The sequence below is a fragment of the Streptomyces sp. NPDC050211 genome, from assembly GCF_040656035.1.
In the GTDB taxonomy this organism is placed as follows: Bacteria; Actinomycetota; Actinomycetes; order Streptomycetales; family Streptomycetaceae; genus Streptomyces.
Genome location: NZ_JBFALC010000033.1, coordinates 55,292 through 106,765, shown reverse-complemented (window position 1 = coordinate 106,765; position 51,474 = coordinate 55,292). Strand labels below are relative to the sequence as shown.

The 51,474-nt window shown below is 68.0% G+C and carries 39 protein-coding genes and 4 pseudogenes; 6 read left to right on the top strand and 37 right to left on the bottom strand.

Annotation, left to right across the window (positions count from 1 at the left end):
- Positions 1–177 precede the first annotated feature (177 nt).
- From AB0I98_RS28940 to AB0I98_RS28890, 11 genes and pseudogenes are all read right to left on the bottom strand, one after another.
- Positions 178–1,491, bottom strand: coding sequence for an RICIN domain-containing protein (locus AB0I98_RS28940; protein ID WP_362947027.1), 1,314 nt, complete (start codon positions 1,489–1,491; stop codon positions 178–180).
- 348 nt (positions 1,492–1,839) lie between these two features.
- The gene (locus AB0I98_RS28935; protein WP_362947025.1) at positions 1,840–3,771 is read right to left on the bottom strand and encodes a glycosyl hydrolase 53 family protein; all 1,932 of its coding nucleotides are present in this window, start codon (positions 3,769–3,771) and stop codon (positions 1,840–1,842) included.
- A gap of 99 nt (positions 3,772–3,870) precedes the next feature.
- Positions 3,871–4,239, bottom strand: a pseudogene (locus AB0I98_RS28930) (carbohydrate-binding protein); the annotation flags it as partial.
- A gap of 681 nt (positions 4,240–4,920) precedes the next feature.
- A pseudogene (locus tag AB0I98_RS28925) lies at positions 4,921–5,703 on the bottom strand (family 43 glycosylhydrolase); the annotation flags it as partial.
- A 358-nt stretch (positions 5,704–6,061) separates the two neighbouring features.
- Positions 6,062–7,411 (bottom strand): right-handed parallel beta-helix repeat-containing protein, encoded by a 1,350-nt coding sequence (locus AB0I98_RS28920; RefSeq protein WP_362947022.1) that lies wholly within the window; start codon positions 7,409–7,411, stop codon positions 6,062–6,064.
- A gap of 117 nt (positions 7,412–7,528) precedes the next feature.
- A complete protein-coding gene (locus AB0I98_RS28915) occupies positions 7,529–8,365 on the bottom strand; it encodes a carbohydrate ABC transporter permease (protein ID WP_362947020.1) in 837 nt (278 codons plus the stop codon).
- Positions 8,355–9,371, bottom strand: coding sequence for a sugar ABC transporter permease (locus tag AB0I98_RS28910; RefSeq protein ID WP_362947017.1), 1,017 nt, complete (start codon positions 9,369–9,371; stop codon positions 8,355–8,357). The genes AB0I98_RS28915 and AB0I98_RS28910 overlap by 11 nt, the downstream gene beginning before the upstream one ends.
- Complete coding sequence (locus AB0I98_RS28905; protein WP_362947015.1) at positions 9,372–10,655, bottom strand: extracellular solute-binding protein; 1,284 nt, start codon at positions 10,653–10,655, stop codon at positions 9,372–9,374. It abuts the gene before it with no gap.
- Positions 10,656–11,215: 560 nt separating this feature from the next.
- Entirely contained in the window at positions 11,216–12,049 is an 834-nt protein-coding gene (locus AB0I98_RS28900) for a GDSL-type esterase/lipase family protein (protein WP_362947011.1), read from the bottom strand.
- A gap of 71 nt (positions 12,050–12,120) precedes the next feature.
- Entirely contained in the window at positions 12,121–13,191 is a 1,071-nt protein-coding gene (locus AB0I98_RS28895; RefSeq protein ID WP_362947009.1) for a rhamnogalacturonan acetylesterase, read from the bottom strand.
- Positions 13,192–13,260: 69 nt separating this feature from the next.
- On the bottom strand, positions 13,261–14,319 hold the full coding sequence (locus AB0I98_RS28890; RefSeq protein ID WP_362947006.1) for a glycosyl hydrolase 53 family protein: 1,059 nt from the start codon (positions 14,317–14,319) through the stop codon (positions 13,261–13,263).
- A gap of 857 nt (positions 14,320–15,176) precedes the next feature.
- On the opposite strand from AB0I98_RS28890, the pseudogene AB0I98_RS28885 reads away from it, so the two are divergent.
- A pseudogene (locus AB0I98_RS28885) lies at positions 15,177–15,789 on the top strand (rhamnogalacturonan lyase); the annotation flags it as partial.
- Positions 15,790–16,289: 500 nt separating this feature from the next.
- Here the strand turns inward: AB0I98_RS28885 and AB0I98_RS28880 are convergent.
- The 9 genes and pseudogenes from AB0I98_RS28880 to AB0I98_RS28840 form a co-directional block, all read right to left on the bottom strand.
- Positions 16,290–17,528: a glycoside hydrolase family 5 protein gene (locus AB0I98_RS28880; protein WP_362947003.1), complete on the bottom strand. Its 1,239-nt coding sequence runs from the start codon at positions 17,526–17,528 to the stop codon at positions 16,290–16,292.
- Positions 17,529–17,749: 221 nt separating this feature from the next.
- Positions 17,750–18,634: an alpha/beta hydrolase gene (locus AB0I98_RS28875; RefSeq protein ID WP_362947001.1), complete on the bottom strand. Its 885-nt coding sequence runs from the start codon at positions 18,632–18,634 to the stop codon at positions 17,750–17,752.
- Positions 18,635–19,159: 525 nt separating this feature from the next.
- Positions 19,160–20,161: a PaaX family transcriptional regulator C-terminal domain-containing protein gene (locus AB0I98_RS28870; protein WP_362946998.1), complete on the bottom strand. Its 1,002-nt coding sequence runs from the start codon at positions 20,159–20,161 to the stop codon at positions 19,160–19,162.
- A gap of 581 nt (positions 20,162–20,742) precedes the next feature.
- A pseudogene (locus tag AB0I98_RS28865) lies at positions 20,743–20,895 on the bottom strand (IS110 family transposase); the annotation flags it as partial.
- A 233-nt stretch (positions 20,896–21,128) separates the two neighbouring features.
- The gene (locus AB0I98_RS28860) at positions 21,129–22,091 is read right to left on the bottom strand and encodes a PmoA family protein (protein ID WP_362946996.1); all 963 of its coding nucleotides are present in this window, start codon (positions 22,089–22,091) and stop codon (positions 21,129–21,131) included.
- Positions 22,088–23,203 (bottom strand): Gfo/Idh/MocA family oxidoreductase, encoded by a 1,116-nt coding sequence (locus AB0I98_RS28855; protein WP_362946994.1) that lies wholly within the window; start codon positions 23,201–23,203, stop codon positions 22,088–22,090. Before AB0I98_RS28855 ends, AB0I98_RS28860 begins: the two co-directional genes overlap by 4 nt.
- An 87-nt stretch (positions 23,204–23,290) precedes the next feature.
- Positions 23,291–24,595: an extracellular solute-binding protein gene (locus AB0I98_RS28850; protein WP_362946992.1), complete on the bottom strand. Its 1,305-nt coding sequence runs from the start codon at positions 24,593–24,595 to the stop codon at positions 23,291–23,293.
- A 102-nt stretch (positions 24,596–24,697) separates the two neighbouring features.
- Complete coding sequence (locus AB0I98_RS28845) at positions 24,698–25,594, bottom strand: carbohydrate ABC transporter permease (protein WP_362946990.1); 897 nt, start codon at positions 25,592–25,594, stop codon at positions 24,698–24,700.
- Positions 25,587–26,507, bottom strand: a complete 921-nt coding sequence (locus AB0I98_RS28840; RefSeq protein ID WP_362946988.1) for a sugar ABC transporter permease — start codon at positions 26,505–26,507, stop codon at positions 25,587–25,589. The genes AB0I98_RS28845 and AB0I98_RS28840 overlap by 8 nt, the downstream gene beginning before the upstream one ends.
- A 183-nt stretch (positions 26,508–26,690) precedes the next feature.
- On the opposite strand from AB0I98_RS28840, the gene AB0I98_RS28835 reads away from it, so the two are divergent.
- Positions 26,691–27,725: a LacI family DNA-binding transcriptional regulator gene (locus tag AB0I98_RS28835; RefSeq protein WP_362946985.1), complete on the top strand. Its 1,035-nt coding sequence runs from the start codon at positions 26,691–26,693 to the stop codon at positions 27,723–27,725.
- A gap of 136 nt (positions 27,726–27,861) precedes the next feature.
- Here AB0I98_RS28835 and AB0I98_RS28830 read toward each other — a convergent pair whose 3' ends face one another.
- Positions 27,862–28,572 (bottom strand): cupin, encoded by a 711-nt coding sequence (locus tag AB0I98_RS28830; protein WP_362946982.1) that lies wholly within the window; start codon positions 28,570–28,572, stop codon positions 27,862–27,864.
- A gap of 129 nt (positions 28,573–28,701) precedes the next feature.
- Here AB0I98_RS28830 and AB0I98_RS28825 point away from each other — a divergent pair, with 129 nt between their 5' ends.
- Positions 28,702–29,346 carry an SGNH/GDSL hydrolase family protein gene (locus AB0I98_RS28825; protein WP_362946980.1) on the top strand — a complete coding sequence of 215 codons (645 nt, stop codon included), beginning with the start codon at positions 28,702–28,704 and terminating at the stop codon, positions 29,344–29,346.
- 161 nt (positions 29,347–29,507) lie between these two features.
- On the opposite strand, the gene AB0I98_RS28820 is transcribed toward AB0I98_RS28825, so the two are convergent.
- From AB0I98_RS28820 to AB0I98_RS28810, 3 genes are all read right to left on the bottom strand, one after another.
- Positions 29,508–31,781, bottom strand: coding sequence for a right-handed parallel beta-helix repeat-containing protein (locus AB0I98_RS28820; RefSeq protein ID WP_362946978.1), 2,274 nt, complete (start codon positions 31,779–31,781; stop codon positions 29,508–29,510).
- Positions 31,782–32,340: 559 nt separating this feature from the next.
- The gene (locus tag AB0I98_RS28815; protein ID WP_362946976.1) at positions 32,341–34,821 is read right to left on the bottom strand and encodes an RICIN domain-containing protein; all 2,481 of its coding nucleotides are present in this window, start codon (positions 34,819–34,821) and stop codon (positions 32,341–32,343) included.
- Between the two features lie 289 nt (positions 34,822–35,110).
- Complete coding sequence (locus AB0I98_RS28810; protein ID WP_362946974.1) at positions 35,111–36,145, bottom strand: LacI family DNA-binding transcriptional regulator; 1,035 nt, start codon at positions 36,143–36,145, stop codon at positions 35,111–35,113.
- Between the two features lie 349 nt (positions 36,146–36,494).
- Here AB0I98_RS28810 and AB0I98_RS28805 point away from each other — a divergent pair, with 349 nt between their 5' ends.
- Positions 36,495–37,502, top strand: coding sequence for a LacI family DNA-binding transcriptional regulator (locus tag AB0I98_RS28805; protein ID WP_362946972.1), 1,008 nt, complete (start codon positions 36,495–36,497; stop codon positions 37,500–37,502).
- Between the two features lie 156 nt (positions 37,503–37,658).
- Here the strand turns inward: AB0I98_RS28805 and AB0I98_RS28800 are convergent, their stop codons facing one another.
- Positions 37,659–37,808 carry a hypothetical protein gene (locus AB0I98_RS28800; RefSeq protein ID WP_362946969.1) on the bottom strand — a complete coding sequence of 50 codons (150 nt, stop codon included), beginning with the start codon at positions 37,806–37,808 and terminating at the stop codon, positions 37,659–37,661.
- Positions 37,809–38,017: 209 nt separating this feature from the next.
- On the opposite strand from AB0I98_RS28800, the gene AB0I98_RS28795 reads away from it, so the two are divergent.
- Positions 38,018–38,146 (top strand): hypothetical protein, encoded by a 129-nt coding sequence (locus tag AB0I98_RS28795; protein ID WP_362946967.1) that lies wholly within the window; start codon positions 38,018–38,020, stop codon positions 38,144–38,146.
- 139 nt (positions 38,147–38,285) lie between these two features.
- On the opposite strand, the gene AB0I98_RS28790 is transcribed toward AB0I98_RS28795, so the two are convergent.
- From AB0I98_RS28790 to AB0I98_RS28745, 10 genes are all read right to left on the bottom strand, one after another.
- Positions 38,286–39,545, bottom strand: a complete 1,260-nt coding sequence (locus AB0I98_RS28790) for an NAD(P)/FAD-dependent oxidoreductase (protein ID WP_362946964.1) — start codon at positions 39,543–39,545, stop codon at positions 38,286–38,288.
- A gap of 36 nt (positions 39,546–39,581) precedes the next feature.
- A complete protein-coding gene (locus AB0I98_RS28785) occupies positions 39,582–40,217 on the bottom strand; it encodes a CoA transferase subunit B (RefSeq protein WP_362946961.1) in 636 nt (211 codons plus the stop codon).
- The gene (locus AB0I98_RS28780; protein WP_362946958.1) at positions 40,217–40,999 is read right to left on the bottom strand and encodes a CoA transferase subunit A; all 783 of its coding nucleotides are present in this window, start codon (positions 40,997–40,999) and stop codon (positions 40,217–40,219) included. The genes AB0I98_RS28785 and AB0I98_RS28780 overlap by 1 nt, the downstream gene beginning before the upstream one ends.
- Before the next feature lie 32 nt (positions 41,000–41,031).
- A complete protein-coding gene (locus AB0I98_RS28775; protein ID WP_362946956.1) occupies positions 41,032–41,256 on the bottom strand; it encodes a hypothetical protein in 225 nt (74 codons plus the stop codon).
- Positions 41,253–42,218 (bottom strand): fumarylacetoacetate hydrolase family protein, encoded by a 966-nt coding sequence (locus AB0I98_RS28770; RefSeq protein ID WP_362946953.1) that lies wholly within the window; start codon positions 42,216–42,218, stop codon positions 41,253–41,255. The genes AB0I98_RS28775 and AB0I98_RS28770 overlap by 4 nt, the downstream gene beginning before the upstream one ends.
- Positions 42,219–42,311: 93 nt before the next feature.
- On the bottom strand, positions 42,312–43,250 hold the full coding sequence (locus tag AB0I98_RS28765; RefSeq protein WP_362946951.1) for a VOC family protein: 939 nt from the start codon (positions 43,248–43,250) through the stop codon (positions 42,312–42,314).
- 51 nt (positions 43,251–43,301) lie between these two features.
- Positions 43,302–44,321: an amidohydrolase family protein gene (locus AB0I98_RS28760; protein ID WP_362946949.1), complete on the bottom strand. Its 1,020-nt coding sequence runs from the start codon at positions 44,319–44,321 to the stop codon at positions 43,302–43,304.
- Positions 44,318–45,451: an FAD-dependent oxidoreductase gene (locus AB0I98_RS28755; protein WP_362946946.1), complete on the bottom strand. Its 1,134-nt coding sequence runs from the start codon at positions 45,449–45,451 to the stop codon at positions 44,318–44,320. Before AB0I98_RS28755 ends, AB0I98_RS28760 begins: the two co-directional genes overlap by 4 nt.
- A 114-nt stretch (positions 45,452–45,565) precedes the next feature.
- Positions 45,566–46,537 (bottom strand): cyclase family protein, encoded by a 972-nt coding sequence (locus AB0I98_RS28750; RefSeq protein WP_362946944.1) that lies wholly within the window; start codon positions 46,535–46,537, stop codon positions 45,566–45,568.
- A complete protein-coding gene (locus AB0I98_RS28745; protein ID WP_362947035.1) occupies positions 46,534–47,544 on the bottom strand; it encodes a fumarylacetoacetate hydrolase family protein in 1,011 nt (336 codons plus the stop codon). The genes AB0I98_RS28750 and AB0I98_RS28745 overlap by 4 nt, the downstream gene beginning before the upstream one ends.
- A 122-nt stretch (positions 47,545–47,666) precedes the next feature.
- Between AB0I98_RS28745 and AB0I98_RS28740 the strand changes: the two genes are divergently transcribed.
- Entirely contained in the window at positions 47,667–48,602 is a 936-nt protein-coding gene (locus AB0I98_RS28740) for a LysR family transcriptional regulator (RefSeq protein WP_362946941.1), read from the top strand.
- 679 nt (positions 48,603–49,281) lie between these two features.
- Here AB0I98_RS28740 and AB0I98_RS28735 read toward each other — a convergent pair.
- Positions 49,282–49,710 carry a hypothetical protein gene (locus AB0I98_RS28735; protein WP_362946938.1) on the bottom strand — a complete coding sequence of 143 codons (429 nt, stop codon included), beginning with the start codon at positions 49,708–49,710 and terminating at the stop codon, positions 49,282–49,284.
- 64 nt (positions 49,711–49,774) lie between these two features.
- A complete protein-coding gene (locus AB0I98_RS28730) occupies positions 49,775–51,430 on the bottom strand; it encodes a serine/threonine-protein kinase (protein WP_362947032.1) in 1,656 nt (551 codons plus the stop codon).
- Between the last annotated feature and the right edge of the window lie 44 nt (positions 51,431–51,474).

The following is a 51,474-nucleotide window of genomic DNA, read 5'->3' as shown; positions in this document are numbered from 1 at the left end:
TTTTTTTTTTTTTTTTTTTTGTGTTGTTTTTTTTTTTTTTTTTTGATTTTTTATATTTTTTGTTTTATTTTTTTTTTTCTTATTTTTGTGGTATGTCTTCTCTCCACCGCTCCGGCCGCGGCTGTCGGCCCCCGCCGGGGGGCCCCCCCCCCCCCGGCCCCCCCCGACAGGTCCCGGTCAGACGCGGCGGCGGGTGAAGCGCTGGTTGGGGTTGCCGGTGTAGGTCCACTGGGAGATGCGGGCACCGTCGGTGGTCAAGTACTCCCAGACATCCATGGCCAGGCCGGACTCCCGGTTGACGAGGCTGATCACGTCACCGCCGTGGTCGACCACGCGCCACTGCTGGCCGGTGGCGCCGCTGTCGGCCTGCTGGACGACGTCCGCGCCGGTCGCGGTGCCCGTGGGCTGGAGGAACAGGCCACTGTGCAGTGCTTTGACGCGGACGTGGCCGCCGCCGGCATCGATGAACTCGAACTGCTGGTTGGGGCGACTGCTGGTGGTCCGCTGGACGAGCCGTGCGCCGGCGGCGGTGGAAGCCTCGTTGATCTCGGCGGCCTTGCCGCTGTGCTGGGCCAGCAGGGTGTAGAGGCCCGGGCCGCCGGGGGAGTCGCCCAGCTGGGCTTCCCACCTGGTGTTGGACCCGGACGCGTCGGCCGGGAGGCGGTCCCGTGCGGCGGTGTCGCCGTACATGGTCCAGCGGGCCCAGTCGACGACGGTCCTCGGGAAGCGCTGGTCGCTCCAGAAGCTGGTGTGGCTGCCGCCGACGAAGGTGAGGAACGCCTTGGGCCAGGTGATCTCCGAGTATGCCTGCCGGGCCGAGGAGTACTGCGTGGTCGAGTCCCGGTCGCCGTGGACGAACAGGACCTTGGCCGAGACCGAGCTGGATGGGTTGCCCATGTCCACGCAGGACTGGGGATTGGCGGAGATGATCCGGCTGTCGGGCCAGGAGGTCAGCAGACCGTGGGTGACCATGCCGCCCAGGGAGTGGCCCGAGACGCCGACGCCGATGCCGGTGTTGATGTGCCCGGCCAGCGGTCCGCTCGCGTTGAGCGCGAGGGTGTTGGTGAGGATCTGCGAGACGTCCTTGGAGGTGTTGCCGTTGTTGACGTCGGTGAAGTTGTGGTTGAAGTGTGGGGCGGGGACGATGAAGCCCGCCGAGGCCAGGGCCCGGATGATGAACAAGGAGTTCTGCGGGCTGCTTCCGTAGCCGTGGGTCATGTTGTAGACGGGGAAGACCCCGTTGGCGACCGGGGCGTCCGTCACCGGACTGCCGCCGGCGGTGCCGGTGGCCGGGTAGTAGACGTACGTGGTGCACGGGCGGCTGCCGCGGGTCCAGTTGTACCGGCGCACGCCGACCGCGAACGGCGTGGTCGGCGCGGTGTCCAGTGGCCCGGCGGCGGCCGGTGCCTGCCCTGCCCCTAGCAGGGACAGGCCCACGCCCGTCGCTCCGGCCGCGGTCATGCTGAGGAAGGTCCGTCGTCGCAGGGTCATGGTGACTCCTTGGGTGCGGGGATGAGTGGAGGGTTCGGCGTTCGGCTGGTTCCGTTGCCGGGTGCGTCCCGTCGGCGCCAGAGGTCGACAGATCGACGGGTCGCGCGGCGCGACAGCGGGTCTGGGTGCTCCTGCCACCCGCGAGGGGCGGCAGGAGCGGCATGCGATTGGTCGGGTGCACCGGATGCCGGGGTGAGTGTGGCCGTTCCGGTCGAACACGGCCTGGTTCTCCCAGGCGCTGCTGCAGTTGTTGCTGTCGGCCACCGAGTGAGCGGAGCACTGCTGTGAAGCGGTGATGACGTCGCCGGTGCCGTCGTGGTCTCGGTGGTGCGACGTCGGTGAAGCAGGCTATGAGGTGGTCACGTCGTGTTCGCCGTGGCTGGGCATGACGTCGATGACCGCCGTGACCGGTCCTGTGCCGGTCGTCCCGGTGACTGTCACCTCACCCGGCCTGTCCGTCGCGCCAGGTGGCAACGGCTGCCAGCGGACTGGGACAGCGGTGATCTTGTTGTTGGCGGTGGTGAGCATGCGGATGGAGGAGGGCAGCTTTGGGGCGGCCCTCACCATCGTGCTGGTGTAGATGGTGTCCTGGAGGATGTGCTTGGCGCGGCTGGCGTTGAAGACGTTGATGGACGCGTGCGGCTCCCACGTGTTCGCCAGTCCGGGCACGGCCCGGAACATCGGCTGGTAGCCGGCCGGTTCCCACACCAGTGCCCCTGAACCTCGGTTGTCGACCACGTCGTTGGCGGCCTGGAACACCCTGCGGATCGCGTCCGCCTGCCCCTGAATGGTTCGCGGGTACGGCGAGTTGGGCAACGGCGAGCCGTCGCCGCCCGACGCGGGGTAGGCGGTTTCGGCGATGTCGATCTCGTAGCCGGGATAGGTGGTGGCAATGGTGTTCAGGTTGAGATCCAGCGCCTCGGGCGTACCGTGCCACTCCGGGTAGTACGAGAGGGCCAGCACATCGGGGTTCTGGCCCTTCGCCTTCACCCGGGTGAGGAACTGGTGCCAGAACTCCATGGTTTTGGCGAGCTTGTCCTTGTCGACGATCACGTGTATCTCGACCTTGGATGTCGGTGACGCGTCTCGGACGGCCTTGATCCCGGCCGCGGCCAGGGTGGTGAACCGGTCCCACGACTGGTCGTAGAGCTGCCGCTCCACCGGGTCGGCCGACCGCCAGTACTTCCACAGCAGTCCACCGCCGGGCTTGGACTGGTAGATATCGGCCTGGTCGACGAAATACGGCGGACTCGTCGTGCCGATGTGGGCCGCCTCGCTGCCGTACATGAAGCCATTGATGATCTCGTTGCCGACGGCCACCTTCTCCGGCGTGGTGCCCTGCCGGATCAGCCGCTTCAGATAGTCGGCGGTGAAGTCGTACACGGCATTGGACAGGTCCGCGAACTCCAGCTCGGCCCAGGCGCGTGGTTTGGGTTGCTTGCTCGGGTCCGCCCAGGAGTCCGCGTAGTGGAAGTCGATCCCCAGGCCCATGCCCCGCTGCTCGATCCACTTGGCTGAGGCCAGTGAGCGCTCCGGACCCTGGCGCGGTATCGGCGTCGGTTGACCGGTGCTCTCGCTGCGCGGCTCGTTGAATATCCGCAGCCGGCTGTACTCGATGCCACGGTCCTTGGCCACGTCGAGCAGGTGTGGCCCGGCGCCGCGGTCTTCGGCCAGGGGGTCGACCCAGTACTGCTGGTCCTGGACGTCGTCCATCCAGGACAGATCGGCGCCGAGGGTGAGGTCGTCGCGCAGGTAGTTGAAGACCTGGAGCTCGCTGACACCTGCCCGGGCCCGGCCCGGCCCACCTGTGAACGTCAGCCGGACGAAGCGCGTTCCCGGCCGGGTGAACAGGTGCACTTCCCCTCGCGACACGGCTCGGTTGTGGGACCTGTCGGCGATGGCCTTCCACCGGCGACCGTCGGATGAAGCCTCGACGACGTACCGGTGGGCCACGCCACGGTCCGGGAAAAGCACCTTGACCTTACGCAGGTTGTCGTAGGTTCCACCGAGGTCGACGGTGAGCCACTGCCGGGCGCCGGCACTACCGGGTTGCCAGGACGTCGTCGGATCGCCGTCGATGGCCAGACGGGCGCTGGACGAGCCGGAGGCGGCCGTCGCCGAAGCCCAGGGCTTGGCAGCGATATTGCTCTCGATCGGCTTGATGTCCGCGGTTCCGAAGGTCGCGTGGGCCGACTCGGGCACCATGAGTAGGTTCGCGGACACCATGGTGACCAACGTCGTCGCGACCGCGATGGCGCGGGGCAGACGCGTTCTGCTCATGTCCTTCTCCTGACGATGTCACGTACGGGCGGCATGGGCTGTTCCGTACGCTCTGCCGGTCGCGAAGACCGGCAGAGCACGGGACGTCAGTCAGCCGACATCGAGGTAGTCGACGTTGGGCAGTCCGGTTGACGTGGTCGGATCCAGCCGGATGGTGTTGCTGCCGGCGTTCAGCGGGACCGTCACGGTCTTGGTCGTCCACGTCGTCCACGCACCGGTGGACTCGAACGAAAGCGCCCCTGCCGGGGCTCCGTTGACGACGAGGTTCGCGGGCCTCGCACCGGTGGTGGAGCCATTGGCGAACCGGATCCCCAACGTCGCCGTACGGGCGGTCGCGGAGTTCACGGTGAACTCCGCGAAGGCCCCCACAGCGCCGTCGCCGTTGCAGAACCCGCTGCCGGAATAGCCGGCTTGGTTCGAGTCGATCGTGCCCCGGCACTGTGCCGGAGCGGTCTCTGCCTCGTAACGCCCCGGAGGCGCTGGTGTGTCGGCAGAGGTCTTGACGAGTGAGAGCTGGTCGACGGTGACGCCGCCCGAACCCGACGCCCGCACGGTGAGGGTGGCGGCCCCGCCGGGCAGCTCTATGCCGGTGAGCTCGCGCTTGGCCCAGCCGCTCGACGACGGGACGCCGAGGATGCGCTGGCTGCCGTTGGCGCCGGTGATCACGACCTGTCCGGCGCTACCCCGAGCGTGCAGGGACAGGGTGTAGGTGCCTGCGGGCACCGATGCGATCCGCTGCTCGACGCCGCCGCTGTTGCTCACCTGGAGGGCGAAGCGAGACCCGTTCACACCACCGTCGACGTTGGTCACCGAACCGCCGAGGTTCCGCCATCCCCGTACACTGGAGACGATGATGCGGTCGGCCTGGATGTCGGGGTTGAGGATGTAGTTGTTCGCCGGCCCGACCCGCCACTCTCCGGTCGTGACGTTGAACTGCCACTGGCTCACCGAGTGGAACTGCGGCCGCGCGCCGGTCTTGGTGATCGGCACCCACTGGTTGTACCCGATGCCGTTCCAGGCGAAGTCGGCCCAGCGGTCGCCGGCGTAGATCACCGTGTTCTGCTTGGTGCCCTTGACCGTCACGAAGAACCCGGTCTGGGTCACGTGGCTGTAGTCCATCTCGGTGCCGGCAAGGACGTACTCGCCGCTGTAGGAGCCCTGGACGTTGCTGCTGGTCGACTCATTGACGTAGTTGACCGAGGTGTTCCAGCCGTGCAGGTCCGACGCCGCGTGGTAGTACTTGCCGTCGAGCTTGAACATGGCGTTGCCCTCGCGACCGTCGCCGCGGCGGATCTCCACGCCCGGCTCGATCCGCAGCGAGTCGGACTCCCGGAACTTGGCCACGAAGCCGCGCGACCGTCCTTCGCGGTTGGAGAAGATCAGGTAGTCCTTGCCGTCCTCGTCGGTGAAGACGGTCTGGTCTCCGGTGCCGGTCGTCGGCGAGTTGGTGATCTGGGTCTGGAAGTAGCCGTAGTCGAAGGTGTCGGTGGGTGAGTCGCCCTGCAGCAGCAGGACACCGTGCCCGCCTCCGACGTAGGCCTGGACGGCGAGCACGTACTTGCCGGTGTTCTCGTTGTACGAGACCCCGAGCCGCCCGACCCACCCTGCCTGACCGAGGGTGGCGCCGCTTTGGATCGGTGTCGTCCGCGTCGCGACCCGGTTCTCGAACTTCCAGTTCACCAGGTCCTTGGACGAGTACACCGGGATGGACCTGAAGCTGACCTCGCCGTCGTACTTCCGCGTCGGATTGGCCCGGTAGGACTCGGCGCCGAGGTAGTGCACGCCGTACCAGTAGTAGGTGTCACCGAACTTGAAGACCCCACCGCCCTGCGAATAGATGGGGTTGCCGCTGGTGTCGTTCCAGAAGGTGTTGTTCGTGATCGTCTGGAACGTGCCCTCGTCGGCAGCCTGCAGATCGCCGGCGGCGTTCATCAGGGCCGTCTTCGCCTCGGCGACCTCCGACTTGGTGGCCGATGTGTCGTCGGCTACCGCGTCCGCGGAACGCAACGCCTTGGCGAAGGGTTTCCAGGAGCCGGCCGTGTACTTCGACGGAGCGCGGGTCTCGTACTCGGACACCAGGTACTTCAGGCCACGATCCGCCACCGGTCCGGCAGCGGCGTCCTGGGCTGGGAGCTCCTTTGTCGATGTCTGCGCCGTCGATGTCTGTTGTGCCGGGGCCTCCGCCGACGCGGTGCCAGCCCAGACGGGCGCTGCTAACGACACGGACAACAAGGCGGCCGCGGCCAACTTCCAGTGCTTCGAGACGGCACGCATTCGGTATCTCAAGATGTCACCTTCCATCATTCTCGAAGGCGCCGAGGTCCGGCGCACTTCCGCTGAAGGGCAGTCCCACGTTGGTGCCCTTGTCGATCAGGGCACTGTTCGCCGCGAGGCGGAGGTGGGGCAGCACGGGCAGGCTCCCGTCGCTCTGGCGGGGCGCGTCCCAGCCGGACGTCGACACACTCTGGAACTGGGAGTCCGACAGGGGGATGCCGAGGTTCCAGGTGTTGTACGCGGCGTTCGTGCCGCTCATGTACGACGTCGCCGTTCCGGTGTAGGCGATGTTGTTGCGCAGGTTGCCCCGGCCGACGGCGGCGCCGCTCGAGTCGACGCCACGCATGTTGAAGTTGGGGTGGTTTCCGTAGCCGGTGTTGTTGAAGTAGTCGTTGGCCACCGGGTGGTGGTTGGCGTAGAAACCCTGCGCCTTGTTGAGGAACGCCACCGAGAAGCGGACGGTGTGCTTGGGCGCGTTGGCCTCGTAGTCGCCCCCGTAGCCGCCCGACTTGAAGCCGGCTCCGTTGCCGGAAGGCGTCGTCGTCCCCGGCACGTATCCGTTGCGCCAGGCCCACGAGTTCTCGATGGTCACGGGCGAGTAGGTGGAGATGAGGTCGAACCCGTCATCGGCGTTCCACCATGCGCGGCACCCCCGGAACACATTCGCCGCGCGGCCGGAAGGCGTGTAGTGCGCACCGAACCCGTCGGCGTTCTCACCGGGCCCGTCACTGCTGCGCAGGTCGTAGTTGTCATGCGAGTCCGAGTTGAGGACGAGGTTGCCGGCCCCGCCGTTGATGAACAGGCCGGTGCCCATGTGGTGGTGGGTATTGATCTGCTCGAAGATGTCGTTGCTGCCGGAGACCCAGATCCCCCAGGACTCGGCGTTCTGGTTGTTGTTCTGGGGAACGCCCTTGACTTCCAGTCCTTTGAGGTGGATCCAGCTGCCGGTGACGTTGAAGCCCTTGATGCGGCAGTTGTCCGTCATCCGCGAGAAGTCGAAGACCGGTTTCTCGCCCGGCTGGGCCCAGTACCGGATCGGGTTGCCCGAGCTGCCGCTCTTGTTGAGGGTGATCGCGTCGACCCTGGCGGTCTGGCTCGAACAGGCGCTGTTCGCGCGGGTGTAGGCGTAGGTGCCGCCCCGGAAGTAGACCGTGTCGCCCGCCGTGGCGACGGCCTGTGCACGGGCGATCGACGCCCACGGGGCGGCCTGCGTGCCTGCCGCGCCGTCGTTCCCGTTCGGGGCGACGTAGTAGGTGTTTCCGGCCGCCGTGGCCTTCGCGGACGCCGAGCCGGGGGCCATGGCGAGGGAACTCGCCGTGACCACCGAGAGCAGGAGGGCAGGGGTGCCGAACTTCGCGGTTCTCACAGCGTCATCTCCCGAGTCAGGTGATTTCCCGTGCGGCAGTAGGGCTCGTGCCTGCCTGAAGAACTCAGCGCAGGTGCGAAAACTGCTTTCGAAGGGTGGGACCACGCGCGTGCTTCTTCAGAACTTCATGGCGCCGGCGGCCAGGTTGGCGATGAAGTGGCGCGAGCCGATCAGGAAGACCCCGATCAGCGGGATCACCGACATGAGCGCTCCGGCGATGACCATCGACTGGTCGGTGGTGTAGATGCCGTTCAGCTGCTGCACGGCCACCTGCAGCGTCACCTTGCCCGGGTCGGTCATCACGATCAGTGGCCACAGGTAGTCGTTCCAGATGTGGAAGAAGGTGAAGATCCCCAGGAACGCCAGCCCCGGGCGGAGCACCGGCAGCCCCACCGTCCACCACTGGCGGAAGAACCCGGCACCGTCGACCCTCGACGCCTGGATCAGCTCGTCGGCGATCGCCCCCTGCGCGTACTGGCGCATCCAGAAGATCCCGAACGCGTTGGCCGCACCGGGGATGATCAGCGCCTTGAGCGAGCCGACCCAGCCGAGCCAGGCCAGGGTGACGAACTGCGGCACCAGCGTCAGCTGCATCGGGATCATGAAGGTGGCCAGCACGATCCAGAACAGCACCCTCCGCCCGGGGAAGTCGTACTTGGCGAAGGCGAAGGCGGCCAGCGAGTCGAAGAGCAGCACCAGGAACGTCACGGCTGTGGCGGCCACGACGGTGATGCCCATCGACCCCCAGAAGTCGATCCCGTCGAACACCTTGTTCATGTTCTCCCACAGGTGGGAGCCCGGGATCAGCTTGGGCGGGTAGGCGAAGATGTCCCCGGTGGTGTTGGAGGCCATCACGAACATCCAGTAGAACGGGAAGATCGTGATCAGCACGCCCAGCAGGAGCACGGCGTGGCCCACGATCGTCCGCGACCGGGCGGCCGTCTCAGCGCGCACGGGACTTCTCCTTCCGCTTGCCGGTGCCGATCGGGTCCTCGTCGCGGCCGCCGATCAGCCGCCAGTTGATGACGGAGAACACCGCGATCAGGAGAAACAGCGCCCAGCCGACGGCCGCGCCGTAGCCGAACCGGTTGAAGATGAACGCCTGCTGGTAGAGGTAGAGCACGATGGTGGTGGCCTCGCCGCCGGGCCCGCCGACGTTCCCGTTGTCGTCCACCGGGAACAGCACCTGCGGCTCGGTGAACAGTTGCAGCCCGCCGATGGTGGAGGTGACGGCGACGAACAGGATCACCGGGCGGAGCATCGGGATGGTGATCCGGAAGAAGGTCTGGCGATTGTCGGCGCCGTCGACCTTGGCCGCCTCGAACACGTCGCTGGAGATGGCCTGCAGGCCGGCCAGGCAGATGATGGCGTTGTAGCCGACCCACCGCCAGATGGTGATCGCCGCCACGGAGACCTTCATCGCCCACGGGTCGGACAGCCAGCCGACCTCGCCGGCGCTGATCGCCCGCAGCGCGCTGTTGAGCAGCCCGGAGCTGTCGCTGAAGACGGAGCCGAGCACCAGGGTCATCGCCACGATCGAGGTGACGTTCGGGACGAAGTAGGCCACCCGGTAGAACGCCTTGAACCGCACCGTGGTGTGCAGGGCGTAGGCGATGACCAGCGCCAGGAAGACCATCGGGACGGTGGACAGGATCCAGATGACCAGGGTGTTGCCGATCGACTGCCAGAAGTCGGAGTCGGTCACCAGGTACGCGTAGTTCTCCCAGCCGATCGGCCGCGTCTCTCCGATGCCGTCCCACGACATGAATGACAGGTAGATGGAGAAGCCGACCGGGAAGACGCCGAAGACGGCGAAGAGGAGGAAGAACGGGGAGACCGCCGTGTACATCGGCCAGTAGCGGCGCCAGCCGGGCAGCGGCCTGGACCCGTCCGGTGGCGGCTTGGCGGTCCTCCCGCGCCGATCGACGGTCTTCCCGCGCAGGGCATCGGCGAGGCCCATTCAGATCGCCCCCTCGCGGGTGAGTTCGCGCTCGATGGTGTCCTGGGCGTCCCTCCATGCCGTGTCGACGTTCTTGCCGGACTCCACGTTGGCGAGCTCGGCGGCGAAGACGGGGTCCATCACCCGGTCGTACGGGCTCTTGTAGACGGTCCTGACCTGCCGCGCCGACGGTCCGAACACCTCGATGGTGCGCTGTCCGCCGTAGAAGGGCCGAGGCTCACGCATCTCCGGCCTCGTGAAGGAGTGCGGGGAGGACGGGAACAGCGACATCTCCGTGAACGCCTTGACCTGGTTCTCAGGAGACTGCAGCCAGGTGACGAACTTGTAGGCCGCCTCGGGGTTCTTGGAGTACTTGGTGATCGCCAGGAACGAGCCGCCGACGTTGCCGGCGCCGCCGGGCGGGTCGGCCACCCGCCACTTGCCCTCGGTCTTCGGCGCGGCCGACTCCGGGAAGGCGAAGCCCCACCACACCGCGCCGATGCCCACCGGCTGGCGGCCGCTGGTGACCACGCCGTACAAGTCGGTGGAGCCCTCCGGGGCGCCGGCCGACAGGCCGTCCCTGCCGATCCGGTAGGCCAGTTCGAATGCCTCGCGCAGCTCGTCACGGTCGCCGATGAACCGGCCGTCCTCGGTCATGAACTTGCGGCCCAGCTGGCCCAGCCGGATGCCCCAGACGTGGTGGATGTTGGGGCAGATCACCGCGCGCTCCTGGGACTTCCGCAGTTCCTTGCCCAGGGCGATGAAGCCGTCCCAGTCCGGGGCGCGGGCGGCCAGCTCCTTCGGGTCGGTGGTGATCCCGGCTTCCTGAAGCAGGTCGGCGCGGTAGAACAGCCCGGTGGGGCCCGTGTCCATGGGGAACGCGATCATCCGGCCCTCGGGCGTGATGCACTCGTTCCACTTCCAGTCCAGGTACCGGCTCTTCAGCTCGGCCGCGCCGAAGTCGTTCAGGTCGACGAACACGTCCTGGTTGGGGAAGTAGGTGGCCACGTCGGAGTTGATGCCGATGATGTCCGGCACCAGGGACTTGCCGGCGAGCGCGGTACGCACCTTCGTGTTGAAGTGGCCGCCGATGTTGGTGCGGCTGAGTCTGAAGCCCTCGGCCCCGGGAATGCCCTTCGTCTCGGCCCGGGCGACCAACTCGTCGCTCACCGACCGGTCCCAGGTCCACAGAGTGATCTCATCCGGGTCGCCGAGCGAGCGCTGCGACCCGCAGCCGGCCGGCCCGAACCCTCCGGCGGCTGATCCGGCGCCCAGCGCCAGAAACCGTCTTCGTGACACTGCCATGGACGCGTGTACCACCTTCCGAGCGAGGGGCCCACCCCCTGATCGCTCAGGCGGTGGCCGAACAGACATCGCGAACGGCTGCTCTGGTTGAACGGGGGGCGGCGTGCTTGAGGAGGCTCGGCACCGCCGCCGACATGCTGCACACATCGCTGCCCACGAGCGCCGGTGCGGACCTCATGGCCCACAGGACGAAGTGGCCGCGCAGCTCCGTGTCCGTAAGCTCGGGCGGCCGACCTCCGGCATGCCCCGGCCGTTGATTTCGGTGATCCACGCGAACGCGGCCACTGTGGTCGCCGATGATGGCCTTGGGCGAGCACCAGTCGTACGTGAGGCAGCCCAGGCCCGAAGCGGCGAACTGGCGGGCGTCTTGCGTGTGCCCGGTCGCACCCTCGCCCCGGCCTCCTTCTTCGTCGCACGCCGCGGCCCGGTCGGAGCCAAGCCGTTTCCGTACGCCATCGTCAGGTTCAGGTAGGGACGACTGCGTCCTCGGTCTGCTGCACCGCCGTCGTTGAGGCCACCCGCGAACCGACCGGCCTCGGTTCGCGCCCAACCGCCGCGTGCTACGTGAGATACACGGCGAGCGGGAGGTTCTGGCGGCGCACGTCACCGGCGACGAGCCCTGCGACCCGCTGGGCGCCGTAGGTGTCGAAGTGGGTGTGGTCGTTGCAGAAGAAGGTGCCCAGGGGACCGCTGCCTCCGTAGTCGCCGTTGTTCGGGCAGAAGTGCAGACTGTTGTAGAGCGAGACACTGAGCGTCTGCAGGTCGATGACGGGCGCCCTGGTGGCGGCGCCGGCGGCGAGGGTCTGGGTGACGAAGCCGCGGTTCTTGGTCGCTGTGCCGCCGGAGCAGGTGATGGCGGCCACCGGGGTGAGCAGCACCGGGTGCGCGCCACGGGCGAGGGCGGCCTGCGCCATCTGGGTCATCAGCTGTTGGTAGCGGGCCGGGCCGACGTGCCGGGGGCAGGTCGAGGAGGAGTCATTGATGCCGAACTGGATGAGCAGGTAGTCACCGGCCTTCATTCCGGTGGTCGCGTTCAGCATCGCCTGCCAGCGGGACGAGTACGTGGTGGACGTGAGGCGGCACTCACCGTCCGAGCCCTTGGTGCCGCTCACGTTCCCCTCGTACAGCCAGGTCTGGATGCTGCGGCCTCCGACGGCCTGGTTCTTGACGGTCACTTCGCTGCTGAACAGGGCGTCGAACTGGCTGCCCCAGCCGACCGGGCACCGGCCGGAGCTCGGGTTGGCCATGGTGGAGTCGCCGGCCAGCCACACGGTGACCGGCGCGGCGGCCGCCTGTGCGGCCGGGGCCTGGGCGCGGGAGGCACTGGTGCAGTCCGTGGCGACGCGGTCCGCCGCGGATGCGGCGCTGACACCGAGGCTCGACAAGGCGATCATGAGCGCGGTCGTGATGAGAATCCGTAAGTTCCTCAACGGGTCCCTCCTTGGGACTGGCGCCGGGCGTTCGGTCAGCGCAGGTACGCGGCCAGGGGCAGACGCTGCTCGCGGATGCTCTGGAGCACCAGCCCGCCCATCTGGCTCGCGCCGTACTGCGAGAAGTGGGTGTTGTCCGTGACACCGTCGACGGATGAGCGCAGGAAGAGCTGTGCGGAGGAGGACGGGCCGAGGGACTCGACCAGCGTCTTGCTCTTGGTGGTCAGATCGATCACTGGCACGTTCTGCGCTGTGCCGACCGAGCGCATCTCGGCGGGCAGGTTCACTCCGAGGCCGTTGACGTGCAGTGCTGTGGGCGTGAGCCGGCTGCCGTTGAACTGGCGGCGGACCGGCGGGGTCACGAGAACGGGAACGCCGCCCTTCGCACGGACCTGCGTGATCATGGAGGTGAGGTTGCTCCGGAAGGCTGAGGCGCTGGTTTGCTTGTCGTTGTGGCCGAACTGGATGAAGACCGCGTCGTTTGCCTTGACCTTCGGCAGCAGGGCCGGGAAGAGCGCCGAGTTCCTCAGGAAGCTGCCCGAACTCTCCCCCGAGTCGGCGTAGTTGGCGACGGACGCTCCGGGACCCACCGTCGGCGTGATCATCTGGCCCCATCCCGTGTACGGGGCCACGGGCTGGTCGCACACGGTCGAGTCGCCGGCCAGGTAGGCGACCAGCGGCTGGGCCGCCGGTTTCACCGAGACGGCCGACACCTGCGGGTTGGTCCCCGAGAACCGGATGTCCAGACCGGGGTTTCCGGTGCCGCCCTGGCCGGTGGGCTGCCCCTCCGGCTGCCGCACGTTGACCGTGAACGAGTACGTGGCGGCGGCACCGGCCGCCGTCTTCGTCGCCGGAAACGTCAGGCGCCGGGCCTCCACCCACATGTCGGTCTCGGCGGCACCGGCACCGCCGATGGAGACCGTCACGTCGTAGTTGCCGGGTGAGACCGCGTAGTGACACTTGATCGGCGCGCTGCCGGAACAACCGGCCGGCAGCGCCCGCGTGGCGGCATCGGCATGCGCCGCACCGGTGCCGACCAGCGTCGCGAGGGTCAGCAGACCCACTGCTCCCAGCCTGACCCCGTGCCCTTCGAGACTCGATGTCATGCCCATTACAATCACCAATCCCAGTCCTTGACCGGAGAGTTGCCCGGGTTGAGGTCCATGGCCCGCCGCTCAGGCCTGGGTGAAGCCGTTCATGATCGCGGTGGGCCGCTTGCTGGAGGAGTCCCAGGCGCCCATGTTGTAGCCGGTGAACGGGGACATGCACTCCGGCTCCCAGTAGAAGATGCCCTGCCCGCCATTGGCCTTGAGGGCCTTGATGTAGGCGACCAGCGCGGCCTGGGTGGAGGAGGCACGGTCCACCCGCCCGCCGAACTCGCTCTGCAGGAACGGTTTGCCGTAGGCGTCGGAGATCTTCTTCATGTTCGCCACGATCCCGGGGGCGAGTTCGGCGCTGCCGTAGGACGAGAACACCGACATGTCCCACTTGCCGCCGCTCGCCGCGTAGCGGCTGAAGAACGTCGTCATCACGTCGTACTTCTGCGGCTGGGCCAGGTGGATACACACGGTCGAGTTCGGTGACACCGCCTTGACCTGGTCGTATGCGGCGTTGAGCAGCCCTGTCATCTGCGCCCCGTTGGAGACGCTGCCGACCGGGCGGCATATCCCGCTGTTGATCTCGTTGCCGATCTGCACCCAGGTGGGCAGCACGTCGTTGTTCTTCATGACCGTCATGGTCTGGTTCACGTAGGTGCTCATCGCGGTGCGCATCTGGCTGTAGTTCATGCTTCGCCAGGCCGCGGGCGGGTTCTGCACACCGACGGAGTTCCAGGTGTCGCCGAACATGTAGTCCAGCATGATCGACATCCCGGCGGCCTTGACCCGCTTGGCGAAGGCGGCCACCTCGTTGATGCCGCAGTGCCCGTTGGCCGGGTCGTTGGACGGGTTGACGAAGGTGCGCAGGCGTACGGCGGTGATGCCGTAACCCTTGAGGATCGTCAGCAAATCCTGGGTCTGCCCGCCGGCGTTCTTCCAGGAGTAGCCGCGCGCCTCCATCTGAGGTGCCCAGCTGATGTCGACGCCCTTGACGAAGCTCGCCGCGGCCTCGGCAGGTGTCTCGAGTTCGGCGAACGCGGCAGCGGTGGCGAGCGCCCCGGCGGTGGCGGTGGTGGCCTTGAGCAAGGTTCGCCGGCTGATGTGTCCGGCAACTGGTGTGGGGGGTTGCGGGGACATGGTCAGTCCTTTCCTTCCGTCGGCCGGGGGCCAGGTGTCGCGGTCGGCGGAGAGCGGGTCAGTGAGAAAGGGACTTCCAGGAACGAGGCGGATTAGGGGCAACTGACCGTCAGGTACAGGGAGTTGGTGTGGCCGGGAGCGATCCGGCCGATGCGCCTCCCTCGGTGTGGCAAGAACAAGGCAGGAGTGCTTACGAGTGGCACGTGTCGAAGGGGGCGGTCTTGGCATACCAGAGCCGCTCCTCCAGGTCTGAGCTGTGAACGATCACAGAAGTGTTGCGGCGGCAGTGCGCAATCGCATCACAACGAACTTGAGGTGCATCACGCAGCTTCTCGATCGGGTGCGAAGCTGTCAACCATTGCTCACCAATCCTTGGAAGAAGCAGTGTGATCCTGTGGACTGGGACTCGCCGCGCCTCGCCGGTGAGCTGTCTGAAACAGCGGGAGTCAGCCCAGTTCAAGTGCCCTTTTAGAAGGAATGCAGCGGCGGGCGAGGCTGCGCACGGGACATCTCGTTGGCTCGCATCCGAACATGCTCGAACAGAAAAAGCCAACAGTATGCTTGACGGGCTATCAGTGAGCTTTTACCTTCACAGCGAATGGGAGCGTTCACACACACCTGTGGTTGGACCGCCGTCTCCGCGATCTTCATACCCCCACCCCGGAGGTCATGGTGACCGACCCGCACCGGCATCCGCGCACCGCATCGCGCCCACGGCGATTCCAACGCCGGTCAAGCAATCGACTGTTCGGCGGCCTGACGGCCGCCACCGCACTGACCCTCTCCGCACTCACCGGAATACCGCAGACCGCGCACGCCGCGACCGCGCGGCAGGTGGAACGCCTCGACCGGGGCCGGACGCGATGCACGTGGGCGACCTCGACCCGTCCCAGCCGGGTCTGGAGAACTTCAAGGTCGACGAGGACAGCTCCAAGCCGTCCTCCTGGATGGCGGGCGGCGAGGATCGGCCAGATCCTCTGGTCCACCCCGGCCGGCGGTGACAACGGCCGGGGCGTGTCCGGTGACATCTGGTCCGGCAGCGCGGGGCGCCGAGTCGTGGTGGTCGCTCGTGAGTGGCGTCCGCAACCCCAAGGGCGCGGTGGTCGCCAGTCGTAAGCCCGGGTCCAGCAACTTCCTGGCGTGGTGGGACGGCGACACTACGCGCGAACTCCTCGACGGCACCGACATCGACAAGTACGGCACCTCAGGGCGACACCCGCCTGCTCACCGGCGCCTGGGTCCACTCCAACAACGGCACCGTCGACGCCGTCCTTGTCCGGCGACCTCCTCGGCGACTGGCGCGAGGAACCATTACGCGGATCACGACCATCCTCCATGACACCCAGTACCGCACGGCCCTGGCCTGGCAGAACACTGCCTACAACCAGCCCCCCGCACCCCAGCTCCTTCATCGGCAGCAAGATGCCTACGCCACTCCGCCCCACCGTCGCGCTGCCGAACAGTCACTGAGCTGGACAGCGGTGTGCGGTTCCGGTTGGGCTGGGCCAGCCGGATCAGAGGGTCCCGTTCCTCCTCGGCCAGACGCAGTGCGTGGGCCACGGCGGCCATCACCTCGGTCGACATGGTTTCGCCATAGCCTGTTCCAGGCGTGCGTAGTACGCGTATGACACTCCCGCCGGCTCCTCGCGCCGCAGGCCGGGTACCCACCGCCGCTCGTATGAGGGCAGGCCGATGTCCTCCGGATTGAGCCGGGCTCTGAGAGACCGCAGAACCTCCTGAGCTCGGCACGCAGGCCAGCCCGGCAGACACCTCGTCGTCGGTCGCTACACGCGAAGACATCGCTGTCCTCCGTTTGTCAAACGTGCTCCCAGATGCGGAGCGGCGTTGCTTCTCCGTCTGGTCGGCGCGCAGTTGACGAGATCGCACACCGTGTGGCATCACCACTCGGCCCAACTGCGCGCCCACGAGTTATCCAGAGGTATGTACCCGTCGCCGAGACTCGGGTCCTGCTACGTGCCGGACGGAAGGCCGGAGGCGGCGACACTGCCGCTGACGCCGGTCATGATGGCGTTGATGATGCCCTGCTGGGTGACCGTGAGGGAGCGCCGGTTGAACAGCCCGAACCCGTACCGATCGGTTGCACCGTTGTCCCAGTAGATGGAGGCCGCGCCGTACTTCTTGGCGGTGGCTGCGACGGCCCGTGCGAAGTCCGCGCGATACCTGTTGTTCGACGAATCGAAGGATGACTTGTCGATGGCGCCGTATTCGCCCACCACCACCGGATACCCCTTCGTGACGAACACGTCGCGCATCATCTTGAACTGCGCGTCCAGATAGTCCTCCTGTCCCCAGGTCGACGTCCTCGACGGGTTGGTCGCTGCTCGGCCCCACTGCGTGATGGTGCCGCTTTCCTCTCCGGCGAAGTCCCACGGGCTGTAGTGGTGAACGGAGATCATGATCCGCCGCTCATTTGCGGGAATGGAGGGGGAGCGGTACTGGTCGGACGGAAGGGCGAAGCCGTAATTCCCGGCGGTGTAATCGATGTTCGTGTTCCAGCCGGCCACGAGCAGCCACCTCGAACTGTTGTTGCCGCCTGTTTTCCGCACGGTGTCCACGAAGATCTGGTTGTAGCTGTTGATGTTCGAGTAGCACGGTTGGGTCGGGCGGCCGTACTGCCCGTCGAACACTTCGTTCATGGACTCGAGGATCAGGCGCTGGTCGTAGTTCTTGAACCTGTTCGCGATCTGCTGCCAAGCCTTCTCGTACTTGGCCTTGATCGTCGCCTGGGAAGGTGAATCGCAGATCAGCCAGGAGCCGTTGACGGTCTTGTACCCGTCGCCGTGCATGTTGATCAGCACATGCAGGCCCCTGTTATAGGCGTAGTTGACGACTTCTTGGACTCTGTTCAGCCAGGCGGCGTTGATCGTGTAATTCGGGCCGGACCCTATGTATCCCAGGTAGGAGACCGGGATCCGGATCGTCTTGAACCCCGCCGCCTTTACTTTGTCGATGAGGGCCTGCGATACCGTCGGCTGGCCCCACGCTGTTTCACTGGGGTATCCGTTGGTGGTGGCTTCGAGTTGGTTCCCCAGATTCCAACCCGCGCCCATGTCGGCCACGATCTGCGAAGCGCTTGACTGTGCCACGGTATCGGCCGATGCCTGATGCGCCGCGCCGTACACAGATGCGGCAACTGCCAACAGGACGGCAAGGAAAATGACTCTGATCTTCCCTGCTAGTGAAACCATGAACTTTCCTCTCTTGTGTCCTTGAGAGTGTCGGACCCCCAAGCGGACCTATCTGTACGAGTGGGAGCGCGGCCGCCCGCTGTTCGGGCGGTTATGTCCACACTGGCCTGGAACGAACACGGTCGATTGCGCGGCGTCCGCGGGCGGCCACGCACCCTGCACGGCCCGGATGCGCGGCGATCACGGCAGACCCGCGCACCCGGGCCATGCCTGGTTGCCCCTCAGCTCAGGGCGGATTCCCAGGTGGTCGTGCTGGATGCGGCGTCGGCGCGAAGGCGGTCGCGGGCCTCGGTGTCGCCGTAGAGGCTCCACCGCATCCAGTCCACGGAGGTGTTGACGGTGCGGGAGTCGCCGAAGTAGTTGCTGTGCCCGGCGCCGCGGAAGGTCAGGAACGCCTTGCCGGCGGGCAGTTCCCGGTACGCCTGGCGGGCGGAGGGGATCGGGCACGTTCCGTCCCGGTCTCCGTGCGTGAACAGGACCTTGGCGCGGACCGACGGGCTCGGGTTGCCCATGTCCACACAGGACATGGGGATCGCGGCGGTGATCCGTGCGTCCGGCCAGGCCGTGAGCAGGCCGTGGGTGGTCATGCCGCCCATCGAGTGGCCGGAGACACCGACTCCGGCCGCTGTGTTGAGGTGGCCGGCCAGCGGGTCGCTCGCCGTGTTGAGGGCGAGGGTCCGGGTGATGACCTCGGAGACGTCCTTGGACTGGTTGCCGTTGTAGACGTCTTGGCCACTGAGGTCGGCGAAGTGGGGGGCGGGGACGATGAAGCCGGCCTCGGCCAGGGGGCGGATGATCGCCAGGGAATTCTGCGGGCTGCTGCTCAAGCCGTGCATGAACTCGCAGACCGGGAAGACGCCTTGGGCGACGGGGGCGTTGGTGACCGGGGAGCCACCGGGGGCGCCGGTGGCGGGGTAGTAGACGTAGGTGGTCCACCGGCGGCTGCCGCGGCTCCAGGCGTACTGGCGCACGCCGACCGCGAACCGCTGGGTCGGAGCTCCCGCCCGCGCGGTGGCACCTGCCTGGCCCGTGCCGAGCAGGAACATGCCTACGCCCGCGGCTCCGACCGCGCTCAGGGTCAGGAAGCTACGCCGTTGCATGGTCATGAAGACTCCTGGTGGGGGGTGTGCGGAGCGCTGCTCGGTCAGGCGCCGGGAAGAGACGTCGGTGATGCCGCGGCGGTGAGGCTGACCCAGGTGGTGGGGGGAGTGGTCGTGGGGGTGGTCAGGTCGGCGAATCGCGCACGGTGGAGGACGTTCCGGTCCTGCCCGTGGTGGTCATCGGCGTGGTGTGGCCTTGCCGGCAGAGACGCGGCGAGCCGCTGAACACCGGCCGAACCGTGACTCATTGTGGGAGCGGCCCTCCGCGCCCACCTGCCCGCCTGTCTGATGGGGAGGTGTTGATTCTGCGGAAGCGGCGCAAGGGTGTCTCTCCTTCCACTCGTCGTGTGCCGCAACTCTGGGAGCGTTCCCACATGTCCTGCAACAGGTACATTCACGATCGGGCGCCGATCTGTCAATCGTTGGCGCCCAACTCTGTTGTCTTCGACGCGGATTCGACAGATCGCAGGCGCTGGAGGCACCGTGTGACGCCTTCGAAGCCCGCCCGATCACACTCGCGGCGGCCTGCCGTCAGCCGTGGCCGACACCCGCACTCATGCCGGCGATCGTATGAGCCCTGATGTCGGGGTGCGGTCCCTCCGCGAATCGGGTCACCACGGCGCGGACATGGTCCTGGGCCGGCTGGAGCAGGCCGTCGTACACCGCGACGCAGACTTCCCGCGCCCGCGACCGGGGCCAGCCGGGCGGCAGCAGCCCGATGGGGAGCAGCGGGTCCAGAATGGGGAAGTGCCGGTAGGCGTGCATGACCTCGGTCCGTGCGCGCACCGCGTCGGCACCGGTGACACGGTCGGTGCTGATGTGCGGAAGCAGGCCGCTCCAACGGTCGATGAAAGCCCGGTAGTGCTCGGCGATGCCGGGCAGGTCCCACGCCTCGACCGGGTTGCGGTCGGCCTCCGTGTCCAGTTCCTCCTGCCGCGCGCGGAACACGGTGACCGCTCCCCGCGCCAGGTCGGCCACCTCGATCCGCCCCTTGGGGGTCAGGGGGTGCGGCGACACCCAGAGCGCGTCGTACAGCGGCGTGAATCCGCGCCACCGCAGCGCGGTGCGCAGTGCGCGCCGCCGCGTGCTCTCCTGTTCCGGGACGGAGAAGGCGATCAGTGTCCACCGACCGTCCCATGAATCGGGTTGGGTGGTGAAGGTGGCGATCGAACTGGCGCCGCTCCACAGATCGACGGCGGCCTGCGATGTCAGCCGGTAGGAGCTGTACCGCCCTTGCCGGCTGCTCTCCAGCACCCCTCGGCGCAGCAGCCTGCTGATCGTCGTACGGGCGGCACCCGCGGTCACGTTGAACTCTCCGAGCAGTGCCACGATCGCCGCCGACGGCAACCACGCCCGGACGGGGAACGTGTAGTCGGCGATCAATGTCACCGTGAGTCCCTGCGGCGATACGTCGCTTTGCCAGCCGGGCGACCGCACGGGGCCGGCGGCACCGTCACCCTCGTCGGAGAAGATCTCCTCGAGGTGGGACAGGTTCGGCAAGGTCGGCTCCGGCGCGGTGGACAGGGTCGGCATCACTGTAACGGTTGTGGAATCGCCGGGTGCAGCTCCGCCGCGATTGCTCCACCAGGCGGGATCTCCGCGCGCAGGCGAAGGCGCCCAGGCAGCGCCCAGGTGTGTAACACCGGTGTACTTGGAGAGTGACGGCAGCGAACAGTCGTCCTTGGCACCGTGCTTGCGGGGCCGCGGCGCGTTGGGCGATGTGGGCGTTCGTCATCGTCAATGTGGTGGTTGTCGAGGTGCTGTTCCTCGGCGCCGGGTCGGGCAAGAACGAGGTGCTGGCCGTCGCCCTTCGTGACGACTCGCCACTACGGCGAATTGGAGGCGGCCTGGACAGAATCGACCCGGTGCAACGTCAACGAGGTTCTGGAACTACTTGGGGCGACGCGCGTACACGAGGATGCACTCCACGAGGCCGCATCGCTTGCCCGTCCTGACGAACCCCCGCGCCCACGACCGTGGCGGCGGGTTCAGCCCGTTGTGTGCCGGGTCGCTCTGTCCTGGGCGGGGTTGGCCGCTGGTTCCTTGGCCGACGACAACTCCCGGCGCCGGAAAGTGCCCGCGGCCAGAGTCAGCGGGCCGATCAGCAGCACGAGTACCGCGACAGCGCCGATCGGGACGGACTTCCCGTGCTCCCGGGCTGAGCGTCGTGCGCCGGCCATCAGCCGGGTGTGAACCCGCACTACTGCGTGCCCACAGTCGAGCAAGTCTGCCTCGCACCGACGGGTCATGTGGCGGCAGTCCTCGACGGGCCGGGGCCTGTGGCATCAACGGGCGAAAGGTGACACAGGCGGGGGACGTCCTGCGTTCGAGCGGACAATCAGGGCCGCCATCGTGCTCGTACGTGTCTGGTACTGCCTCGCTGACGTTCGCAGGCACTTGCGTCTACGGCGATCGCAGCAGCCGGGGTGGCGAGGAAGGCGTGCACTCCCTGGTGAGCGGGGAGTGCACGCCGGGGGCTTGCGTAGCGAGCAGGGTCGGCTCACCCCGTCGCGACGCGCCCTGAAGAGGATTCCGCGGCACATGCGGACGGCGTATCCGACCGTGTGAGCGCCCGGCGTACCGCGTCGGCGAGTGCGGGAGCCGCGCTCGCGTCGGCATCTGCGATAGCCACCCCATAACGGAACCGCACGGTCTCGCCGTCCTCGACGGTCAGCTCCTCGCTGAAGAACGGTGCCGGGTTGAGGCAGGCGAACTCCTCGGTCCGGGCGAACCACTGCGGCGGGTGACTCGGGTTGGCCGCGTCGTCCACCATGAGTACGAGCGACTGTGCGTCCGTCTCGTCGTGGCGTCCCGCGAAACCCATCCACTCCATGCGCCGCCCGCGGACCTCGTCGCCACCCAGACCTTCCTCGGTCACGAACTGCCCGCCGGTGAACGACCGAGGGCCCCGCCAGAACAGGCCGCCGTAGCCGGCGTTCTCCCGTCCCTTGGTGGTCGGCGATCCCATGGCGACGTCCGTTCCGGAGACGTTCGTCATCCGAGTCTCGAACGTCAACGCCCAGGCGTCCGGGGAGATCAGGCTCGCTCGCAGCGTCCTGCGCTCGGTGAAGAACAGCGCGCCGGACTGGGTGGTCCAGTCCAGGTCGTGGGCGAACGTCGCCGTCCCGTCGGCCCTGTCCAGGTCGACGACCCGGCGGTGCGCCTGGGTTCCGTTGTTCTGCAGCTGGACGTAGAAGCGTCCATGGATGTACGTGGGACCGCCCCAGAAGTTCTCCTCGCCGACGTGGGGCAGGGACCACGCGATGCCCTTGTGCCACACGTGGTCGTGGGGACGGAACAGGCTGACCACCTTGCCGGCCCGGGTGCGCAGGGGGTGGATGTAGGGCTTGGGCGATTCCAGTTGGACGGTGTCCGGCTGGTACACGTAGCGGAACAGCTCGGTGCCGCCGTCGAGGACCGTGACCGAGGTACCGAGGTCGTGGTGGATCTCAAGAGCGTTCATACGAGGGCCTCCTTGACCGGTTCCCACGGCACGGCGCCGCCGTCCATGCTGAGCGCGAACGGGTCGTCGTCGGTCAGTTCGCCCGCGGCGACGGGGACACCGCGGAAGGCGGAGGCGTACGTCGCCGCCGCGAACTCCAGCGTGCGGCGCGCGTCTTGCAGACAGACGCCGGGTTCCTTTCCGGTCTCCCAGGCGTCGAACACGGCCTCGATCTGGAGTCGGTGGCCGCTCGTGACGTCCGGCTCGTCACCGTCGGTCCAGAGGTCCGAGAGATCCTCGCGGCCGGGGGCCGGCGTGAACCGCCAGTGCTCCTCGCGGTAGCCGTAGAGGTGTTCGAGTTCGACCGTGGCGTGTTCGAAGTCGAAGCGCAGGCGCGAGGTCTCCCGGGGGGACAGCAGGGAGTTGACCACCGTGGCGAGGGCTCCGCTGTCGAACCGGACGGCGGCGATCGAGACGTCCTCGGTGTCCGTGGGCCGGGCCTGGCGCTCGGCGAGTGCGGTGATCTGGGACCAGGGGCCGAGGACCGACAGCATGAGGTCGAACTGGTGGATGCCGTGTCCCATCGTGGGGCCGCCGCCCTCGACGTCCCAGCGCCCCCGCCACGGCACCTCGAAGTACGCGTCGGGCCGGTACCAGAGGGTCTCGCAGGTGGCGACCAGTGGCCGGCCCAGTGCGCCGGCCGTGGCCAGCCGTCGCAGGCGTACCGCCGCCGCGCCGTAGCGGTGCTGGAAGACGGTCAGGACCTTGGAGCCGGTCTGCTCCTGCACCGTGGCCAGTTGGTCCATCTCGCGCAGGCTCAGTGCCGTCGGCTTCTCCACCAAGGCGGTGACGCCGGCCCGCATCACCGTGGTTGCCAGCGGTACGTGGGTCTGCGGGGGCGTACAGATGTGTACGAGATCGAGGTCTTCGCTCTCCAGCAGAGCCTGCGGGTCGTTGAAGACGTGCGGCACGGAGAACCGGTCGGCGAACTCGGCGGCACGGGTGGGGTCGAGGTCGGCGACGGCGACCAGCCGGGCGCGTTCGGAGAGTTCGGTGAGGGCTTCGGCATGAGCGTGGGCGATACCGCCGGTGCCGATGATGGCCACGCGGTACGGCGGCCGGGGGCTGGGCATGGGTGTTTTCTCTCTCTTGGTTCCTGACCCACTTCTCGTGGGGGCTCCCGGGGGCCGTGGGCAGCGGCCACGGCCCCCGGAAGGAGGTCACTTGGCCGCGTCGATCTCGCCCTGGAGCTCCTTGATGAAGGCCTTCGCGGCGGCGTCGGGCGAGGTCTTCTTGAAGTAGACCTCCTGGCTGTAGCGCTGCAGCTCCGGCTCGATGCCGCTTCCGCCGTTGGGGGTCACGACCGGCGACTCACCCGGGGTCACGGCGTTCATGTAGTCGGCCGCCGCCTTGTCGGTCCCGGCCAGAGTCGGCTGGAGGTGCTTCAGCATCTCCTTGTTGGCGGGGATTCCGCGCTCCGTCTTGAGGATGTCGGCGGCCTTCTGGTCGTTGAGCACGAAGTTGACGAACGCGGCTGCCTCGGCCGGGTGCTTGCTCTGGCTGGAGACCGCCCAGTACATCGAGGGCTTGAAGAAGTTCGCCTTGGTGTTGCCGACGCGGGGCATCTGCAGCAGTTGCACCTGGGCGCCCGTGGCCTGCTGGATGGCGGTGATCTGGGTGTTGTACACCCCCATCATGGCCGCCTTGCCGGTGGCGAAGCTGCCGGCGGTGACACCCGCGGTCAGGTCCTCGACCATCGTCGACGTATTGACGCTGGCCCCGGAGGAGAGCAGGTCCAGACCGTACTTCCACATGCCGGCGAGCGTCTCGGGCTTCAGCGAGACGTTGCCGTCCTTGTCGAAGAGGTTTTCACCGTGCTGACGAGCCCAGTACTTGACATCGCCGGCGGAGAAGCCGGGCGCGCCGGCCGCACCGTGGATCTTGCCGCCGCTCTTGTCCGTCAGCTCCTTCCCGATTTTGGCGTAGTCGTCCCACGTCCACGTCTTGTCGTCGGGAACCTTCACGCCGTACTTCTTGAACAGGTCGGTGTTCACAAGGACGGACAGGACGCCGACGCCGACGGGAAGCGCGTACTGCGTTCCGTTGACCTGTCCGGTGGCGAGGGCCTGGTCGTCGAACTGCGAGGTGCTGAGGAGCTTCTTGGCCTTGCCGAGGTCGTACAGCGCTCCGCGGTCGGCGTACGACGCGAGATACAGCTCGTCCATCTGGACGACGTCGGGGGAGTCCTTGGCCGCGGTCGTCGTGGCGAGCGCGTCCCAGTAGCCGTTCCAGTCCTTGTACTGGCCCTTGACCGTGATGTTGGGGTACTTCTTCTCGAACGCCTTGATGACCTCGTCGGTGAGCTGGGCACGGGCGTCCGCTCCCCACCAGGTGGCACGGATGGTGACCGGCTTGTCGCTGAGCTCGGGAGCGGAGCCGGTGCTGGCGCCGGAGCAGGCGGTCAGTGCGAGCGAGAGTGAGGCGACCGCTCCGATCGCGACGCGTCTGAAGGGGCTGACATTCATGTGCTTCTCCTGTGCCTGATGGGTGGGTCAGGTTGATGGCTGCGGTGTTCCCGAGTGGTCATGACTCGGTCGCCTCCGCATGTCCGGCAGTAGCCCCCGCAGTCACTTGCCGCCGGTGGTCGCGATGCCTCGCAGCAGGAAGCGCTGTCCGGCGAGGAAGATGAGGAAGACGGGTACGAGCGACACGACACTCATGGCGAACACCGAGCCCCAGTCCGTCGCGGTCTGCTGGTCGACGAAGGTGCGCAGCGCGAGAGGCGTGGTGTACATGTCCGGGTCGGTCAGATAAATGAGCTGGGTGTAGAAGTCGTTCCAGGTCCAGATGAAGGTGAAGATCGCGGTGGTCGCCAGCGCCGGGACCATCAGCGGGAGGATGAGGGAGAAGAAGATCCGCGCGTGCCCGGCTCCGTCGATCCGTGCGGCCTCGTCGATCTCGCGCGGGATGCCCCGGATGAACTGCACCATCAGGAAGATGAAGAAGGCGTCGGTCGCCAGGAACTTCGGCACGATCAGGGGCAGGAACGTGTTGACCCAGCCGAGCTCCGAGAACAGGACGTACTGCGGCACGATGATCACGTGGATCGGCAGCATGATGGTGACGAGCATGACGGCGAACCAGACGCGCTTCGCCCGGAATTCCAGCCTCGCGAACGCGTATGCGGCCAGGGAACAGGCGAGGAGGTTCCCGAGGATCGCGCCGGTCACGACGATCGCTGAGTTGATCATGTAGTGGCTGAACGGTTGGGAGAAGGCGTTCCAGCCGTTGCTGTAGTTCTCGAAGCGCGGGTGCGTCAGGGCGAGTCCCGCGCTGCGGAAGATCTGGTTGTTGGGCCGCAGCGAGCTGACCACCATCCACAGGACGGGGTAGAGCATCGTCAGGGCGCAGAGAGCCAGCAGGCAGTGTTTGAGAGGGGCGCGCACCGCGCGTCTGATCCGGCGTATCGCGTGGGGGCGGGGGGCGGGCAGCGCGGGGGGTACGGCTGTGGTGCGGTCAGTCATCGTAGAACACCCAGTACTTTGAGGCCCAGAAGTTGACGGCGGTGAAGGCCGCGACGATGAGGAGCAGGACCCACGCGAGCGCGGACGCGTAACCCATGTCGAAGTGGCCGAACCCGCGCTGGTACAGGTACAGCGAGAAGAAGAGGGTGGAGTCGGCGGGCCCTCCGGTACCGCCGGAGACCACGAAGGCCTGGGTGAAGGTCTGGAAGGCGTGGATGATCTGCAGCACCAGGTTGAAGAAGATGATGGGTGTCAGCAGCGGAATGGTGATGCTGCGGAACTGGCGCCAGCGCTTCGCGCCGTCGACGGAGGCCGCCTCGTAGAGGGAGGTCGGAATCTGCCGCAGCCCGGCGAGGAAGATCACCATGGGTGATCCGAAGGTCCAGACGTTGAGGACGACGAGGGTCGACAGCGCCGTTCCCGGCTCCGAGATCCAGCCCTGCCCCTGGACACCGACGAGGGCCAGGGCCTCGTTGACAAGGCCGTTGGTCCCGAACATCGCGCGCCACAGCACGGCGATCGCCACGCTGCCGCCGATCAGGGACGGCAGATAGAAGACGGAGCGGTAGAAGGCAAGACCCCGTACCCCCTTGTCCAGCACCAGGGCGAGCCCGAGGGCCATCGCCAGCTGCAGCGGGACGGAGACGAGGACGTAGCTGAACGTCACTTCGAGCGACTTGTGCATACGCTCGTCATCGAGCATGCGCGTCCAGTTCTCGACTCCGTTGAACTGCGGCGGCTGCAACAGGTTGTACTTGGTGAAGCTGAGGTAGAGCGAGGCCAGCATCGGGCCGAGAGTGATCCCGAAGAGCCCGACGAACCATGGCAGTAGGAAGAAGAACGCCGCCTTGTTCTGCTGTCGCGCGCCCTTTTGGGACCCGCGCAGCCGGCGTAGTTCGTTGATGGAGCTCACGGCACTGCTCCCTTGAGCGGCGGCATCGGCACACAGTGGTGCGGGCCCGTCCCGGGCCGCGCGTCACCCAAAAAGTGATCGTTCACTTTGCGGGTTGCGAGGACCATAGTGAACGTTCACTTTTTCCGTCAAGAGTGTGTACTCTCTGTTTCCTGAACGATGGCGGATGGGTGGGGGAAGCGGATGGACGGCGCTGACACGGCGCGACGACGGCCGACGATCACCGATGTGGCGCGACTCGCCGGTGTGTCACCCCAGACGGTGTCGCGGTACCTGCGATTCAACAGCGGACTGAAGCCCGCGACCGTGGAGCGGGTGGAGAGCGCGATCCGCGAACTGGATTACCGTCCCAACCTGGTGGCGCGGTCGATGCGCACGCGGAAGACCGGCCGGCTGGCGATCCTCATGCCCGCCATGGCCTTCAACCCCTCACGCATGCTGGCGGGTGCCAGCGCGACGGCGCAGGCCGCAGGGTTTTTCGTGGATGTCGTGAGCGCCGGGGGCGGCGTACGCGCGAGGAGCGAACGACTGCTGGAACTCGCCGACTCGGGACAGTTCGAGGGCATCCTCTCCCTCGCCCCCGTGCTTCCCGCGGTGGAGAGCAAACTGCACCAGAGGACGACCGTGGTGATCTCGGCCGACTTCGACGACGAGATGCGCGGCATCGGGCAGCTGGCCGACGCCACGCCCCTGGTGCGGATGATCGAGCACTTGGCGGCGCTCGGTCACTCCCGGTTCCTTCATGTGGCGGGCGACGCGCAGTTCGCTTCCGCGAGGGCGCGCAAGCAGAGCTATCTGGACACCGTCGAACGCCTCGGGGCCGAGTCCGTCGGAGTCTTCGACGGAGACTGGTCGGGAGAGTCCGGCATCGAGGCGATACGGTCGCTCCCGAGCCATGCGCGGCCGACCGCGGTGATCGCGGCCAACGACCTCGTCGCCGCCGGCGTCATCCGGGGCGCCCGGGAGCGCGGCTGGGACGTGCCGGGCGACCTCAGCGTGACCGGTTGGGACAACGCGGGGGTCGGACAGTTCATGACCCCGTCACTGACCACCGTCGACGTGGAGCTCGAACAGCTCGGCAGTACGGCCATGGCCAAGCTGATCGCGGGTCTGAGGGACAGCGCGCCCGAGACGAGTGAGGGCTCCCTGTTCCGGATCATCTGGCGGGAGTCGACGGCCGAGCCGCCGTCGGCAGGGCGTCTCAGCCGCAGGCGGTGACCAGCGCTGCTGCCGGGGTGGGCGCGGAGCAGGCGGACCGTGTCCGTCCCCTGCGCCTGCACCGCCCATCCGGCCCGGCCGTGGGTGCGGGCCGAACCGGCCGCGCACGCCGCGCGTCCTCAGGTGCGCATCGCCCTCAGTTCGCGTAGACGTCAAGCTGGCCACACATCCCGAACTTCCCGCGGGCAGCGGGCTGTTCAGACCGCACGGCGGCATCTGCGAGGTGGGGGGACTCCCCCCGCTCCAGCCAGTCGAGCTGCGCCCCGGTGGCCGCGCCGGAGGCCTCGGCGCCTTGTCGCCACCGCTCGCGCCACTCGGCGATGCGGGGCCGTACGAGCGCGGCGGCGGCACGGTGGAACGCGGCCAGGGCCTGTGGCCCCTCGGCCTCCCGAAGTGCCCGGTAGCCCTCCAGAGCGAGGTCCCGCCGGGCCCGGGCGGCGCGCTCCTGCTCCTCCTCGGGCGCGTCGGCCGGGATGGCGGTGGCGCGGGCGTACGTCTCCGGATCGGTCAGGTACGGCGGGGGCAGCGTGAGGACCGCGTCCCCCGCCTCCGGCAGCCCGCTGTTCTGCATCAGAACGGTGATCCGCAGATCACCCTCGTTGACCAGCCGGTGGATGGTGCCCGGCGTGAACCAGGCGACCGTGCCGACCTGGAGCGGAGTGACCTCGTACCCGGAAGCGGTCAGCGTCTGCACGGCCCCGCGTCCGCCGGTGACGACGTAAGCCTCTGAACACGCCAGGTGCATGTGAGGCGTGCCGCCGCACGCCCCGTCGGCGGCGGGCCAGTCGTACACCGACAGATGCGAGATGGCGACGCCCCCGGGCAATCCGGTGTTGGTTGTGCTCATGTGTGTGTTAACACTCCAGTTCAGTACAGTAAGCGCTTTCTGTCCCTCTTAATTTACGTGCGAGTCGCCCAACTCGTCAATGTTCTGTCTAAAATCAGACCCGAATGGCGAAGCCGCAAGGAGGACGATGTGAACAATGGTTTGGTAGGTAAGAGCGTCTATGCCTTCGGCGACAGCATTGTGTACGGACATGTGTATCCGCACAGTTTCGTGGACGTAGTTGCAGAGCGCGAGGGCATGTCCCTCACCAAGTTCGCCCGGAACGGCGCGACCATAGGCGCCGACCCGCATGCTTCCGGAGGACAGATACTCACGCAGGTCGAGCAAGCGCCCGACATCGCGCCGGACTTCGTCATCTTCGACGGAGGCACCAACGACGCGCAGTCCATTTTCCGGGACCGTGCGTACACGCTCGGCACCTACGCCGAAGAGTTGGAGAAGACGCTGCACGCTATGGAGCGGAAGTGGCCGACCGCCCGCATCGTGTACGTCGCCGCCCACAAGCTTGGTTCGCGGGACTGGGACACTCAGGTGGCGCTGCGCGAGGCGACTCTGGAAGCCTGCCGCACTTGGGGCATCGCCGTTGCCGACGTCTTCGGGGCAACCATGTTCGACACGCGCGATGACACCCAGCGTGCGAAATACACATTCGACGACCTGGCCAACGGTTTTCCTGGCACAGAGGGATCGGGAACACATCCCAACGAGACGGGTATCACCACTTTCTATGTGCCGGTGGTGAGCGCCACGCTGCAGCAGATTTCATCACGTTGATCAGTCGGCAATCGGATCTGCCTGGCCGATATCGGCCAGGCAGATCCGATTCTTCATTTTCATGACGCCAGCCTGAGCTGAGCATCATGGCGGACGAGGAAGCGCTTACTGGATCGGGTACACTTACCGAAATCCTCACGCCACCAGACTGGCCCTGGCTGTCACTGGCCGAATCCGGTACCGCGCGAGATCCGGACGTCATCCACGTGCACCGCTCCGCGCTCGCCCCCGTTCGAGTACCACGCGACCTTCGCGATCCCCGGCATCGAGGTGCGGAACGCGGCGTCGTTCACTACGCGCCGGCCGTCGATGTCCAGGTCGAAGCGCTGGTTCACGGTGTCCACGGTGAGCGTGGCCCGGTACCACTTGCCATTGGTGTACGTACCGATCACGGTGTCCGTGGTTCCCTTGTACGCGTGGATCTGGCCGCGGGCGAAGGCGACGCTGACGGCTGGGGCACCGCTGGCGTTGTACACGTAGGGCAGCCCGAACCAGCCGGCCTGCGTGTCGTTGCGCATCACCTGCGTGTCGATGGTCACCACGCCCTGCAGCGGGGTGCTGAAGAGCCGGGCGAGGTTGGTCCCGTCGGTGCCGCCGCCTTCGATGGTGCGGGTCAGCCGGACGCTCTTGTCGGTGGCGGACGGCGTCCCCACCACGGAGACGTCGTTGTTGGTCGAGATGACCCGCCATCCGTTGGTCCCGTTGGCGAGCGCGCCGGTCGCCAGGCCGTCGAACGTGTCCGTGAACGCGATGTTGGGCGCGCCGCGTTCGAAGGCACCGATCTCCGGACCGTTCCCGATCGGCACTGGAGACCCGGCGTTGTCGAGCCCTCCGTTGCCGGTGACCGTGGCTCCGGCGTCGACGAACACCGAACCCGACTGGAGCGCGAAGTTCGCCGCCGTGCCGAGCCTCGGACCGTTCTCGTCGCCGTACGGCCCCGTGACGGAGGCATTCACGAACTGCGGAGCGCCGACCACGGCGTTCGCGTCGGACGTGGGCACGGTCGTCAGGTTGTCCGAGTAGCCGTTGTTGTTGTAGGTGATGGTCGACTTTTGTACGAACGTGGGCGCGGACTGCCCGGAGACGAACAGGTTGTTGGTCAGCGTCACCCTGCCGGAGACGCCGCCGGTCACCATGTTCGTCGAACTGGTGTTGGCGAAGGTGTTGTTGTAGATGTTCGCCACCGTGCCGCCCGTCTGCGACAAGTGGAGGTTCCACCGCGTGCTGCCGGTGATGACGTTGTAGCGGACCACCACGCTGCCGAACTGGACGTTGGAGTTGCACGCGCAGAGCAGGATGCCGTCGCCGTTGTCGTGGAGGTAGTTGTACTGGAACAGCTGGTTGGTGGTGCCGATGTCGGGGTCCAGGGCATTCTGGTCGGCACCGCCCGACGAGAGGTGGGTACCCATGATCTCGTTGTGCTGGACGGTGACGCTGTCGGCCATGTTGGTCTCGACGCCGGAGACGCCGACCCGGTCGATCACGTTGCCTTCGACCAGTGCGCCCTTGACGCCGGTGAGGTAGATGCCGTTGCAGCCGAAGGGCGTGTTCGCCTGCGTGATGTAGTTGCCGCGGAACGTGACGTTGGTGTACGGGGTGAACCTCGAGTCGGTGGCAGTGGCTCGCTTGCCCCAGCCGGTGAAGACGGCACCTGGCGCGTCACCGGCGTACTGCTTCGTGACGATCCCGCTGAACGAGGTGTTCTTGATGGTGGAGTTCTCCACGGTGATGCCGTCGAGGACCGTGGGGGCACCGGGCGCGGTGATGTCCTGGACGCCGGTGAGGAAGGCGATGCCGCCGGTGTCCTTCGAGCGGTCCCAGCCCTGAGCGAAGCTGATGCCCGGCTTGTTGTCGGCGGTGCTGCCGCCGACCCACTTGACCTCGCCGGTGACGTCGTGCACGTCCACCGAGTCGATCACGAAGTGGTGCAGGGTCTGGCCGTTGTCACCATGCACGCCGATGCCGCGGAAGTCGCCGAGTTTCGAACCGTCGCTCGTCCCCGTGGGTACCGCGTTCGACACGTCGAGGTTGCGGATCTCCCAGTACTGCTGGTTGTTCAACCGCACCGCGTCGGCGACGGTGCCCTGGCCGGCGATCTTCGGCTTGGCGCCCGCCCCGTAGCTGTCGATGGTGATAGGGGCGCCGTCGGTGCCGGACCCCTTCGGCCAGAGCTGCCCGGTCCAGCTGTCACCGGCCTCGAAGCGGATGGTGTCGCCGGGCTGGAACGTCTTCGCGTTCACCTTGCTCAGCGAGCGCCAGGGCGCGCTGGTGCTGGTTCCGGTGTTGCTGTCGTTGCCGCTCGCGCTCACGTAGTACGTGGTGCCCGCGGCGAAGGCCCGCTGCGCGGGTATGAGCACGATCGACGCGAGCACGACGGCGAGCGCGCACAGTGCGGCCGCTGTCGCTCGTGACACAAGTCTTCGGTTGGCGGTCATGGTCCTCTTCTTGTCGTGGTGGTGAGGTACTGGCTCCTGTCGCGACGCCTCCGACCGGGATGTCGGGTAACGACTCGGGGCGCTGGCGGCTCGGGACCGTACGGTGGACGCACCAACGGGTGCGCGACGACATGGGCACTGGTCCGGCCGGACACGCCCCATCGGGGGCTGAGCTCTGCGGCGGCTCCAAGATCCGTGCTTCCTGTGTCACAGTGCCCTCCCGGATGTGCAGCGGGCCTTCGAGAACGTCATGGCTGCCCCTCGGGGCGCATCGGGAAAACGTATTCCGCGCAGTGTGCCCAGCGGTGATCGAGTGCGTCAAGGTTTCGAGCAGATGAACGTCAGCGTTGTGGAGGCCCCTGCCGGAAAGCCGACGGCGCCATGCGACAGCGAGCCGTGCGGCAGCCCGGCTGCTTCGGTAAGGCGCTTGTCACTGGCTGCTCAACCCGTCGCCCGGCGGGGGTGCCGCAGAGCAGGCGGATCTCATGGCCCCCGGCGCACGGGTGGGGCAGGCCGGGGGTCGGGCCTGCCCCACCCAAGGGCTCGGTGGCTCAGTCGGTCATGCCACCTTGACCAGCTTCCAGCGCTGGTTGTTGCTGCCGTTGGTGTACCACTGGTCGATGGGGGTGTTGTCGGTGGTCCCACCCTTGTACACGTCCACCTTGTACCCGTTCGACCGGGACTCGATGGTGTAGCTGCCGCTGTCGCCCGGGGCGATCAGCCACTGCTGGCTGACGCTCCCGCTGGGGGTCTTCAGCTGCAACTGGGTGCCGGGCCAGGTGGAAGCCGCGTTGATGTCGAGGGACTTGCCGCTGGTGACACCCGTGATGGTGAGGTAGCCGCCGCTGGTGTAGGCCAGTTTCCACTGCTGGCTGCCGCTGTTCGCGTCGGTCTTCTGAACGACGGGCGTGCCGTCGCCGGTTCCACCGTTGTAGGCGGTGAGCACCTTGCCGGTGCCGGCGCTGATGATCTTGTAGGTGCCGGACAGGTCGCTGACCGGCTCGTGGGTGACGGAGAAGTTGGAGTATTCGACGGGGTAGTAGCCGGCGGTGCCCAGGCCGGCCAGGCCCGCACCGTAGCTCGTGTCGGTGACCGTGCCGACGGTGTTTCCGTCGATCTTGGCGATGATCGTGCTGCCCCGGAAGGTCAGCGACAGGTTGTGCCAGGTGCCCGTGCCGGGAGCGGTGACGGTACCGCTGGCAAGGGTGGTCCAGTTCCACGCTTTGTTGCCGGCGGTGTCGGTCTTCAACAGCGACCAGGATCCGGTGTCGGACAGGCGCAGGTGGTAGGCGTTCATCCCCCCGGCGCTGAACTTCGTCTGGGTGCCGACACGGCCGAGGAGCTCTGCGGAGCTGCTGCTCTTCTCCAGCAGTACGTCGGAGCTGACCGTGTAGTTGCTCCAGCCGACGTCGCCCATGAGGGTGTAGGGCTGGAGGGCGTTCGTGGCCGGGTACCACCAGACGATCGGCTTCTGGGGTGCGGTCTGGCGCAGGCACTGGCCGGTGCGGCCCCCGGTGCAGGGGGCGGCCTGGAACGCGCCGTTCATGGAGGCGAAGTACTTCGCCTCCTGCCCGGTGCTGTAGCCGGCGAAGGAGTCCGAGTAGGGCATGACGAGCCGGTTGCGCGCGGGCGAGGTGGCCGTTCCGGCACCCTGGCCGGTGGTGGTGGTCACGGTGTAGACGTGACCGGGGTCCAGGGTGAGGGTGTACGTGCCGTTGGTGGCGGTCAGGTCACTGTTCTGCACCATGCGCGGGGTGGCGCCGCCGGGCTGTGACAGGTCGGTGGACCACACGTGAAGGTTGCCGCCGGGCAGGCCGCCGGCGATGTCGAGGGTGACCGTCTGGGACGCGGTGGCGTCCATGGTCTCGAAGACGGTGCTCCAGGCGCTCTTGTCGGGCGCGGCGTAGCTGACGTAGCTGCCGTTGGCGCGGTCGCCGCCGAGGTAGCCGGAGGCGCTGTCGAGGTACTTCCAGCCGGGTGAGGTGAACTGCGTGGTCTGGGCGATGGACCAGGCGGTGCGGGAGACACTGTAGGCGCCGGACCACGGCTGGTTCGCGGTGACCAGGCCCTGGTCGTGGAAGTAGAGGTTCTGGTAGTCGGCGGCCAGCATGGGCCAGTTGATGTACGCGCTCATCTTGGCGTCGAGGTAGCCGCGGTTGATGGCGCGGGCGACCGGGGCCGCCCCGGTCTCGGCGTTCTCCGAGCCGTTCTCGCTGGCCCAGAGCTGCTTGCCCAGCGACTGGGCGTCGGCGGAGGAGGAGCAGGTGGTCATCGCGGACGCGTACGTGCAGGGATAGTGCGCGCCGACGATGTCCACGGCGTTGTTCAGGGCGCTGTCGGTCTTCATGGCGGTGGCGATGTTCCAGTTGGTCTCATCGCTGCCGACCAGCTTGGTCGAGGTGTAGCCGTTCGCGGCCATGGCCGACTTCAGGTTCTTGTAGAAGGAGGCGCTGTACGTCTTCTCGTTCTGGCCGCCGAGGTAGTCGATGCTCAGGCCGTGCTGCTTGGCGCAGCCCATCCAGTCGATCAGGTAGTTGATCCCGTCCGTCGAGTAGAAGTTGCCGTTCCCTATCCAGCCGGGGGCGCCCCAGGCCAGGGCGGAGAGTTTGATGTCGGGATTACGGGCCTTGGCCTGCTCCATCAACCACCACTCGTAGCCGGCGTTGCAGTCGATGTCGTCCTTCGAGTGCTCGAAGCTGGCCTCGGAGCCGTCGGTTGAGTTGGTGTCGCCGCCGATCTCGACCTTGAGGATCTGCAGGGACGCGCCGTAGCCGGGCTTGAACAGGTAGTCCAGGATCTGGTTGCGCTGGCTGGACGGGTAGTCGACCAGGAGGCGGGTGTTGCCGCCGCCGCCGCTGATCGCGCCCACGCCGTCGAAGGTGCGTCCACCGCTGGTGCCGTCCACGGTGATGGCCGTGTCGGTGGCGGCATACGCGGGCGACACTGCTCGGCCGGTCAGCAGGGCCAGTCCCATGAGCAGGGCGGCCAGGGCCGCCAACCGTCTGATGTGCCTGTCAGGCAGCCCTATGACGTCGTGCACGGGAGATCCTCCTCGGAGGGGTGTGGGGGTTGTGAGGCTTGCACCGGGGACTCGGTCCGGGTGCCTCGCGCGGGATTGCAGAGGTGGGGCGCCCCCGGTGATAGGTGCCCCGCTTCGGCGGGAAATCGTATTCCGCATTGGCGCGCAGTGTGCCCGTCTGTGATCGAAGGCGTCAAGACGTCGGTAACACGCAAGAAATGCATCTTTGGCGTGCGACGTTCCGGTGGCCCGAGGGCCCTGGGTGTGTTGGCCGGAGTGCCCCGGCGGCGCGGTCGGGCTCGAGGGCGCTTCAGGCGACGCGGATCGCCGTGCTGTCGCGCACCACGACCTGCCCGTGCATCATCAAATGCTCTGCTCCCGCACGATCCGCGAGCGCGAGGCGGACCGCCTCGGCACCTGCCTGCGCCAGCGGCAACGACACGGTCGTCAGCCGCGGTGTCACGTCGATCGCGAGCTCGATGTCGTCGAAACCGGTCACCGAGACCTCGTCCGGCACCGCCACCCCGGCAGCCCGGAAGGCGGACATCGCACCGATGGCGATGGTGTCGTTGGCGGCGATGACCGCGTGGGGCGGCTCCAGCCCCTCGGCGACCAGCCGCCGCGCCGCGTCGAACCCTCCTTGGCGGCTCACCGTGCAGTGCGAGATCCGGATGTGCCGCTCCTCGACGCCGCCGTCACGGAGACCGGTTATGAAGCCCGCGGTACGGGCCGAGACGTTCCCCTGCCCGCGCGCGCCGGCGAGGATCGTCACGTGTTGGTGCCCCGCCCCGGCGACGTAGCCGGCCAATTCCTTCGCAGGGCCGTGATTGTCGAAGCTGATGGAGTCGAACGGCATGTCGGTGTCGCCGACGATCACTACCCGGCCGCCCTCGCGTTCGTAGCCGAGCAACTCGTCGAGCAGGCGCCCGTCGAGGGCGTTCGTGTCGAGGCGGCTCGAGGTCAGAATGAGGGCACGCGGCCGCAGAGCACGCTGCAGCCGGACGGTTTCGAGCTGCCGCTCGGCGGTGCCGTGGGTCGACGAGACGGTCACGAACGCCCCGGCGTCACGCGCCCGCCGTTCCATCGCCGCGGCGACCATTCCCATCGACGGGGTCGTGAGATCGTCGCCGACGACCGCGATCGAGTCGTTCGCGCGCCGCATCGCCCGGGCCGAGGCGTCCGCGGTGTAGCGCAACGCGGCCGCGGCGGAGACGACCCGCTGCCGGTATTCCTCCGCGACCGTCCGGTCACTGCCGCCCAGCACTCGCGACGCGGTCGAAACCGACACACCGGCGGCCGCCGCCACGTCACGCAGGGTGACGGTCGGCCTGGCTGAATGGGGCATCGCGCCGTCCCTCCCGCACCACGAAAACGAGCCGCCGTCGACGCTACCCGAGGATATCCCTGCCAGGCCGGGGAGGTGTGGACGAAAGTGCCGGTGACCGACTCGGGATACGGTCGCCCGGACCGACTCGGAATACGGTCGCCGCCCGGCTGGAAGGTGGTCGCGTCGGCCCGGTTGGATTCCGCAAGGCATGTGCGGCGCAGTAAGCGCACTGGCCTACGGAGTGACCCTCGGTAGTGATTCCGCGACTTCCAGGCGCTGGGCGGCTCGGTGCACAATGTGCGGCATGGAAGAGGGAGCGGCAGCGCCTGTACGGCGTCGCGGGGAGGCCGTATCCGAGGGGCGCCAGGTGACCCTGCATGATGTGGCGCGGACAGCGGGCGTCTCACAGGCGACGGCGTCGCGGGTGCTCAACGGCAGCGTCCGCAACGTCCGGCAGGAGAACGTCGACCGTGTGCTCACCGCGGCCGCGGAACTGGACTACGCGCCGCACCTGTCCGCCCAGGCGATCGCGCGGGGTTCGACGAACATCGCCGCGCTGGTCGTCAGCGGTGTCGACGACCCGTACTTCTCCTCCATCGCGGCAGGTGTGACGCAGGCAGCCGAGGCCGCCGGACTCATCGTGACCATGGCGGTCGCGGACCGCTCCCCGGAGCGGGAACTCCAGATCGTCGGGACGCTGCGCGGCATGCGCCCCCGCGTCATCGTCATGACCGGCAGCCGCGTCGACGGCACCGATGCCCGCGACGCACTCGTCGAGGAACTCCACGCCTACCGGGAAGCGGGCGGCAGCGTAGTCCTGATCAGCCAGCACGACCTGCCGTTCCACACCGTCAGCATCGACAACTACGGTGGAGCGCGGCAGCTTGCCCGCGCGTCGGTAGGGCTCGGCTACCGGCGGTTCGCGGTGGTCCGGGCGGGGACCGGCCTCAGGACGTCCCGTGACCGGTGCAGCGGTTTCGTGGAGGGCGTGCGCGAGTTCGGCATCGGCGTCGACGAGCGGCTGGTGGTCGAAGCCGAGTTCAGTCGCCGAGGGGGGTGTGCGGCGGCCAGGGAGCTCGTCCGGCGGGGACTGGACGGCACGGAACTCGTCTTCGCGGTGAGCGACGTCATGGCGATCGGTGTGATGACCGCATTCCGCGACGCCGGGCTTGTCCCTGGCCGGGACATCGCCGTCGCCGGCTTCGACGACATCGGCCCGGCGGTGGACGTCGTCCCGGAGCTGACGTCCGTGAACGTTCCTCTGCAGCAGGTCGGGCTCCGTGCGATGGAGCTCGCGCTCTCCGACGATGACGCCCCGCGGATCGTACCGGTCGCCACGAACGTCGTTGTGCGGGCAAGCACACCCCCTCGATGACGGTGCCGGCTGATCGCGTGGTGAGCGTCGGCTGTCCGGCCCCGAGCTGCTCCGCGGCCCGCCCGACGCCCTCGTGGCGGGCGAGGTTCTTCCGGCCTGCCGAGCGCGCCGTAGCCGATGAGCACGGTGCCGTCCTCGGGAGAAGCTCTGCTCAGATCAGAGCAAATTGTCGAGCCGAGCCGGGCGGCGGACCATGACCGGGCCCGGAGCGGGCTCACGGCGGTAGCCGCGAGCGAGTCGCAGTTCGGGGAAGCGCAGTTCGGGGAAGCGCTCAAGCAACTGTTCCAGGACGACGCGGGACTCCACCGGGCCAGCGGTGCGCCGAGGCAGGTGTGGAGGGCGTAGCCGAAGGTCAACCAGCGCCTGAGACGAGCGCAGCGCCGTGTGGTCGGGCAGGTCCAACGTGGTGATTATTGCCGCTGACAGGTCGGCTTTCGTGCCACCGCTTTCCAGGGCGAAGTTGTCGACGGACGAGTACGCCTTGTGGTCGGTCTGGAGCAGGGCCGGGCAATCCCATGGTGGACACACTGTTCTCGATCGCCGTGGTGCTCGGCGTACCCGTGACCCGGCTGGTGGCCGAGTTGTCGGCGGCGAACCCCAGTCCGCGCTCGGCCATCTCCGAGCGGATCCCAGCGATGCGTTGACCGACGGTCGCGGAGCGTAGGAGAGGTTGTTCTCGACTGCCCGTTGAACGCTTGGCGTTCTGTGCCGGGGCGTGCGTCTGGCGGCCTGCTGTTCTGGGGCCAGCCCCGCCGGGCGCGGGCGCGGCCCCAGCCACGTGGTTCAGGAAGCGGTGTCGTGTGCCTCGCCGAGGCGGAGGAGTGCGGTGAAGCGGGCTTCGGCCCGGTCGATCTCACCGAGCTGAGTGAGGATCGATATGGGGGTGGAGTCACCGACCACCTTCTGCATCAGTGGGGTGCGGTCCAGGATCGCGTCCCGGATCGGTTGCAGAGCGCGCGGCGCGTGATGGAAGACCTGCCCGAGGGTGTAGGCGTGCTGGGACTGCCGGGCGGTGTGCGGCTTGCGGGGGGCCTCGAAGGCGTCGAGTGCCTGGCGGACAGCGGCGTAGTCGCCCAGGTCCACCCCTGCGAGGCGGCGGCCGATGAAGTAGCCGTCCTCGGTGGCCATACCGGCGCCGTACCCAGCGTACGGGGAGGTGGGATGAGCGGCGTCGCCGACGAGGGTGGCGCGGCCCTTGGACCACTGCTTCAGCGGCTTGCGGTCGCGGATCACCCAGCGCTGAACGTGCGCGGGGTCGGTCGCGGCGATCAGCTGGGGGAGCGGACGGGCGAAGGCCTGACCGAGGCCGGTCGCGGTCGAGTGCAGGTCCCCGGTGAATTCCCGGTCTGCGTCGAACGCTTCGAGTACCCACCACTGGTGGCCGTCACGTCCCTTGTCGCGGATGGCGGTCCAACTGCCCTGCACGGTGCGGGTGTGGGAGAGGACGCACATCCCGGGCTCGGTCTCGACGCTGTCGTCGAAGGTGTAGCCGCCGAAGATGTGCAGGTTGTGCTCGCGCTTGGGGCTGTCGCCCCACAGAGTGCGGCGGACCAGGGAATCGATGCCGTCCGCGCCGATCACGAGGTCCGCCTCGTGGACCCGTCCGTCCGCGAGGCGCAGTCGCACACCGCTCTCGTCCTGCTCGACGCGCTCCACCGTGTGGTTGACCCGCAGGACTCCCTTGGGCAGCGCGTCGAGGAGCCGCTCGTACAGCTCGGGGCGCAGCAGGCCGATGAAGCCGCCGCCGTAGTCGCGGACAACCTGCTCCGGAAGGGCCGCGCGGACCCGGCGGCGCCCGCGGGCGTTGCGGAACTCGGACGTACAGGGCGCACCCAGGTCCTCGGTGTTCACGCCGAGCAGCCCGAGTGCCTTGATGGGGGGCGGCCACAGGTTGAGGATGTTGCCGGCGGGTCTGGCGTGCGGGTAGCGCTCGAACAGCACGACGTCGTGGCCGGCCTGGTGGACGGAGAGTGCGGCGGCCATGCCACCGGGTCCGGCACCGATCACGGCGACGCGGCCGCGCTGGGCGGGAAGTTTCTTCATGGTGGGTTCCTCAACCTTGGTCGTCGTTGACCTGCCTCAAGCCGCGGTGTGCAGTTTCGCGGCGGTGGCGGCGGTGATGTCGTGGTGGGTGACGCCGGGGGCGGTTTCGACGAGGAGCAGGCCGTCGTCGGTGATGTCGATGACGCCCAGGTCGGTGATGACGCGGTGGACGCATGCCTGGCCCGTGAGGGGCAGAGTGCACTCGTCAAGGATCTTGGGACTGCCGTCCTTGGCGGTGTGATCCATGAGGACGATGACGCGGCGGGCGCCGTGGACGAGGTCCATGGCACCACCCATGCCTTTGATCATCTTTCCGGGGATCATCCAGTTGGCGAGGTCGCCGGTCGCGGAGACCTGCATGGCACCGAGCACGGCGGTGTCGATGTGGCCGCCGCGGATCATTCCGAAGGACAGGGCGGAGTCGAAGAAGGCCGCTCCCGGGAGCACCGTGACGGTTTCCTTGCCGGCGTTGATGAGGTCGGGGTCGACGTCGCCTTCAGTGGGGTAGGGCCCGGTGCCGAGGATCCCGTTCTCGGAGTGGAGGACGACATGGACGCCCGGCGGGAGGTGTCCGGGTATGAGGGTGGGCAGGCCGATGCCGAGGTTGACGTAGGAGCCGTCGGTGAGTTCGGCGGCGGCGCGGGCGGCCATCTGGTCGCGGGTCCAGGGCATCAGCTGTGCACCGTCTCTCGTGCCTGGGGCGCGGAGATCGTACGCCGTTCGATCGGTTTGTCGGCGGCTTGCGCGGGCGTGAGGGCGAGGACCCGCTGGACGAAGACGCCGGGCAGATGGATCGCGCCCGGGGGCAGCTCGCCGGGTTCTACGAGTTCCTCGACCTCGGCGATCGTGATGCGGCCGGCCATGGCGGCCAGCGGGTTGAAGTTGGCGGCGGCCTTGTTGAAGACCAGGTTGCCGTGCGTGTCGCCGCGCCAGGCGCGGACGAGGGCGTAGTCGGTGGTGATGCCGTGTTCGAGGACATGCGCGCGGCCGCCGAAGGAGCGCTTCTCCTTGGCGGGGGAAGCGAGGGCGATGCCGCCGTCCGCCGCGTAACGCCAGGGCAGGCCGCCGTCAGCGACCTGGGTGCCCACGCCTGCCGGTGTGTAGAAGGCCGGGATGCCGGCCCCGCCGGCCCGTAGCCGCTCGGCCAGGGTGCCCTGCGGTACGAGTTCGACCTCCAGCTCGCCGCTGAGGTACTGGCGGGCGAACTCCTTGTTCTCGCCGACGTAACTGCCGGTCACACGGCTGATACGGCCGGCGGCCAGCAGGAGGCCGAGTCCCTGGCCGTCTACGCCGCAGTTGTTGGAGACGACCTTCAGACCGGTGGCGCCCTGGGCGTGCAGGGCGTCGATGAGGGCGGCCGGTATGCCGGACAGACCGAAGCCACCAACGGCGAGCGAGGCCCCGTCGCAGATGTCGGCGACCGCCTCGGCGGCGCTCGCGCTGACCTTGTTCACGTGCGGGTCCTTTCGGCCGGAGGCCGGTCGGGTCAAACGGGGGAGCCGGGCAGCACCGTCGACCAGTCGCGGACGAGACCGGCGCCGGTGATGTACGAGGTCTCGTCGGTGGCGAGGAGGACGACGGCGTTGAGCACCTCGTCAGGGAGGCCGGCCCGGCGGAGTGAGATGTGGCGGCGCCTCGACCGTGCCCTGCCGCGCGCGGTCCCGGTGACGACGCCCCTGTCGGGCGGCCTGCTCTCCGCCGCGCGGTTCACGGGCGCGTTCGGGAGCGTCTACGGGCGCGAGGGACGGCCACCGGTTCGGCACCGGGTACCACGGTGTTGGAGACGGTGCCGATGCCCTCGACGGTGAGGGTGACGGTGTCGCCGGGCTTGAGCGGCGGCGGGTCCTGGCGGCCGCGTACGCCCCAGAGTTCGGCGAGGCAGCCGCCGTTGCCGCAGGTGCCGGAGCCGAGTACGTCGCCGGGGCGTACCCAGGTGCCGCGGGAGGCGTATGCGGTCATCTCCTCGAAGGTCCAGCTCATGTTGGACAGCAGGTCCTTGCCGACGACCTCGCCGTTGATCTCGGCGGTCAGCGCCAGGCGCAGGAATCCGTCGCTGTCGCGGTAGGGCTCCAGCTCGTCCGCGGTGACGAGGTGGGGGCCGAGGGTGGTGGCGGTGTCCTTGCCCTTGCAGGGGCCGAGGCTGACCTGCATCTCGCGGGACTGGAGGTCGCGTGCGGACCAGTCGTTGTAGAGGGTGTAGCCGATGATGTGGTCGCGGGCCTGCTCGGGGGTGAGGTCCCGGCCTTCGCGGCCGATGACCGCGGCGACTTCGAGTTCGAAGTCCAGCACCTGGCTGCCGGGCGGCACGGGGACGTCGTCGTGAGCGCCGATGACGGCGTAGGGGTTGGTGAAGTAGAAGGTGGGCGCGTCGTACCAGGCGTCCGGGGCGCCCGGGACTCCGTCGATGTTTCGCCGTACGCCCTCGACGTGCTCCTCGAACGTGATGAAGTCGCGTACGGACGGCGGTTGGAGCGGCGGCAGCAATCGCACCTGGGAGACGTGCGGGCCGCGCGGCACGTCCAGGCTTGCGTTGCCCGCCTCGCGCAGTGCCTCGGGACCGGCCTGGATCAGGTCGAGAAGCGTCCCCGTGCCGGGGCAGGGGTAGAGGGTGCCGTCGTCCTCGACGGTGGCGAGACGGCTGCGACCGTGCTGTTCGTACGTAGCGAAGCGCATGGCATTCCTAGGGAGCTGGGTGGGTTGACACAGGCCGGGGGCGCGGCGGCCTGGCAGGGCGGGGGAGTGCGCCGAGCCCCCGGCGTCAAGGGGTCAGACCGGCGGAGCGACGAAGACGCCGCGGTCGACGTCGTTGAGCATTTCCTTGGCGACCATCTCGTTCATCGGGTTGGACGTGCCCCACTGGTCGGCGTTCTCGGGCTTCGTCAGGTCGTAGACGTGCGGGTGCCAGGTGTCCTCGTCCAGCTTTTCGAGCTCGGTGGTGTACTCCACGGTGTTGCCGTGCGGGTCGAGGAAGTACGTGAAGGTGTTGTCGCCCGCCATGTGCCGCCCCGGGCCCCAGATCTTGCGGGCGCCGGAGCGCATCACGCGGCCGGAGCCGCGCATGTACTCGTCGATGCCGCGCATCTCGAAGGAGAGGTGCTGCAGGGAGGTGTGCGGACCCCTGGCGATGGCCATGGAGTGGTGCTGGTTGCTGATCCGCATGAAGTGCATGACCTCGCCCATGTGCGGCAAGGCCATCGTGTCGGACAGCCGGAAGTCGAGGTGCTGCTCGTACCAGGTGCGGGTGGCGTTGAGGTCGGGGGAGTTCAGGACGACGTGCGAGAGACGGACCGGGATGGACTCCTTCTCCTCGATACGACGGTGCCGGCGCGCCTCGACGTCGGCCGAGACCTCGATGGTGCGGCCGTCGATGTCGAAGAAGCGGAAGCCGTAGCCGCCGCCGGGGGTGTCGACCTGGCCCGGCTGGGAGATCAACTGCACTCCCCCTGCGAGGAGTTGCTCGGCGAGCGTGTCCACGTCGGCGGGGTTCGCCGCGCCGTAGGAGATGAGGTCGAGGCGCTTCTCCTCGGCCTTGCGCAGCCGGACGATGTACTGCTCGGGGGAGCCCTCGGCGGCCAGGAAGGAGATGCCGGAGTCTTCGGCGACCTTGGTCAGGCCCCAGACGCCGGCGTAGAAGTCGAGCTGCTTGTCGTAGTCCGGCACGGCCAGGTCGACGTGCCGCAGGTGGGTGAGCAGACGTGTGCTCATGGTGGGGGTTCTCCTCTGTGCGGTTCGGACGGTTCAGACGGTTCGGACGCTTCAGACAAGGCGGAGCAGCGCTGCCGCGTTGCCGCCGCGTACGGCGTGGAAGTGGGGGGCGGGCAGGTCCGTGACGTCGCGCAGCGCGCCGAGCGGGTCCTCGGTGCCCATGTCGAAGGGGAAGTCCGAGCCGAGCAGCACCCGGTCGGGGCCGGCCACCCGGATCAGCTCGCGCAGCACGTCCGGGTCGTGGACGAGGGAGTCGAAGTACAGCTGCTTGAGGTAGCTGCTGGGCGGGTGCGCGCAGCCGCGGGTGTCGGTGCGGGCGAGCCAGGCGTGGTCGGAGCGGCCGATGTGGGTGGGCAGATAGCCGCCGCCGTGGGCGGCGACGATGCGCAACCCCGGGTGCCGGTCCAGGACTCCGGAGAAGATCAGATGGGACAGGGCGACGGCGTTCTCGGTCGGCTGGCCGACGGTGTTGGACAGGTACCACCGGTTGAGGCGTTCGTCGAGCGTGCAGCCGAAGGGGTGCAGGAAGAGGATCGCGCCGGTTTCCTCGGCCCGTGTCCAGAACGGCTCGTACGCGGGGTCCGACAGTTCGAGTCCCGGTGCGTGGCTGGAGATCTCGACACCGCGCAGGCCCAGGCCGAGGGCGTGTTCGAGGGCTTCGACGGCGAGGTCCGGGTGCTGGAGCGGGACGAGGCCGAGGCCGTGCAGCCGCTGCGGGGCCTGGGCGACGTGCGCGGCGGTGCCCTCGTTGGCCAGCTCGCACACCGTACGGGCCAGGTCCTCGTCGGCCCAGTAGTGGTAGTGCGAGGGAGAGGGCGAGACCAGCTGGACGTCGATCCCGGAGGCGTCCATCGCGGCGAGCCGGGCCTTGACGTCGGTCAGTTTCGGGAAGCGGTCGCGGAACATCGGGCCGCTGACGGCGTTGGCTTCGGGGCCGTTGCGGCGGGCGTCGAGATCGCGGGCCGCGGCCAGCCCGGGGTGTCCGGCGACGGCGTCCTCGACCTGAGGGAGCAGGACGTGCGCGTGGACGTCGATCGTGGGTGCGCCGTTCCGGGGACTCACGGGGTTCACGGGGTCTCCTGCAGGGCGGACATCGTGCGGCTCATCAGACCGGGTGCGTCGGCGTCACGGGCGCCGTCCAGCTGCCACTGACCGAGTTGCACGGATGCTTCGACCACCATGCGGACGCGGTCGATCCGGCGTTCGTAGAAGCCGGTCAGCAGGGCGTCGAGGGAACTCCAGTCCTGCTCCTCGCTCAGCATCTCGGCCAGTACCAAGGCGTCCTCCAGCGACATGGCCGCGCCCTGGGCGAGCGTGGGGGGACAGACGTGGGCCGCGTCACCGATCAGGACGACCCGGCCGCGGTGCCAGGAGCCCTCGACGAGCAGCCGGTCGAACCAGGTGTAGTTGACCTTGGCGGGGTCGGTGATGCTCGCGGCGATCTCCGGCCACGCACCCCCGTAGGGCGCGGCCAGCCGCCGCATCTCGTCCGCGTACGCGGCCGGGTCGATGCAGGCGCGGTCGCGGTTGGCCTCGACGAGGTAGGCGTAGATGGTGTTCTTGCTGGTGGGGCAGTAGCCGGCGATGTAGCACGGTCCGCCGTAGGCCAGGGTCATGCGCTCCACGCTCTCGGGGCGGGGCGCGGGGACGCGCCAGATGGCCATGCCGGTCGGTTCGGGCTTGTCGCTGATGCCGATCATCGCGCGCGTACGGGAGCTGACGCCGTCGGCGGCGATGACGAGGTCGTAGCGGCCCTCGGTGCCGTCGCTGAACCGGGCGGTGACGCCGGACGCGTCCTGGACCAGTTCCTCGGCGGTGGTGCCGAGGCGTACCGTCGCGCCGCTCTCGAGGACGGCCTCACACAGAATCTCCTGGAGCCGGGGCCGCTGCATGCCGAAGATCGAGGGCAGGTCTTCCCCACCGGTGCGGAAGTCCTGCTGGACGTGGAACACGGTCCCGTCGGGCGCGGCCATGCCGATGGCGTCGACGGCGCTGCCGCTCTCCCGGACCTTGTCCCACACGCCGACTTCGCGCAGCACGCGCAGCGCGTTGCCCTGGAGGGTGATGCCGGAGCCGAGCACGTTCCAGTCGTGCTTGGCCTCGATCAGTTCCACAGCGATGCCCGCCCGCTGCAGCAGCACGGTCACGGCGTTGCCGGACGCGCCGCCGCCTATGACGAGGACGGTGCGGGGGTCCTTCATGGGTTCTCCCGTAGATAGTGCCGCGCGAGTTCGAGCGGCAAGGGGGGTGTTGCGGGCCGGGCGGTCGAGGGTGGCGTAGCCGTCCGGGCGCGGCCCGCCCGGCAGCCCAGGGCGTTACTTGACGGCGATGGGATTCACCGGTGAGCCGACGGACCCGGTGATGGGCAGTGGCGCGGCGGTGAGCCAGAACTCGTACCGGCCGTCGGCGGCGCAATGTGCGGCGAGGGCGTCGAGGTCCCACATCTCACCGATGAGCAGACCGATGTGGGGGATGGCGACCTGGTGCAGCGGCTGGAAGGCGTGGTCGAACTCGTTGGGCCGCACCTCGAAGCCCCAGGTGTCGGTGGCGATCCCGGCGATCTCGCTCCGGTGCAGCCAGCCGGCCGTACTGAAGCTCAGCCCCGGCGCCGGTCCGCCCGCGTAGTCGCCCCAGCCTTCGTGACGGGCGCGGGCCAGCCGCCCGGTGCGCACGAGGACCAGGTCGCCACGACCGACGGTCACACCGTGCGAGGCGGCGGTTGAGGTCAGGTGCTCCTCGGTGATGGCGAAGCCGTCGGGCAGTTCGCCGTCCTGGCCGATGACCAGGCCCACGTCGAGGAGGACGCCCCGCCCGGCGACGTGCGAAGCCATGTGCTCGATACCGGTGACCAGATCGCCTTCGGAGGTGACGACCTTCTCCGCCGAGCGGCCGTTCCACGCCTTGCCGTGATCGAAGATGTGCCCGAGCCCGTCCCACTGGGTGGAGCACTGCAAGGGCATGGCGATCACGTCGTCGGCGCCACCGAAACCGTGCGGAAAGCCCTGGCCACCCAGAGCGGCGTCGGTGCCGGTGGCGAGCATCGTGTGCACCGGGTTCGTACGCCGCCGCCAGCCTTTCTGCGGGCCGTCCATGTCGAAGCTCTGTGACAAGGAGAAGCTGACGCCGTCGCGGATCAGGGCCGCGCCCTCGCGGCGCTTGGCCTCGTCGAGGAAGTTGAGCGTGCCGAGCACGTCGTCCTCGCCCCAGCGGCCCCAGTTCGAGTACGCCTTCGCGGCCTCGGCGATCGCCGCCTCGGGATCCGTACGGTCGATACGGGCGGGGCTCATTGCTCTTTCTCCGCGACACAGCGGGTGCGCTGGGCGCCGAGCCCGGTGACCGAGCCGTCCATCACGTCGCCGTCGCGCAGCAGCCGGCCCCAGTGGATGCCGTTGCCGGCCGGGCTGCCGGTGAGGACCAGGTCGCCGGGGAGCAGCCGGGCGGTCTGGGAGATGTACGAGACCAACCGTGCGACGCCGAAGATCATGTCCTTGGTGGACTCGTCCTGCATGGTCTTGCCGTTGAGTTTCAGGGTGACCTGCAGGTCGGAGGGGTCGGCGATGGAGTCGGCCGGGACGATCCACGGGCCGAGCGGGGTGAAGCCGGGGGCGTTCTTGCTGCGCAGCCAGTCGGTGCCGATCGGGGGCATGTCCCGGCGGAAGACGGTCGCGCGGTCGGTGAGGTCGTTGGCGATGGTGTAGCCCGCGACGTACTCCAGCGCCTCGTCCACGGTGACCTGGTAGGCGGGGCGGGAGATCACCGCGGCCAGTTCCAGCTCCCAGTCGGGCTTCTCGGCCCAGGTGGGAAGTACCACGTCGTCATAGGGGCCGCTGATCGTGGTCGGCAGGCCGATGAAGACGTACGGGAGGTCATCGGCGGCCCGCCTGTCCATGACCGCCGCGACCTCGGCGCGGGCTTCTTCGACGGTGCCCGGGGCGTCCGGGGCGCGGTGTGCGACCGCCAGGTCGATCACGTGCTGCCGGTAGTTGGCGCCCGACTGGAAGATCTGCCGGGGCTCGACGGGCGCCTGCACCCGCAGGTCATCGAGCGACAGCCATGCGCCGGCCGGATCCGCCGCGAGAGCGTGCAGGCGGGGCAACGTCTCGTCCCAGCGCTCCAGGAGCGAAAGGGTCGTCAGCGCGGGTTCACCCAGTGCCGTGCGCAGGTCGAGCACCCGGCCGTCCGGCGCCACGAGGCCGGGGAACGCGGCTCCGCCCGAGGCGGAGAGAGTGCCGATGGCGAAAGGGCCCGAGAAGGGCGCGAATGGTGCCGACGCGGCTGCGGATTTCACGGAGATGTCCTCCCGATTGCGGTCCCACTAATCTGGCCCGTAGATTGCAATCAGGGAAATCGATTTCCTGTATACGAGAATCCAGCCGGTGAATACCGATGGTGCCGGCTCCGGAATTGGGATGCTTCGTGAACTTGGCCAGCCTGGACCTCAACCTCGTCGTTGCCCTGCGCGCCCTCCTGCAGGAGCGCAACGTCACCAGGGCCGGCCAGCGCATCGGACTCAGTCAACCCGCGATGAGCGCGGCCCTGGCCCGGCTGCGCCGCCACTTCGACGACGACCTGCTCGCCCGGGTGGGCGGAGGGTACGAACTGACCGCCCTCGGACAGTCCCTCCTCGACCGAACCACCACCGCATGCGACCTGTTGGAGCGCGTCTTCGCCAGTCAGGCCGAATTCAACCCCTCCCGCGAGGAACACGAGTTCACGCTGATCGCCTCGGACTACGCGGTTGCCGTATTCGGCACCGAACTCGCCCGCACCATCCAAGCCGAGGCACCAGGCATCCGGCTCAGGTTCAAACAGGTACCGAACGAATTCATCGACAGCACCGGGTCTCTGCTCAGCACCGTGGACGGGCTACTGCTGCCCCACGGCATCATTCGCGGCTTCCCCACGGTCGAGCTCTACCAGGACAGCTGGGTCTTCCTCGTCGCCGACGACAACCCCGAGGTCGGCGAGCAGCTCACCCTGGACGACCTGGCCCGACTGCCATGGGTGACGTACCAACGAGCCTACGACGCCCCCGCCGCCCGCCAGATTGCCATGCTCGGCATCGAGCCGCGCGTGGCGGTCTCCGTCGACAGTTTCCAGCTGATGCCACTCCTGGTCGCGGGCACCCGCCGGGTAGCTCTCCTTCAGAGGCGTCTCGCCGACGAGCTGGGCGGACTCGCACCCGTCCGCATCATGGAACCGCCCTATGACGCCGTGCCGCTCCAGCAGGCCTTGTGGTGGCATCCGGTCCACATGCACGACGCGGCGCACATGTGGCTACGGGAGACGACGGCCCGGGTCGCCGAGATGATGGAGGCCGGTCGGCCCGCGAGCTCCCGTCCGCCGAAATGAGGGTGGGGCTATGCCCTGCACAGGCAGATGACACTGCCAGGCCGCAGCCGACGCCGGACGGGCGGCCGCCGCGTGGAGCCGGTTTGAGCAGTTGCTGCTGCTCTGGCCGGAGAGGTTCGCCGGCCGGTCCCGGGCCGGCGGCGACGATCGCCTGCCTGAGCTGCGTGTATCGGGGGAAGGCCCAGGCTCATCTGCGGGCCGGCTTCCGCTCGCGCCGTGGCCACGAGCGTTGCGTACGGGCCCGCGACGGTCGTGACCTTCGATCTGAATCCACGCCTGGTGGAAGGCCATTCGTGCCAGCAGACTGCTGATCTCGTCGGTGAGTTGTTGTCGTATGGCGGATGAGGACTCCGTGGGCGGCGCCGTATGCGGTACGGCATCTCCAGGTACTCCTCGACCGCCATCAAGGCCTCGGCGAAGGTCTTCGCCCGGCGTTCTCTTCGTACGGCCCGTTGGTTGAGGGCGTAGGTCAGGAAGGCACCGAAGCCAGCCACCTCCACAAGCGAGACGAACGGACGAACTACGCCCATCTCGCCTGCTACAAAGCGGAGTTCATGCCCACCCACGCCGAACCACCCGATCACGTTCGGAAATCGGATGATGGAAGACGCCGGAGGCATCGACCTCTCCCCGCAGAGGCGCTGCGGGCGCGCTCCTGCGCCGCGCGTTGGTCGAGGCCTCATGGCAATGGGTCTTCCGTCACGGCGGTCGCGCGGTGCCGGGCGCGGATGAGCGCGATCACGGTGCCCGTGGTGCGGTCGAGATGGCTGGGGCCCTCGGGCAGCTGGTCCGGGCTGATGTAGCTGCGCGGCCCGAGGTGAGTGGCCGGGTCGAGCCGATGCAGGGTGACCTTCCCGGCACGACGGACCCGGTTCCATCCGCTACGGCGGAACAGGCGCCAACGCTGAGGGAAGATCCAGGTGCCGACCCGTTCGATCCGGTCGCTCACGCTGGTGAGCTGATGCACGTGCTCGGCATGGGTGAGGTCGTTGGCGCCGTTGTGGAACCCACCGAGCGTGATCACTATGAGCGGGGAGCGCAGCTGGGTGTGCAGTTCGAGGTCGCAGCTGGAAGTCCGTACCGGAGGGCGGAGGCAACGGAGCGTCATGACCTCGGCGAAGCCGGCGCTGGATGGGAAGGGCTCGGCACCGCCGTGTCGGCGGGCGCAGCCGTCAGCGCCGGGTGAGGGTGGACGGCGCCCCGGAGGACTGGTCACCTTCGACGCGCAGGCCCAGGGTGTCTCGGCCGGTCATCGTGACGATGTAGATAGTGCCGTTGGGGCAGGAGACGTCGGCCTCCTCTTCGGTGGAGTAGCTGCTGACCGCCTTGAGGACCATCGACGCCTTGCGTATCTCCTGCAGTCGCAGGGTATCGGTGCATCCCAGCTCACGTTTGAGGCCCACTTCGGTCACCCTGCTGACCTGCTTGCCCACCAGCTCATCTCGCTTTGCCGGGTGGAGAGTCAAAGTGACGGTGAACCGGTCGGTGGGGCGCCCAGTGGAGTCGTCAGGAGTGGGATTGCCCGGCCCTGTGCCGACCCATGTACCTGCCCAGGCCTCGGGAAGCGATGTGGCGGTGGATGTCGGCTCAGGCGTCCCGTCGGAGGCGTCATCGGTGGCAGTGGATGACGGCGCAGACGTCCCGTCGGAGGCGTCATCGTCGGAGGAATACCGCACGAGGAACGTGCCCGCCGCGGCCATCAAGGCCACGGCCATGGTCCCGGCGACCGCCCGGCCGGTACGGCCGGACACCCACCGTCGCACGGCGCCGACAGGCGGCAGGACGGCGGTCTTTGCGTCGGCGGAAGCCGGGCCGTCTTCGGGCTCACGTGACACAGCCGCCACAGACGGCAGTCGCACTGTTGCGGAGATCAACGCTTGCGCCTCCTCCTCCCGCACGGCGAGATCTCTCTCCAGCCCCTCGGGCAGCAACTGCGGCCAGGTACCGCACCGGCCGCCCAAGCGTTCCAACAGCACGCTGACGGTGCCGGGCGTGGCTCTCTGCTCGGGATCCTTGGCCAGACAGGACCGCAAGAGCGGGACCAGGGCCGCCGGAACGCCGTCGAGGTTCGGCTCCTGATGCACGATGCGGTAAAGCGGCACCGCAGGCGAGAACTCGTCGTTCGGGCTGGAAAACGGGCCCCGTCCCGTCGCCGCGTACACCAATACCGCAGCCAGAGAGAAGACGTCACCCGGTGCACCCGATTCCCCGGCACTCACCTGCTCCGGCGCCAGATAGCCGGGAGAACCGATCACACCCCCGGTCCTCGTGTGACGCGAGTCCTCCGTCGCGCGCGCGATCCCGAAATCGATGAGCAGAGGACTACGGCGGCCCAACAGCACATTGGACGGCTTGACATCCCGGTGGGCCAGCCCCGCCCCGTGTACCGCTGCCAGCGCCCCGAAAAGCTCGGCCGCCAGTGCTAGGACGCACTGCTCGGACAGCCGGCCGTATCGCCGCACCCACTCTGCCAGGGACGGCGCTGCCACGTACTCGGTGGCGAGCCACTGCGGGCGCTGCCCCGCCGGGCTGTAGTCCACCACCGCAGGCGTCCAGGGCGAGCGCACCCGGTCGCTGTTCCGGATTTCCCGCGCGAATCGCTCCTCGAAGCCCGGCTCCCGTCCGAACTCGGCACGCACCGTCTTGAGCGCCAGCGGACGCCCCGACACGGTCCGGGACAGATACACCCGTCCCATTCCACCCTCACCGAGCCGCGCCAGCAGTGGATAACCACCAACAGCCTCCGGATCCGCCGTGTCCAGCAACTCCACGCCCTGCCGCCCTCTCAGATCTGCACTGCCGATCAGGTTCAGTCCCCGGACCAGCACAGCCAAGCGCCGCATCCGTAGCATCGGCACCAAGCATCACCTGT

Excerpts from the sequence above, each read along its gene's own strand:
- AB0I98_RS28810 (WP_362946974.1), bottom strand. The coding sequence starts at position 36,145 with ATGCCCCATTCAGCCAGGCCGACCGTCACCCTGCGTGACGTGGCGGCG.
- AB0I98_RS28875 (WP_362947001.1), bottom strand. The coding sequence starts at position 18,634 with ATGACCATGCAACGGCGTAGCTTCCTGACCCTGAGCGCGGTCGGAGCC.
- AB0I98_RS28855 (WP_362946994.1), bottom strand. The coding sequence starts at position 23,203 with ATGCCCAGCCCCCGGCCGCCGTACCGCGTGGCCATCATCGGCACCGGC.
- AB0I98_RS28735 (WP_362946938.1), bottom strand. The coding sequence starts at position 49,710 with ATGACGCTCCGTTGCCTCCGCCCTCCGGTACGGACTTCCAGCTGCGAC.
- AB0I98_RS28835 (WP_362946985.1), top strand. The coding sequence starts at position 26,691 with ATGGACGGCGCTGACACGGCGCGACGACGGCCGACGATCACCGATGTG.
- AB0I98_RS28820 (WP_362946978.1), bottom strand. The coding sequence starts at position 31,781 with ATGACCGCCAACCGAAGACTTGTGTCACGAGCGACAGCGGCCGCACTG.
- AB0I98_RS28790 (WP_362946964.1), bottom strand. The coding sequence starts at position 39,545 with ATGAAGAAACTTCCCGCCCAGCGCGGCCGCGTCGCCGTGATCGGTGCC.
- AB0I98_RS28845 (WP_362946990.1), bottom strand. The coding sequence starts at position 25,594 with ATGACTGACCGCACCACAGCCGTACCCCCCGCGCTGCCCGCCCCCCGC.
- AB0I98_RS28770 (WP_362946953.1), bottom strand. The coding sequence starts at position 42,218 with ATGCGCTTCGCTACGTACGAACAGCACGGTCGCAGCCGTCTCGCCACC.
- AB0I98_RS28795 (WP_362946967.1), top strand. The coding sequence starts at position 38,018 with ATGGTGGACACACTGTTCTCGATCGCCGTGGTGCTCGGCGTACCCGTG.
- AB0I98_RS28900 (WP_362947011.1), bottom strand. The coding sequence starts at position 12,049 with ATGATCGCCTTGTCGAGCCTCGGTGTCAGCGCCGCATCCGCGGCGGAC.
- AB0I98_RS28905 (WP_362947015.1), bottom strand. The coding sequence starts at position 10,655 with ATGGCAGTGTCACGAAGACGGTTTCTGGCGCTGGGCGCCGGATCAGCC.
- AB0I98_RS28830 (WP_362946982.1), bottom strand. The coding sequence starts at position 28,572 with ATGAGCACAACCAACACCGGATTGCCCGGGGGCGTCGCCATCTCGCAT.
- AB0I98_RS28870 (WP_362946998.1), bottom strand. The coding sequence starts at position 20,161 with ATGCCGACCCTGTCCACCGCGCCGGAGCCGACCTTGCCGAACCTGTCC.
- AB0I98_RS28755 (WP_362946946.1), bottom strand. The coding sequence starts at position 45,451 with ATGAAGGACCCCCGCACCGTCCTCGTCATAGGCGGCGGCGCGTCCGGC.
- AB0I98_RS28935 (WP_362947025.1), bottom strand. The coding sequence starts at position 3,771 with ATGAGCAGAACGCGTCTGCCCCGCGCCATCGCGGTCGCGACGACGTTG.
- AB0I98_RS28880 (WP_362947003.1), bottom strand. The coding sequence starts at position 17,528 with ATGGTTTCACTAGCAGGGAAGATCAGAGTCATTTTCCTTGCCGTCCTG.
- AB0I98_RS28785 (WP_362946961.1), bottom strand. The coding sequence starts at position 40,217 with ATGCCCTGGACCCGCGACCAGATGGCCGCCCGCGCCGCCGCCGAACTC.
- AB0I98_RS28890 (WP_362947006.1), bottom strand. The coding sequence starts at position 14,319 with ATGTCCCCGCAACCCCCCACACCAGTTGCCGGACACATCAGCCGGCGA.
- AB0I98_RS28940 (WP_362947027.1), bottom strand. The coding sequence starts at position 1,491 with ATGACCCTGCGACGACGGACCTTCCTCAGCATGACCGCGGCCGGAGCG.
- AB0I98_RS28860 (WP_362946996.1), bottom strand. The coding sequence starts at position 22,091 with ATGAACGCTCTTGAGATCCACCACGACCTCGGTACCTCGGTCACGGTC.
- AB0I98_RS28850 (WP_362946992.1), bottom strand. The coding sequence starts at position 24,595 with ATGAATGTCAGCCCCTTCAGACGCGTCGCGATCGGAGCGGTCGCCTCA.
- AB0I98_RS28910 (WP_362947017.1), bottom strand. The coding sequence starts at position 9,371 with ATGGGCCTCGCCGATGCCCTGCGCGGGAAGACCGTCGATCGGCGCGGG.
- AB0I98_RS28895 (WP_362947009.1), bottom strand. The coding sequence starts at position 13,191 with ATGACATCGAGTCTCGAAGGGCACGGGGTCAGGCTGGGAGCAGTGGGT.
- AB0I98_RS28765 (WP_362946951.1), bottom strand. The coding sequence starts at position 43,250 with ATGAGCACACGTCTGCTCACCCACCTGCGGCACGTCGACCTGGCCGTG.
- AB0I98_RS28750 (WP_362946944.1), bottom strand. The coding sequence starts at position 46,537 with ATGAGCCCCGCCCGTATCGACCGTACGGATCCCGAGGCGGCGATCGCC.